Origin of the sequence: Nonomuraea sp. KM88, from assembly GCF_052245635.1 — a bacterium.
Classification (GTDB): domain Bacteria; phylum Actinomycetota; class Actinomycetes; order Streptosporangiales; family Streptosporangiaceae; genus Nonomuraea.
Genome location: NZ_JBQQCC010000023.1, coordinates 1 through 54540, shown reverse-complemented (window position 1 = coordinate 54540; position 54540 = coordinate 1). Strand labels below are relative to the sequence as shown.

Annotated in this window: 55 protein-coding genes, 1 pseudogene and 1 riboswitch (1 of these 57 only partly in view); of the genes and pseudogenes, 24 read left to right on the top strand and 32 right to left on the bottom strand. The window is 70.4% G+C overall.

Features of this window, described 5'->3' with window-relative positions:
* A protein-coding gene (locus tag ACTWPV_RS43000) for a class I SAM-dependent methyltransferase (protein WP_443156187.1) crosses the window boundary here: on the top strand, positions 1-75 show its 3' portion. The gene continues 513 nt to the left of window position 1, outside the view; 75 of the gene's 588 nt are visible here — the last part of the coding sequence; its start codon lies beyond the left edge, outside the window; the stop codon is at positions 73-75.
* Here the strand turns inward: ACTWPV_RS43000 and ACTWPV_RS42995 are convergent.
* Positions 60-680, bottom strand: coding sequence for a TetR/AcrR family transcriptional regulator (locus tag ACTWPV_RS42995; protein ID WP_443156186.1), 621 nt, complete (start codon positions 678-680; stop codon positions 60-62). The genes ACTWPV_RS43000 and ACTWPV_RS42995 overlap by 16 nt on opposite strands.
* 67 nt (positions 681-747) lie before the next feature.
* Positions 748-1599, bottom strand: a complete 852-nt coding sequence (locus ACTWPV_RS42990) for an alpha/beta fold hydrolase (protein WP_347650187.1) — start codon at positions 1597-1599, stop codon at positions 748-750.
* An 80-nt stretch (positions 1600-1679) separates the two neighbouring features.
* On the opposite strand from ACTWPV_RS42990, the gene ACTWPV_RS42985 reads away from it, so the two are divergent.
* The gene (locus ACTWPV_RS42985; protein ID WP_443156185.1) at positions 1680-2540 is read left to right on the top strand and encodes a fructosamine kinase family protein; all 861 of its coding nucleotides are present in this window, start codon (positions 1680-1682) and stop codon (positions 2538-2540) included.
* Between the two features lie 7 nt (positions 2541-2547).
* On the opposite strand, the gene ACTWPV_RS42980 is transcribed toward ACTWPV_RS42985, so the two are convergent.
* The 3 genes from ACTWPV_RS42980 to ACTWPV_RS42970 all read right to left on the bottom strand — a co-directional run bounded on the left by ACTWPV_RS42980 (position 2548) and on the right by ACTWPV_RS42970 (position 4988).
* Positions 2548-3039 carry a hypothetical protein gene (locus tag ACTWPV_RS42980; protein ID WP_443156184.1) on the bottom strand — a complete coding sequence of 164 codons (492 nt, stop codon included), beginning with the start codon at positions 3037-3039 and terminating at the stop codon, positions 2548-2550.
* Positions 3040-3194: 155 nt separating this feature from the next.
* On the bottom strand, positions 3195-4574 hold the full coding sequence (lpdA, locus tag ACTWPV_RS42975) for a dihydrolipoyl dehydrogenase (RefSeq protein WP_443156183.1): 1380 nt from the start codon (positions 4572-4574) through the stop codon (positions 3195-3197).
* A 39-nt stretch (positions 4575-4613) separates the two neighbouring features.
* Positions 4614-4988 (bottom strand): tautomerase family protein, encoded by a 375-nt coding sequence (locus ACTWPV_RS42970; protein WP_443156182.1) that lies wholly within the window; start codon positions 4986-4988, stop codon positions 4614-4616.
* An 18-nt stretch (positions 4989-5006) separates the two neighbouring features.
* Here ACTWPV_RS42970 and ACTWPV_RS42965 point away from each other — a divergent pair, with 18 nt between their 5' ends.
* Genes ACTWPV_RS42965 through ACTWPV_RS42955 form a run of 3 tightly spaced genes read left to right on the top strand, consistent with a single transcriptional unit; the run spans position 5007 to position 7286 of the window.
* A complete protein-coding gene (locus tag ACTWPV_RS42965) occupies positions 5007-5657 on the top strand; it encodes a response regulator (RefSeq protein WP_443156181.1) in 651 nt (216 codons plus the stop codon).
* 6 nt (positions 5658-5663) lie between these two features.
* Positions 5664-6722, top strand: a complete 1059-nt coding sequence (locus ACTWPV_RS42960) for a quinone-dependent dihydroorotate dehydrogenase (protein ID WP_347650193.1) — start codon at positions 5664-5666, stop codon at positions 6720-6722.
* 9 nt (positions 6723-6731) lie between these two features.
* A complete protein-coding gene (locus tag ACTWPV_RS42955) occupies positions 6732-7286 on the top strand; it encodes a GNAT family N-acetyltransferase (protein ID WP_443156180.1) in 555 nt (184 codons plus the stop codon).
* Positions 7287-7388: 102 nt separating this feature from the next.
* On the opposite strand, the gene ACTWPV_RS42950 is transcribed toward ACTWPV_RS42955, so the two are convergent.
* From ACTWPV_RS42950 to ACTWPV_RS42935, 4 genes are all read right to left on the bottom strand, one after another.
* Positions 7389-8981: a beta-N-acetylhexosaminidase gene (locus ACTWPV_RS42950; protein ID WP_443156179.1), complete on the bottom strand. Its 1593-nt coding sequence runs from the start codon at positions 8979-8981 to the stop codon at positions 7389-7391.
* Positions 8978-9853, bottom strand: coding sequence for an N-acetylmuramoyl-L-alanine amidase (locus ACTWPV_RS42945; RefSeq protein WP_443156178.1), 876 nt, complete (start codon positions 9851-9853; stop codon positions 8978-8980). The genes ACTWPV_RS42950 and ACTWPV_RS42945 overlap by 4 nt, the downstream gene beginning before the upstream one ends.
* A gap of 87 nt (positions 9854-9940) precedes the next feature.
* Positions 9941-10189 carry a hypothetical protein gene (locus ACTWPV_RS42940; protein ID WP_347619506.1) on the bottom strand — a complete coding sequence of 83 codons (249 nt, stop codon included), beginning with the start codon at positions 10187-10189 and terminating at the stop codon, positions 9941-9943.
* Positions 10190-10354: 165 nt separating this feature from the next.
* On the bottom strand, positions 10355-11404 hold the full coding sequence (locus ACTWPV_RS42935; protein WP_347619505.1) for a LacI family DNA-binding transcriptional regulator: 1050 nt from the start codon (positions 11402-11404) through the stop codon (positions 10355-10357).
* Between the two features lie 223 nt (positions 11405-11627).
* Between ACTWPV_RS42935 and ACTWPV_RS42930 the strand changes: the two genes are divergently transcribed.
* Complete coding sequence (locus tag ACTWPV_RS42930) at positions 11628-12200, top strand: TetR/AcrR family transcriptional regulator (protein WP_132508350.1); 573 nt, start codon at positions 11628-11630, stop codon at positions 12198-12200.
* Between the two features lie 146 nt (positions 12201-12346).
* Here the strand turns inward: ACTWPV_RS42930 and bldC are convergent, their stop codons facing one another.
* Both bldC and ACTWPV_RS42920 read right to left on the bottom strand, forming a co-directional pair.
* Positions 12347-12550, bottom strand: a complete 204-nt coding sequence (gene bldC / locus ACTWPV_RS42925) for a developmental transcriptional regulator BldC (protein WP_013133571.1) — start codon at positions 12548-12550, stop codon at positions 12347-12349.
* A 323-nt stretch (positions 12551-12873) separates the two neighbouring features.
* Positions 12874-13737, bottom strand: coding sequence for a hypothetical protein (locus ACTWPV_RS42920; RefSeq protein WP_347650197.1), 864 nt, complete (start codon positions 13735-13737; stop codon positions 12874-12876).
* 103 nt (positions 13738-13840) lie between these two features.
* Between ACTWPV_RS42920 and ACTWPV_RS42915 the strand changes: the two genes are divergently transcribed.
* The 3 genes from ACTWPV_RS42915 (at position 13841) to ACTWPV_RS42905 (ending at position 16197) form a co-directional block, all read left to right on the top strand.
* Positions 13841-14920: a Glu/Leu/Phe/Val family dehydrogenase gene (locus ACTWPV_RS42915; protein WP_443156177.1), complete on the top strand. Its 1080-nt coding sequence runs from the start codon at positions 13841-13843 to the stop codon at positions 14918-14920.
* Positions 14921-15071: 151 nt separating this feature from the next.
* On the top strand, positions 15072-15299 hold the full coding sequence (locus ACTWPV_RS42910; protein ID WP_132508344.1) for a DUF3073 domain-containing protein: 228 nt from the start codon (positions 15072-15074) through the stop codon (positions 15297-15299).
* Between the two features lie 343 nt (positions 15300-15642).
* The gene (locus tag ACTWPV_RS42905) at positions 15643-16197 is read left to right on the top strand and encodes a CGNR zinc finger domain-containing protein (protein WP_443156176.1); all 555 of its coding nucleotides are present in this window, start codon (positions 15643-15645) and stop codon (positions 16195-16197) included.
* A gap of 4 nt (positions 16198-16201) precedes the next feature.
* On the opposite strand, the gene purM is transcribed toward ACTWPV_RS42905, so the two are convergent.
* The 4 genes from purM to ACTWPV_RS42885 all read right to left on the bottom strand — a co-directional run bounded on the left by purM (position 16202) and on the right by ACTWPV_RS42885 (position 19957).
* Positions 16202-17227: a phosphoribosylformylglycinamidine cyclo-ligase gene (purM, locus tag ACTWPV_RS42900; protein ID WP_347650200.1), complete on the bottom strand. Its 1026-nt coding sequence runs from the start codon at positions 17225-17227 to the stop codon at positions 16202-16204.
* Positions 17224-18660 carry an amidophosphoribosyltransferase gene (gene purF, locus ACTWPV_RS42895; protein ID WP_443156175.1) on the bottom strand — a complete coding sequence of 479 codons (1437 nt, stop codon included), beginning with the start codon at positions 18658-18660 and terminating at the stop codon, positions 17224-17226. Before purF ends, purM begins: the two co-directional genes overlap by 4 nt.
* Positions 18661-18711: 51 nt before the next feature.
* On the bottom strand, positions 18712-19458 hold the full coding sequence (locus ACTWPV_RS42890) for an SDR family NAD(P)-dependent oxidoreductase (protein WP_347650202.1): 747 nt from the start codon (positions 19456-19458) through the stop codon (positions 18712-18714).
* A 91-nt stretch (positions 19459-19549) separates the two neighbouring features.
* Complete coding sequence (locus ACTWPV_RS42885; protein WP_347650203.1) at positions 19550-19957, bottom strand: MarR family winged helix-turn-helix transcriptional regulator; 408 nt, start codon at positions 19955-19957, stop codon at positions 19550-19552.
* A gap of 142 nt (positions 19958-20099) precedes the next feature.
* Here ACTWPV_RS42885 and ACTWPV_RS42880 point away from each other — a divergent pair, with 142 nt between their 5' ends.
* Entirely contained in the window at positions 20100-21467 is a 1368-nt protein-coding gene (locus ACTWPV_RS42880; RefSeq protein WP_443156174.1) for a hypothetical protein, read from the top strand.
* Here ACTWPV_RS42880 and ACTWPV_RS42875 read toward each other — a convergent pair.
* Entirely contained in the window at positions 21464-21901 is a 438-nt protein-coding gene (locus tag ACTWPV_RS42875) for a sterol carrier family protein (RefSeq protein ID WP_443156173.1), read from the bottom strand. The two genes, ACTWPV_RS42880 and ACTWPV_RS42875, sit on opposite strands and share 4 nt — an antisense overlap.
* Before the next feature lie 114 nt (positions 21902-22015).
* Between ACTWPV_RS42875 and ACTWPV_RS42870 the strand changes: the two genes are divergently transcribed.
* Positions 22016-24100, top strand: coding sequence for a PhoX family protein (locus ACTWPV_RS42870; protein ID WP_443156172.1), 2085 nt, complete (start codon positions 22016-22018; stop codon positions 24098-24100).
* A gap of 34 nt (positions 24101-24134) precedes the next feature.
* Positions 24135-26015, top strand: coding sequence for an ABC transporter ATP-binding protein (locus ACTWPV_RS42865; RefSeq protein WP_443156171.1), 1881 nt, complete (start codon positions 24135-24137; stop codon positions 26013-26015).
* Here the strand turns inward: ACTWPV_RS42865 and ACTWPV_RS42860 are convergent.
* Positions 25976-27265, bottom strand: coding sequence for an MFS transporter (locus tag ACTWPV_RS42860; RefSeq protein WP_443156170.1), 1290 nt, complete (start codon positions 27263-27265; stop codon positions 25976-25978). The two genes, ACTWPV_RS42865 and ACTWPV_RS42860, sit on opposite strands and share 40 nt — an antisense overlap.
* 50 nt (positions 27266-27315) lie before the next feature.
* Here ACTWPV_RS42860 and ACTWPV_RS42855 point away from each other — a divergent pair, with 50 nt between their 5' ends.
* On the top strand, positions 27316-27846 hold the full coding sequence (locus ACTWPV_RS42855; protein ID WP_443156169.1) for a TetR/AcrR family transcriptional regulator C-terminal domain-containing protein: 531 nt from the start codon (positions 27316-27318) through the stop codon (positions 27844-27846).
* An 11-nt stretch (positions 27847-27857) separates the two neighbouring features.
* On the top strand, positions 27858-28607 hold the full coding sequence (locus tag ACTWPV_RS42850; protein ID WP_443156168.1) for a methylenetetrahydrofolate reductase: 750 nt from the start codon (positions 27858-27860) through the stop codon (positions 28605-28607).
* On the opposite strand, the gene ACTWPV_RS42845 is transcribed toward ACTWPV_RS42850, so the two are convergent.
* The 8 genes from ACTWPV_RS42845 to purS all read right to left on the bottom strand — a co-directional run bounded on the left by ACTWPV_RS42845 (position 28600) and on the right by purS (position 36045).
* Entirely contained in the window at positions 28600-28920 is a 321-nt protein-coding gene (locus ACTWPV_RS42845) for a type II toxin-antitoxin system PemK/MazF family toxin (protein WP_443156167.1), read from the bottom strand. The genes ACTWPV_RS42850 and ACTWPV_RS42845 overlap by 8 nt on opposite strands.
* A complete protein-coding gene (locus ACTWPV_RS42840; RefSeq protein WP_347779006.1) occupies positions 28917-29141 on the bottom strand; it encodes a hypothetical protein in 225 nt (74 codons plus the stop codon). The genes ACTWPV_RS42845 and ACTWPV_RS42840 overlap by 4 nt, the downstream gene beginning before the upstream one ends.
* A 98-nt stretch (positions 29142-29239) precedes the next feature.
* Complete coding sequence (locus tag ACTWPV_RS42835; RefSeq protein WP_347650213.1) at positions 29240-29902, bottom strand: Crp/Fnr family transcriptional regulator; 663 nt, start codon at positions 29900-29902, stop codon at positions 29240-29242.
* 33 nt (positions 29903-29935) lie between these two features.
* Positions 29936-31960 carry an adenylate/guanylate cyclase domain-containing protein gene (locus tag ACTWPV_RS42830; protein WP_443156166.1) on the bottom strand — a complete coding sequence of 675 codons (2025 nt, stop codon included), beginning with the start codon at positions 31958-31960 and terminating at the stop codon, positions 29936-29938.
* Between the two features lie 96 nt (positions 31961-32056).
* Positions 32057-34312 carry a phosphoribosylformylglycinamidine synthase subunit PurL gene (purL, locus tag ACTWPV_RS42825; protein WP_443156165.1) on the bottom strand — a complete coding sequence of 752 codons (2256 nt, stop codon included), beginning with the start codon at positions 34310-34312 and terminating at the stop codon, positions 32057-32059.
* A gap of 55 nt (positions 34313-34367) precedes the next feature.
* The gene (gene purQ, locus ACTWPV_RS42820) at positions 34368-35051 is read right to left on the bottom strand and encodes a phosphoribosylformylglycinamidine synthase subunit PurQ (protein ID WP_443156164.1); all 684 of its coding nucleotides are present in this window, start codon (positions 35049-35051) and stop codon (positions 34368-34370) included.
* A 140-nt stretch (positions 35052-35191) separates the two neighbouring features.
* Complete coding sequence (locus ACTWPV_RS42815) at positions 35192-35578, bottom strand: ATP-binding protein (protein WP_347650233.1); 387 nt, start codon at positions 35576-35578, stop codon at positions 35192-35194.
* A gap of 221 nt (positions 35579-35799) precedes the next feature.
* Positions 35800-36045, bottom strand: a complete 246-nt coding sequence (purS, locus tag ACTWPV_RS42810) for a phosphoribosylformylglycinamidine synthase subunit PurS (RefSeq protein ID WP_347650217.1) — start codon at positions 36043-36045, stop codon at positions 35800-35802.
* 293 nt (positions 36046-36338) lie between these two features.
* On the opposite strand from purS, the gene pdhA reads away from it, so the two are divergent.
* The 4 genes from pdhA to ACTWPV_RS42790 all read left to right on the top strand — a co-directional run bounded on the left by pdhA (position 36339) and on the right by ACTWPV_RS42790 (position 40216).
* The gene (gene pdhA, locus ACTWPV_RS42805; RefSeq protein ID WP_443156163.1) at positions 36339-37430 is read left to right on the top strand and encodes a pyruvate dehydrogenase (acetyl-transferring) E1 component subunit alpha; all 1092 of its coding nucleotides are present in this window, start codon (positions 36339-36341) and stop codon (positions 37428-37430) included.
* On the top strand, positions 37427-38407 hold the full coding sequence (locus ACTWPV_RS42800; protein WP_347650219.1) for an alpha-ketoacid dehydrogenase subunit beta: 981 nt from the start codon (positions 37427-37429) through the stop codon (positions 38405-38407). The genes pdhA and ACTWPV_RS42800 overlap by 4 nt, the downstream gene beginning before the upstream one ends.
* A gap of 11 nt (positions 38408-38418) precedes the next feature.
* Positions 38419-39810 (top strand): dihydrolipoamide acetyltransferase family protein, encoded by a 1392-nt coding sequence (locus tag ACTWPV_RS42795; protein ID WP_443156162.1) that lies wholly within the window; start codon positions 38419-38421, stop codon positions 39808-39810.
* 112 nt (positions 39811-39922) lie between these two features.
* A complete protein-coding gene (locus tag ACTWPV_RS42790) occupies positions 39923-40216 on the top strand; it encodes a Dabb family protein (protein ID WP_347650221.1) in 294 nt (97 codons plus the stop codon).
* On the opposite strand, the gene ACTWPV_RS42785 is transcribed toward ACTWPV_RS42790, so the two are convergent.
* The 3 genes from ACTWPV_RS42785 to ACTWPV_RS42775 form a co-directional block, all read right to left on the bottom strand.
* Complete coding sequence (locus tag ACTWPV_RS42785) at positions 40213-40437, bottom strand: hypothetical protein (RefSeq protein ID WP_132508392.1); 225 nt, start codon at positions 40435-40437, stop codon at positions 40213-40215. The genes ACTWPV_RS42790 and ACTWPV_RS42785 overlap by 4 nt on opposite strands.
* 71 nt (positions 40438-40508) lie before the next feature.
* Entirely contained in the window at positions 40509-41447 is a 939-nt protein-coding gene (locus ACTWPV_RS42780) for an MBL fold metallo-hydrolase (protein WP_443156161.1), read from the bottom strand.
* 99 nt (positions 41448-41546) lie between these two features.
* Positions 41547-43352 (bottom strand): acyl-CoA dehydrogenase, encoded by a 1806-nt coding sequence (locus ACTWPV_RS42775; protein ID WP_347650223.1) that lies wholly within the window; start codon positions 43350-43352, stop codon positions 41547-41549.
* A 101-nt stretch (positions 43353-43453) separates the two neighbouring features.
* On the opposite strand from ACTWPV_RS42775, the gene ACTWPV_RS42770 reads away from it, so the two are divergent.
* The 3 genes from ACTWPV_RS42770 to ACTWPV_RS42760 all read left to right on the top strand — a co-directional run bounded on the left by ACTWPV_RS42770 (position 43454) and on the right by ACTWPV_RS42760 (position 45109).
* Positions 43454-44263: a class I SAM-dependent methyltransferase gene (locus ACTWPV_RS42770; protein WP_443156160.1), complete on the top strand. Its 810-nt coding sequence runs from the start codon at positions 43454-43456 to the stop codon at positions 44261-44263.
* 25 nt (positions 44264-44288) lie between these two features.
* Positions 44289-44347: riboswitch (guanidine-III (ykkC-III) riboswitch) on the top strand.
* Between the two features lie 32 nt (positions 44348-44379).
* Positions 44380-44694 carry a DMT family transporter gene (locus ACTWPV_RS42765; protein ID WP_347650225.1) on the top strand — a complete coding sequence of 105 codons (315 nt, stop codon included), beginning with the start codon at positions 44380-44382 and terminating at the stop codon, positions 44692-44694.
* A 31-nt stretch (positions 44695-44725) separates the two neighbouring features.
* A complete protein-coding gene (locus ACTWPV_RS42760; protein WP_347619474.1) occupies positions 44726-45109 on the top strand; it encodes a VOC family protein in 384 nt (127 codons plus the stop codon).
* A gap of 7 nt (positions 45110-45116) precedes the next feature.
* Here the strand turns inward: ACTWPV_RS42760 and ACTWPV_RS42755 are convergent, their stop codons facing one another.
* Positions 45117-45566, bottom strand: coding sequence for a hypothetical protein (locus ACTWPV_RS42755; RefSeq protein ID WP_443156159.1), 450 nt, complete (start codon positions 45564-45566; stop codon positions 45117-45119).
* A gap of 75 nt (positions 45567-45641) precedes the next feature.
* On the opposite strand from ACTWPV_RS42755, the pseudogene ACTWPV_RS42750 reads away from it, so the two are divergent.
* Together ACTWPV_RS42750 and ACTWPV_RS42745 are read left to right on the top strand one after the other, a co-directional pair.
* Positions 45642-46052 (top strand): annotated as a pseudogene (locus ACTWPV_RS42750) (GNAT family N-acetyltransferase); the annotation flags it as partial.
* Between the two features lie 42 nt (positions 46053-46094).
* Complete coding sequence (locus ACTWPV_RS42745) at positions 46095-46565, top strand: GNAT family N-acetyltransferase (protein ID WP_443156264.1); 471 nt, start codon at positions 46095-46097, stop codon at positions 46563-46565.
* Here ACTWPV_RS42745 and ACTWPV_RS42740 read toward each other — a convergent pair.
* Positions 46552-48558, bottom strand: coding sequence for a molybdopterin-containing oxidoreductase family protein (locus ACTWPV_RS42740; protein WP_443156158.1), 2007 nt, complete (start codon positions 48556-48558; stop codon positions 46552-46554). The two genes, ACTWPV_RS42745 and ACTWPV_RS42740, sit on opposite strands and share 14 nt — an antisense overlap.
* A gap of 206 nt (positions 48559-48764) precedes the next feature.
* On the opposite strand from ACTWPV_RS42740, the gene ACTWPV_RS42735 reads away from it, so the two are divergent.
* A complete protein-coding gene (locus ACTWPV_RS42735; RefSeq protein WP_443156157.1) occupies positions 48765-51140 on the top strand; it encodes a flippase-like domain-containing protein in 2376 nt (791 codons plus the stop codon).
* Here ACTWPV_RS42735 and mgrA read toward each other — a convergent pair.
* Both mgrA and ACTWPV_RS42725 read right to left on the bottom strand, forming a co-directional pair.
* A complete protein-coding gene (mgrA, locus tag ACTWPV_RS42730; RefSeq protein WP_347650230.1) occupies positions 51109-52110 on the bottom strand; it encodes an L-glyceraldehyde 3-phosphate reductase in 1002 nt (333 codons plus the stop codon). The two genes, ACTWPV_RS42735 and mgrA, sit on opposite strands and share 32 nt — an antisense overlap.
* Positions 52107-54197, bottom strand: coding sequence for a S9 family peptidase (locus ACTWPV_RS42725; protein ID WP_443156156.1), 2091 nt, complete (start codon positions 54195-54197; stop codon positions 52107-52109). Before ACTWPV_RS42725 ends, mgrA begins: the two co-directional genes overlap by 4 nt.
* Positions 54198-54540: the final 343 nt, after the last annotated feature.

Genomic DNA, 54540 nt, shown 5'->3' with positions numbered 1-54540 from the left:
GGCGTCCTGCTGCCCGGCTTCCGCCTGCGGCGGCTGCTGTTCTGGAGATACCTGCTCGCCTACCGCGAACCCTGACGCGGCAGGGCCAGGAGGACGAGCGCGTCGGCCAGGAGGAGGGCCTGCCGCTCGCAGCTCGCCTCGTCCGACGTTTCCGCGAACTCGAAGACCAGGCCGTCCATCCGGTGGATGAGGAACCGGGCCAGCTCGGGCACCGGCACGGCCGTGCGCACGCCGTCCCGCTCCGCTGCGGCGGTCAGGGCGGAGTCGATGAGGTCACCGCCGAGCGGGGCGTTGACCTTGGCCCAGACGTCCCGGCCGGGGAGGAGCGTCTCCTTGTTGCGGATCGCCCACATGAGCAGCTCCATCAGCGCGAGATGCAGCCCGTGGTGATCGCGGATCCACCGCCAGTACGTCGCCACGACCTCGCGCACGGTCGCCTCGAACCCGGCCCCCCGGTCGAGCTCCTCGAAGGCGGCCAGCATCGTGGCGCGGCCGCGTCCGAGGATGAGCATGTTGAGCTCGTCCTTGTTGCGGAAGCAGTAGTGCAGGGTGCCGAGCGGCACTCCCGCCTGCTCCGCGATGCGGCGGGTGGTCGCGCGGGCCAGGCCCTCGGTGGCGATCACGCGGACGGCGGCGTCGACGATGACGCGCCGCCGCTCGTCGGCGGACAGGTACGTCATCGCGGCGCCCCGCTGAACGCGGCCGGGAAGGTGGTCATGGCGCCTCGATGAACGCGGCCGCGGATCGTCATGGTGCCTCGATGAAGGCGCGCAGGAGCGCGAAGAACCGTTCGCCCTCCGTGTCGGCGATGAAGTGGCCCGACTCCTCGAAGATCTCCAGCCGTGCCCCCGCGGGCAGGCCGGTCATGATCTCCCGCATCGAGGCGAGCGGTGTGATCGGATCGCGCGCGCCCGCCGCCACCAGCGCAGGGCAGCGGACGTTGCGGAGCTCGCCCCGCAGGTCGAACCGCTCCCGCGACATGAACCTCATCGTCAGCTCCGGGTTGGGGATCATCCGCGTCATCGCCTGGATGTCCTCGAAGGACGGAAAGGCCGGATCCGGGCTGTAGGACGGCGCGCACAACCGCCCGAACTCCGCGAACGTCTCCGGCGTGCCTTCCGTGAGGAACGCCTTGGCCGCCAGCGCCGCCGCCTCGCCCGCCTCCGCGCGGAACCCCTCGACGACCTGGTCGACGTCCATGCGGGCCATCGTGCTCTGCAGGATCAGCTTCGCGGGATGATCGGGATGCCTGGCGGCGTAGTGCATGGCGACGATGCCGCCGAATGACCAGCCGAGCACGATCGGCTTGGTGATGCCGAGAGCGTCGCACAGGGCGGGGATGTCGTCGGCCCACTGGTCGAGGTGCCAGGTGGAAGGGTCGGAGTCCTGGCTGCGGCCGTTGCCGCGCTGGTCGACGTAGACGATCTGGACGAGGTCGGCCAGCCGCGCGTACGCCGGCCTGAAGATCGAGTGGTCGTGGCCGGGACCGCCGTGCAGCAGGAGAAGCGTGGGCTTGTCTCGCATCGTGTCACCGTCGGGCACGAGGGCGGGGCCCTCGACGTCCACGAACAACGACGTGCCGTTCACCGTGACGCGCATGGAGGCATCCTCTCCGCAAATGTTGGTCCTGTGACCAAGTCATGTGACCAACATAGCCGGTTCGGGTTGGATATGTGGTCATGGACCTTCTTCTCGACCGGCTTCGTAGGGCCGGATTCGACGCGGTGGCGGCGGAGGCCGCTCAGGGCGGGGTGGTGGCGCTGGCCGGGCTGGCGACCCTGCGCGACGGCTCCCGCGTGTTCGCCAAGACGTTGCGCGCCGACGCCCTCGACCTGTTCGAGGTCGAGGCGGAGGGGTTGCACGTGCTGCGTGCCATGGGCGGCGTCACCACGCCCGAGGTGCTGGCGGTCACGCCCCGCCTGCTCGTGCTGGAGCCGTTACCGCCGCGCCGCGACGACGACGGACGCTTCTGGGAAGAGCTGGCCCGCGCCGTCGCCCACCTGCACACCACCACGCGGAGCGACCGGTTCGGCTGGCACCGGGACGGCTGGCTCGGGCGCCTGCGGCAGGACAACACCTGGGACACCGACGGGCACGCCTTCTTCGCGCGGCGACGGATCCTGCGCTGGCTCCCGGAACCACTCGTGGAAGCGGCTTTCGACGCCGCCGAACGGCGGGCGCTCGAACGCCTCTGCGCCGCCCTGCCCGACCTGCTGCCGCCACGGCCGCCGGTGCTGACGCACGGCGACCTGTGGCGCGAGAACATCCTCTCCGGCCGGACCGGCGGCCCGGCGCTGATCGACCCGGCCGTCTCCTACAGCTGGGCGGAGGCCGACCTCAGCATGTTGTGGTGCTCGCCGCGCCCGCCCGCCTCCGACCGCTTCTTCGAGGTGTACGCGGACGCGGCGGGTCTCGACGACGGCTGGCGGGACCGCCTGCCCCTGTTCCACCTGCGGGAGCTGCTGAGCAGCATCGCGCACGACGACCACGCCGCCGAGTGCGCCGAGGCCGTGCGCGAGATCATCGCACCGTTCGCCTAGCGGCGGCTCACTTCGCCGGCCGCTGGACCGTGGAGACCAGCAGGAGCAGGAGCGCGCTCTGGGCGAGCATGCCGGGCGCGAGCGGGGGCGCGTTGCCGACCGACTTCGTCAGCGCCGACCACCACTGGGCGAGCGGCGACAGCGAGTCCCACGCGGGGTCCATCGCGCCCATGCCGTGGTTGACGGACACGTGGGTGAACACGCCGTACGCCGCCGCGACCAGCACGATCAGGGCGAGTGCCCGGACCACGGTGAGCGTGCCGGGAGAGTCGCCGAGCGCGACCAGCACCAGCGCGACCGTCAGCAGCGCCAGCATCACCCACGGGATCAGCTGCGTCGGGCTGCCCCAGTGGCGTTCGAAGGCGAGCTCGGCCGCCGCGCCCGCGATGCCGATCGCGACCAGGGCGAGCAGGCCGAGCCTGAGCATCGAGGGGCCGGCGGGGGCACGCCGGCGGCGGGTCGACTGCACAGTGGTGTCTTCGGCGGGGGTGGAGGTCATGCGGGACACCGTCCGATGCGAAGGAGGTCTTCGGTCGACTCCAAACTCTCCAGGCATCCTGGGAGAAAAATGGATGGTTTCTGAAGATCTGGTGAGAAAACGCCGCTGCACCAGCCGATCGGTACGGCGGCCCGCCGTACCGATCGCCGGCCGTCCTACATGTTGATCATGTGTCCGGCCAGGCCGTGCACGGCCTCCTTGACCGCCTCGCCGAGCGTCGGGTGCGCGTGCACGTTGCGCGCGACCTCGTGCACCGTCAGGTCCCACTGCTGGGCCAGCGTCAGCTCGGGCAGCAGTTCGGTGACGTCGGGCCCGATCAGGTGGGCGCCGATCAGCTCGCCGTGCGTGTCGTCACTGATGATCTTGACGAAGCCGGCGCTGTCGCCCAGCCCGTGCGCCTTGCCGTTGGCCGTGAACGGGAACTTCGCCACCTTCACGTCGTAGCCCAGCTCGCGCGCCTGCGCCTCGGTGTAGCCGAAGCTCGCGACCTGCGGCTGGCAGTAGGTCGCCCGCGGGATCATCACGTAGTCGAGCTCCATGGTCTCCGCGTCGCCGATCGTCTCGGCCGCGATGATGCCCATGGACTCCGCGGCGTGCGCCAGCATGAGCTTGGCGGTGACGTCGCCGATGGCGAAGATGTGCGGCACGTTCGTCCGGCAGCGACCGTCGACGGCGATCGCCCCCCGGTCGGTCAGCGCCACGCCCGTCTTCTCCAACCCGTAGCCGTCGACGCGCGGCTGGAAACCGATGGCCTGCAGGACCTTGTCGGCCTCGAGCACCTGCGTCTGGTCGCCCTTGGTGACGGTGACCTTGACGGAGGAGCCGGTGTCCTCGATGCCGTCGACGCGGGTGGAGGTCATCACCTCGATGCCGAGCCGCTTGTAGCGCTTGGCCAGCTCGGCCGACACCTCCTCGTCCTCCAGCGGCACGACCCGGTCGAGGAACTCCACGATCGTCACCTTGACGCCGTAGTTGTGCAGCACGTACGCGAACTCCACCCCGATCGCGCCCGCGCCCGCGATGATGATGCTACTCGGCAGGTTCTCGGTGAGGATTTGCTCTTCGTACGTCACCACGCGTTCCGACAGCTGCGTGCCCGGGATGAGCCTGGTGGTGGCCCCGGCCGCGATGATGCAGTGGGAGAACGTGATCGTCTCGCCGTTCACCTGGAGGGTGTTGGCGTCGAGGAACGTGCCCCGGCCGTCGTACTCCGTGATGCCGTTCTTCTTCATCAGGTAGTGGACGCCCTTGACCCGCCCGTCCGCCACCTTGCGACTGCGCTGGAAGGCCGCGCCGAAGTCGAAGCTGACCTCGCCGCTGATGCCGAAGGTCTTGGCCTCGTGGTTGAAGATGTGGGCGAGCTCCGCGTTGCGCAGCAGCGCCTTGGAGGGGATGCAGCCCACGTTCAGGCAGACGCCACCCCAGTATTTCTCCTCGACGACCGCGGTCCGCAGTCCGAGCTGGGCGGCGCGGACGGCGGCCGTATATCCTCCTGGACCCGCGCCGAGAACGACGACGTCATAGTGAGTGCTCATGAGTCGGACCATACCGTCCGGCCGCCGTCACCCCACACGTCAGACCTCCACGTTGTACGGCAGAGCGAGCTCGTCAGCGGGAACCCCGCGAATGCCCCAGTTGACCTTGGGCATCTCGATGATGGTGATCTCGACGTCTTCGGGATCATAGCCGGATTTCGCGTAGACCTCCCGGATCAGCGCCCGCTTGGCGTCGTCACTGCGGCCGGTGAAGCAGACGACCTCGATGATGAGGTAGCGCTCGCTCCGCTGAGGGCAGACGAAGTCGTCGGCGTCCAGCAGCACGAACCGGTGGAACCTCTTCTCCTCGGGCAACCCCCAGGCGCTCGCCAGACACGACTGCACCAGGTCCGACACCTCACGCTGCCGGCCCGCCCACACGTCCCTGCGCCCGTAGACCTTCACCTGTGCCATGGGGCCAATATAGAAGGCGTGATCCGCATACTCCTCGCCGACGACGAGGCCATGATCCGAGCGGGCGTCCGGGCCATCCTCGCCTCCGACCCGTCGCTCGAGGTGGTGGCCGAGGCCGCCGACGGCAGGCAGGCCGTCGACCTGGCCATCAGCCACCGGCCCGACGTGGCGCTGCTCGACATCCGCATGCCCAGGCTCGACGGGCTGTCGGCCGCGGCCGAGCTGCGCAGGGCCGCGCCGGGCGTGGCCGTGGTGATGCTGACCACGTTCGGGGAGGACGACTACATCGCCAAGGCGCTCGACGTGGGAGCCGGCGGGTTCCTGCTCAAGTCGGGAGACCCGCGCGAGCTGATCGCCGGGATCCACGCGGTCGCCGAGGGAGCCGCGTACCTGTCGCCCAAGGTCGCCCACCGGGTGATCACCCAGCTGTCGGGCGGCCGGATGGCCAGGGGCGCCGAGGCGCGTGACCGCGTCGCGAGCCTCACCGACCGCGAGCGCGAGGTGCTCGCCCTGCTCGGCGCCGGCCTGTCCAACGCGGAGATCGCCCGCAGGCTGCACATCGTGGAGGGCACGGTGAAGGCGTACGTCAGCGCCATCCTCACCCGGCTCGACGTGCGCAACCGGGTGCAGGCCGCGATCATCGCCTACGAGGCCGGGTTGGTAGCCTGACCCGTGATGTATCGCCTCGTGTTCACGCAGGTCTTGCGACGTTTCGACGCCGAGGCCGTGCACCACTTCACCGTGAGCGCTCTCGCGCTCCTCGCGCGGCTGCCGCTGCTCAAGCGGCTGCTGCACCGGGCGTTCGCGCCGCACGACCCGGCCCTGCGGGTGACGGCGTTCGGGGTGCACTTCCCCGGCCCGCTCGGGCTGGCCGCCGGGTTCGACAAGGACGCCGCGTGCGCCGAGGGCATCGCCGCACTCGGCTTCGGGCACGTCGAGGTCGGCACCATCACCGCCCACGGCCAGCCGGGCAACCCCAGGCCGCGCCTGTTCAGGCTGGTGCGCGAGCGGGCGGTGATCAACCGGATGGGCTTCAACAACGCCGGCGCGGCGGCCGCGGCCCGCAGGTTGCGCCGCACGCGTGGCCTCCCGGTCGTGATCGGGGTGAACATCGGCAAGACCAAGGTGGTGCCCGAGTCCGAGGCGGTGGCCGACTACGTCACGGCCGCCAAGGAGCTCGCCCCCATGGCCGACTACCTGGTGGTCAACGTCAGCTCGCCCAACACCCCCGGCCTGCGCAACCTGCAGGCGGTCGCCCTGCTACGGCCGCTGCTGACCGCGGTCAAGGAGGTCGCCGGCAGCACGCCGCGCCGGACGCCGCTGCTGGTGAAGATCGCGCCCGACCTCGCCGACGAGGACGTCGACGCGGTCGCCGACCTGGCGGTGGAGCTCGGCCTCGACGGGATCATCGCGACCAACACCACGATCAGGCACGGCGGCGAGACCGGCGGGCTGTCCGGGCGCCCGCTCAAGGCCCGCTCGCTGGAGGTGCTGCGGCGGCTGCGGGCCAGGGTGGGCGACCGTCTCACGCTGGTGTCGGCAGGCGGTGTGGAGGACGCCGACGACGTCTGGGAGCGGCTCCTGGCCGGGGCGACGCTGGTGCAGGGCTACACCGGCTGGATCTACGGCGGCCCGCTGTGGGCCTCGCGCATCCACCGGCAGCTGTCCCGCCGGGTGCGCCGCCACGGCATGACGTCGATCGCCGACGCGATCGGGCGCACCGCCCGAGACTAGGGTGTAACGGTGATCCCCGAGGTGCCCCTTACAGACGGTGTCGTCCTGCGCCCGGCCGCTGAACGCGACGCCGAGGGCCTGCTCCACGCGTACGTCCGCAACAGCGAGCACCTGCGCCGGTGGGAGCCCCGGCGGCCGGCCGAGTTCTTCACCCTGCCGGGCCAGGCCCACCGGCTCAAGGACCTGCTCGCGCAGCAGGCGCAGGGCCGGGCGATGCCGTGGCTGCTCGTCCACGGCGATCGCGTCGTGGGCCGCATGACGCTCAGCACGATCGTGCGCGGCCCGTGGCTCAGCGCCGACCTCGGCTACTGGATCGACGCCGGCTACGCGGGGCGCGGCCTGACCACCCGGGCGGTGCTGGAGGTGTGCCGCATGGCCGACCAGGATCTCGGCCTGCACCGGATCGCGGCGGGCACCCTGCTCGACAACGTGGCCTCGCAGAGCGTGCTCCGCAAGGCGGGTTTCGAGCTCTACGGCACCGCGCCGCGCTATCTGGAGATCGACGGCCACTGGCAGGACCACCGGCTCTTCCAGCGCATCCTCAACGACCGTCCGGCTTTCTGACCGGCAACCCAGCGCGAGCTCCGGACGCGTCCGCCCTTCGGCGGCGGGACCGGACGCGCCCGCCCTGCCCTTCTCCTGCGGTCCCGAGAGCGCCCACCCGGTCTACAGGCTGGGCCGGGTCGATTCCGGGTCGTGCGTCATGGCCTCTATGCGGGCCATCCGCTCGGACATGGGGATCTCGCTCGGCCGGTGCGGGCGGCGCCGCTGCCACGGGTGCGGCCCCGCGAGCGGCCGATACTCCACCCCGATGGCGTCGAGCCGGCCCAGGTGCCGCCCCAGCCGCTCCGTGAAGCCCTCCGCGGGCGAGCCCGACCAGGCCACTTCCGCGAGCGCGCAGGCTCGAGGCCAGAGCTTGTAGTCGACCGTGCGGGCGTCGGGCACGCGCTCGCTCCAGAGCTGCGCCTGCGCGCCCACGACCCGGGCGCGCTCGTCGTCCGTCCAGTCGTCAGGCGCCGGGCGGAAGGCGGCGACGTCCTCAAGGGCGATGGTGTCGCCGATGGCCCTCGGCTCGTCGGGGGAGCCGGACTCCGCGTAGTCGAAGTAGAGCGGGAACACCGGCGTCGCGATCACGTCGTGCCCCGCGGCGGCGGCACGGCGGCCCACGCCCATGCCGCGCCACGGCATGACGATCGTGTCCTGGCGCAGCCCTCCTCCGACGAACGCCTCGTCCCACACCACGGTCCGCGCCCCCCGCTCGGCCAGCGCGTCGGCCAGCCGCCGCAGGAACCACGCCTGCAACTCGACGGACGTGGACAGGCCCAGGGAGTCGCGGTAGGCGGCGATCTCCGCCGAACCGGTCCAGTGGTCGAGCACCACCTCGTCGCCGCCGATGTGCACGTAGGGGGTCTCGCCCAGCGCCCCGATCAGCTCGTCGAAGATCGTGGTGAGGAACTCGACGGTCGGCGGCAGCGGAGACAGGATCGCGGGGGAGATGCCCCACCGGTCGAGCACGTCGTAGCGCTCGCCGGTGGCCCCCAGCGACGGGTAGGCGGCCAGGATCGCCGAGGCGTGCCCCGGCACGTCGATCTCGGGCACGATCGTGACGCACCTGGCGCGGGCGTAGGCGCCGATCTCCGCCAGGTCGTCGAGCGTGTAGTAGCCGCCGTGCGGGACTTCGTCGTAGGCGGCCGGCTCGCCATGGGCGTGGACCGCCGTGCGCGGCCGGTGCGAGGAGACCTCGTGCAGCAGCGGGTAGGCCCGGCTCTCCACCCGCCATCCCTGGTCGTCGACCAGGTGCAGGTGCAGCCGGTTGAGCTTGTGCACCGCCATCAGGTCGATCAGGCGCAGGAGCTCACGCTTGGGGAAGAAATGCCGGGCCACGTCGAGGTGCAGCCCGCGCCAGGGGAAGCGCGGCGCGTCCTCGATCCGCACCCCTGGAACGGGCCACGACGCCTGCTCGGAGAACCGGTAGGAGGCGTCCGGCAGCAACTGGTGCAGCGACTGGGCCGCGTAGAACGCGCCTGCCCGCCCGCCGGCCACGATCTCGACACCCCTGGACCCGGTGGTCAGCCGGTAGGCCTCCGCGCCGAGCGCGGCGTCCTGCCGGACGTCGATCTCACCCGAGTCGCCCGGCCGCAGGTCGAGCAGGGGAAGGGCGAGGCGGACGGCGTCGGCCAGGTCGCCGGACACCGTGGCGCCTGAGGCCAGCTCGAAGGGAACGGAAAGATCACTGTGCAGCTTAGGGTGAGGAATCATGCTTTGAGATAGTGCTGTAATCCGTTGGCCAGCGCCAGCGCGATCTTCTGCCGGAACTTCGGGCGCCGGAACTTGGCCGCCTCGGCGGCGTTGCGCATGTTGCCGCACTCGACGAAGATCTTCGGCACCGTCGACAGGTTGAGCCCGCCGAGGTCGCTCCGGTAGTCGAGCGCCTTCCTGCCGATGTAGGTGGAGTAGGGCAGGCCCGTGCCCTTGGCGAAGGCGTCACGCACCGCGATGCCGAGCTTGCTCGAATCGCCCACGACCTGGTCGACCGGACCGTTGATCTTCTTGGGCATGATCACGTGGAAGCCGTGGTTGGCCGGCCCCGACCCGTCGGCGTGCACGGAGATCGCGGCGTCCGCCTCAGCCTTGTTGCCGATGGCGGCGCGCCGGGTGATGCAGGGGCCGACGCCGTCGTTGCCCGACCTGGTCAGCTTGACCGTGGCGCCGCGCCTTTCGAGGATCTTGACCATCCGGGTGGACACGTCCCAGGTGAACGCGGCCTCGCTGTAGCCGTCGTTGGTGGAGGTGCCGGTGGTGTCGCAGGCCTTCTTCTTGGTCAGTACGTCGACCTGGCGGTTGATCTCCTTCGGAGCGCGGTAGTTGCCGCCGTTGTGGCCCGGGTCGATGACGATGACCTTCCCTTCGAGCGGCCGCGCCTCCCGCGCCCGCTCGGCGCCGCCGGCGGTCCCCGCGGGCTCCGCGGTCTCCGCGGGATGGAAGGTCTTGGCGGGCGCCGTGGAGGGAGCTTGCTCCTCCGTTCTCGTGGTGGCGGCCTGACCTGCCGCGGCGTCACCGGAGCCGGTGGCGCCACACGCGGAGGCGATCAGGCCGCAGACGGCGAGGACCGTGACGGGAAGAGCACGCATGCCGTCCAACTTACGTGAAGCCCGGAGACAGGACGGCTCATATGCCGAGTGCGGTGCGAACGCGCCGCGTCCTCGCCGGGAGTGCTCCTACCAGACGCGCTCGGCGACCTCCTGCCGTTCGAGCAGGGCGGCCAGCTCCCGCGCGTCCTCCGCGTCGAGGCCGAGAACGACGCGGGGACGGCCCCACGGATGGTCGAGAGAGTGGGCGACGTAGCTGGCGACCGACTCGGCGGTGGCGTCGGCGCCCCGCCCCCGGCCCGCTCGCCAGTGGCCCCAGGCGCGCTCGAGCTCCGCCGCGGCGCGCTGGGCGCAGGACACCAGTTCCGGATCACGCATGACTGTTCCCCCGGATCAGACCGTGACCGGACCGAGCCGGCCACTCTTAGCATGACCCTGACGAGTAAACCGGCGCGTCATCGCGCCGCCACGCGGCTTGACCCAGGTTTGGGCAACAGGAAACCTGCCGCGGCGCAGCGTCGCCGTGCAGGTTTCCCGTTCGCCTCAGGCGGGCCCCGTGCTCCGTCGCACGATCAGTTCCGAGCGCACCTCCCGCAGGCGGGAGCCCTTGGCGGGGTCTCCGATGCGGTCGCTGAGCAGTGCCGCCGCCGACCTGCCCATGGCACGGCGGGGCTGGTCGACCGAGGTGAGGGAGATGTGACGGGAGGCCGCGAGGTGCGTGTTGTCGTAGCCGACCACCGACAGGTCGTCGGGCACGCGCAGGCCGAGGTCGCCGGCGGCCGACAGCACGCCGAGCGCGACCGCGTCACTGGCCGCGAAGATCGCGGTTGGCCTGGGGTCGCGGGTCAGCAGGGCGAGCGCCGCCTCCCTGCCGCTGTCCTCGGTCGCGTCCGCGGCCTCGACCATGATGTACGGGGCCAGCGAGTGCCTGCGCATCGCCACGAGGTAGCCCTCGCAGCGCGACGAGCGGGGCCCCTCGATGTGGGCGATCCGCTTGTGGCCGAGCTCGACCAGGTGGTCGATGGCCAGGCGGGCGCCGAGCTGGTCGTCGTCGACCACGATGTCGACGCCGTCGAGCTCGATGTCACGTTCCCCCACGACGACCGTGGGCGTGTAGGAGGTGGCCTCGATCAGCGTCTCGCTGGTCGGAGCGATGCCCAGCAGGACCAGTCCGTCGACTCTGAGCTCGAGGAAGGCCTCCACGGCCTCGTCCTCGAACGCCGGATCCCACTGGCTGTTCCCGATCAGCATGCGCAGGCCGTCGCCGTGCAGGCTCTCCTGCAGTCCGTCGAGGAACTCGGCGTAGAAGGGGTTGTGCAGGTTGGCGACGAGCGCTCCCACCAGGTGGGTACGCCCTTCGACCAGGCTTCGCGCGACCGCGTTCGGCCGGTAGCCGAGCTCACGTGCGGCCTGCAGCACGGCCTGGCGCCGGTGCTCGCTCACGTGCGGAGATCCGCGCAGCACGAGTGAGACCAGCGATTTCGAGACGCCGGCTCGTTCGGCGACGTTGCGGATGGTGGGTCTAGGCCGAGGCAGGGTGTCTACCTCTCTGAGCTCGGCGATGGATGAGGTGTTGACGGGCGGTCCTGACATGTGTCTCCCCCGCGATGCGGATATGGGCACCTGTCTGACCAAACGATCGAGTTAGCCGCAGGGTACGGCCTCCGTTACAGAGAGCCCGATATTCGCCGAACAGAGGCCACCTTCGGCTGGGGCGCACGTCGGATACTGTGCAGGTGTGACACCAGGTAAGTCAGCCGAGAAGGCGCGTCCGGCTCGGCGCAGGCTCAGCGTCGACCGGCGTCGCGAGGAGCTCATGGCGGCGGCTCTGGAGCTGTTCAGCACGCGCGACGCGGAAGACGTCTCGATCGATGACGTGGCGTCGGCGGCGGGGGCTTCGCGGGCCCTGGTCTACCACTATTTCGGCGGCAAGCAGGAGCTCTACGTGGCCGCGCTGAGGAGCGCGGCGGAGCAACTGGAGTCCAGGCTGCGGCCGCATGAGGGCGGCAGGCCGCTCGACGAGCTGGCCTCCGGGCTCAAACGTTATTTCGACTTCGTCGAGGAGCACGCTGCCGGGTTCGCCGCGCTCCTGCGCGGCGGTCCCGCCAACAGGGCGGGCGAGGTGGGCGAGATCGTCGACGGCGTGCGCCGGCGCCTCTTCCGCCTCATCCAGAAGCAGATGCGCGTCGAGGAGCCCAGCCCGGTGCTGCGCACGACCCTGAGGTCGTGGATCGCCTCCGTGGAGACGGCCGGTCTCGACTGGCTGGAGCACCGCGACGTGGAACGACCGACGCTCGAGAAGATGCTGGTCGATCACATGGTCGCGCTGCTCGGCGTCGCCGCGAGGTATGACGGCGACGTCGCCGGCCTGCTGGAGCGGCTGGCGTAACGGCGGGAGGCGGAAGCCGGGAAGGATGGCGCCGGGCGGGCGGCGCCAACTTCCCATGCGACGTCACGTCGTCACACGGTGGACCTGGCTTCGTTGCGCGCCTGGTCCACCCTCAACCCCCCTGAGGTCCGTGACGACCCTCTCGGCTACTCCGAGCGCTGCTGCGGGATCCCCGCGAGCAGTGCGCGGACCTCGGTCTCCCGGTAACGCCGATGACCGCCGAGGGTACGAATCGACGTCAACTTGCCCGCCTTGGCCCACCGCGTAACGGTCTTGGGGTCGACCCTGAACATGGTCGCGACCTCAGCGGGCGTGAGCAGCGGCTCGGCCTCGGGTGTACGAGCTGACATTTGTGCGGCCTCTCCTCCGTGTGGACCGGCTTAGCGATCCTGTGACTGCCTTTGCGCGTGTCACGGATGTCCCCCTATGGCGCAGAGCGTGCGGCTTTTCTGAGCCATATGCGGCATCACCCGATGTGACCATACCGCCACGCAGAGCGATTGGCGAGCCCTTCTTTGACCCAACTGCCCGCACCCCGTGGCCATGTCACGCTCGGTGATTCTAGCGACACGGTTCGTGGTATCGCAGTGAAAACGGCAAACTACTCAGTTCGCAGAAGAGAGCAGCCGCGAGACGTGACCTACTCATGCAGGTCAGACGGCCGTATTGGGGTTCAGTTGGCAGATTCCAGTTGTTGCATTGACTTCCACCGCAGGATGACCCTCTGGTACATGGCGTAGGCAAGTTCTTCTTGACCCGTGTCCAGGCCCGTGAGGGCGGCGGACAGCTCGGCGACCGACTGGTCGGCCTGCAGCGCGTCGTCGTCCATGAGGTGCACGAGGCCGCCGTAGTCGAGCTCGACCAGCGAGTGCGGGTGGAACTCCTCCAGCCACCTGGCGATGTCCTCGACCTCGAAGTTGGAGGCCACGTCGCCGAGGTGCCGGCGCAGCACGTTGAGCGCCCGCGCCGCCCGCTTCCTGGCCTGCGCCATGGAGGTGACATAGATGAGGTTACGGCCCGTAGCCGTCGTCACGTCCTGCCCCGGGGCGGCGGAGCCGAGCACCAGCCAGCGCTCGTTGCCGTCGAACGGCACGAACCAGGCCGGTGGTACGTGCCACGTCGTGGTGCGAATGTGCGTGCGCAGCGCCGACGACCCCGCTTTACGCTTGTAGCGATCAAAGTCGTCGGCCGTCTGCTCGGCGATCGCCTTGGGCACGAGACGGTCCATCAGCTTCGCCGGCGTGGCGCCGCGCAGCCTTGAGAACGCCAGCCACGAGCGCAGGCGGGTCTGCCATGGGCAAACGTACAGACGGTCCTCGACGCGCCGCAGATAGGCGTTGGGGCTCTCCTGGGCGGGAACGGGCTGAGGGGGCATGCCGAGCAGGCGCATGACCGACTCGCCGTGCTCCGCGGTGAGCGCGTTCGCGCGCCGCGGACGGTCGCGTGAGTCGGCGTAGTCGGCCCACACCCTGCGCTCGGGCTCGGCGAACGCGGTCAGTGGCTCATAGACGCGGAGGTAGGCGGCATAGGGCAGCACGGAGGCATCGTGTCACGAAGCGACCCCGCGCGCACTGTCGAGACTAGGCTATGAGGCGATCTCCGCCGCGAAGGTGCGGTGGACCGGACAGGGAGTCACTACCGTGACCGACGTCTTCGGAGCGTCCCACAAGGACGTGCATGAGCAGGTCGTCTTCTGCGCCGACGAGCAGAGCGGCCTGCGTGCCATCATCGCCATCCACAACACGGCGCTGGGCCCGGCGCTGGGAGGCACCCGCTTCTATCCGTACGAGAACGAGCAGGCGGCGCTGGCCGACGTGCTCAACCTCGCCAGGGGCATGTCCTACAAGAACGCGCTGGCCGGCCTCGACCTGGGCGGCGGCAAGGCCGTCATCATCGGCGACCCGGCGCGCGACAAGAGCGAGGCGCTGCTGCGCGCCTACGGCAGGTTCGTCGAGTCGATCGGCGGACGCTACATCACCGCCTGCGACGTGGGCACCTACAGCGAGGACATGGACGTCATCGCCCGCGAGTCGCGCCATGTGACGGGCCGCACGCCGGCTCACGGCGGGGCCGGCGACTCGTCCATCCTGACGGCCTTCGGAGTGTTCCAGGGCATGCGGGCCTCGGCCGAGCGCGTCTACGGCACTCCGTCGCTCCACGGCAGGAGAGTCGGCGTCGAAGGGGTGGGCAAGGTGGGCCACCGCCTGGTCGAGCTCCTGCGCGAGGACGGCGCCGAGGTGGTGATCTGCGACGTCGCCCCCAAGGCGGTCGAACGCGTGCGCGCGCGCCGCCCCGAGGTCGACGTGGTGGCCGACGCCCGGGCCATGGCGCGCTCCGACATCGACGTCTTCGCGCCCTGCGCGCTGGGCGGGGTGCTCGACGACGAGATGGTCGCGGAGCTCCGCGCGAAGATCGTCTGCGGGGCGGCCAACAACCAGCTCGCGCATTCCGGCGTGGAGAAGCAACTCGCCGAACGTGAGATCCTGTACGCGCCCGACTACGTCGTCAACTCGGGCGGCGTCATCCAGGTCGCCGACGAGATCGAGGGCTTCGACATGGAGCGGGCCCGGTCCAAGGCCACGCAGATCTATGACACGACATTGAAAATTTTCGCGATAGCTGCCGACGAGGGCGTCCCTCCCGCGGTCGCAGCGGATAGGCTGGCGGAGCGCAGAATGTCGGAAGTCGGGCGGCTACGAGCCATTTGGCTGGGCGACTGACGCCCCGCGCCCATACGACGTACCGAGCTGGGCACAAAACAGGTACGGTAATAGGCGAACGATAGGCTGACGCCCGGAGTCAGGCGGCGTCAGTGTGTGGTGCGTTAGCGACGAGGGGTCGGGGACGACCCCACACGAGGGGGTCGAGCCAATGGGGCGCGGCCGAGCAAAGGCCAAGCAGGTCAAGGTTGCTCGCCAGCTGAAGTACAACAGCGGTGGCACGGATCTTGACCGTCTTCGCGACGAACTCGGGGTCGGAGACTCCAGCCGCAATGACGACGCCGACGACCTCAACGATGAGCTGGCGGATCGCTATGCCGATTACGCCGATGACTATGGCGCAGGAGACGACGACGACGGCCGTGCCGGCCGCCGATAGCCGTTCTTCTGGGTGACGTGGCGCAGGATCCGGCGTGCACGCCGGATCATCGCTCGCACTCGTCGGGCCCCACGGGTAACCGTGGGGCTTTCGTCACGTAGGCCCGCTTTCGTGGCCGGCTCATCGAGGAGATCGGGGCGACGATCAGGTACCCCCCCCGCGCCGCGACCCGGTGCGGCCTGGCAGCGCTCGCGTGACGGGGCCCGCCTTCGGGACGGAGCGCGAGGTCGCTCCGATGGCGTGCGTCCCGTGTGCGATCACCCGGAACCCAGGATCTGTACGAGCCCGAGGCGGACGCCCTCCGTGGCTAATGCGTCAAGAGCGAGGTCCTACCATTAGGCGCATGGATCTGCTGACGGGTGAGCCTCTCGCACTCGACCTGGTCAACACGGGCGTCCGCACCCCGTCGGGTGGCGACCACGACGCCCTGGCGACCGCGGAAGGCCTTCATGCCTGGCTCGCCAAGCAGGCCGGCCGGCTGGCCGTCCCCGAGGCCGCGCTCGGCCCCGGCGCCCCGGCCGTCGTCCGCGACCTGCGCGGCCACGTGGAGCGGGCCCTGGAGGCGGCGCGCCAGGCCGCACCGCCACCGCCCGAGGCGATCGACGCGCTCAACCAGGCACTTCGCGTCGCCCCCGCGTATCCCCGCGTGGAGGTGCGGGGCGCGGTGCTGCGCCGCGGCACGGCGCGCGACGGCCCGCCGCTCGACCGCCTCCTGACCGAGCTGGCCGAGGCCGCGGTGACCCTGCTCACCGACCCCGACGTCGGCAAGGTGCGTGGCTGCGAAGGGCCGGGATGCCACCTGCTCTTCCTCCCGGCCCACCCGCGACGTCGCTGGTGCTCGCCCGACCTGTGCGGCAACCGCGTCCGCGTGGCCCGCTATTACCGGCGGCACAAGTGACCGGTCAGCGATAGCGCGCCCGGCCCTCGCCGGGGACGACCTCGCCCAGCACCCAGGCGCCGACGCCACGGGCCGCCAGCACCCTGAGGGCCTCGTCGGCCGAGCCGGCGGCCACCACGGCGGCCATGCCGACCCCCAGGTTGAACGTACGGTCCATGTCGTGCTGCGCGATCGAGCCGTGGCCCGCGAGCACCCCGAAGACGGCCGGCGGCGTCCACGACGAGCGGTCGAGCAGCGCGTCGAGGTGGCCGGGCAGCGACCTCGACAGGTTGCTCTCGATGCCGCCGCCCGTGATGTGGGCGTAGGCGTGCACCTCGGCGGAGCGCGCCAGCTCCAGGCAGTCGAGGGAGTAGATCCGGGTCGGCTCCAGCAGTTCCTCGCCCAGCGGCCGCCCCAGCTCGGGCAGCTCGGCGTCGAGGGAGAGCGAGGACTCCCGCAGCACGTGCCGCACCAGCGAGTAGCCGTTGGAGTGCACGCCCGAGGACGCCAGCCCGAGCACCACGTCGCCGGCGCGCACCCGCGCGGGCCCCAGCAGGCCGGCGGCCTCGACGACGCCGGTGCCGGCGCCCGCGAGGTCATATTCGTCCGGGCCCATCGCCCCCGGATGCTCGGCGGTCTCCCCGCCCACCAGCGCGGCCCCGGCCAGCCGGCACCCCTCGGCCACACCGCCGACGATCTCCGCGACGCGCTCGGGCACCACCTTCCCGCAGGCGATGTAGTCGGTCATGAACAGCGGCTCGGCCCCGCAGACCACGAGGTCGTCGAGGACCATGCCGACCAGGTCGATGCCGATCGTGTCGTGCTTGCCGTAGCGCTGGGCGATCATGACCTTGGTGCCGACGCCGTCGGTGGAGGAGGCCAGCAGCGGCCGCTGGTAGCGCAGCAGGGCCGAGGCGTCGAACAGGCCGGCGAAGCCGCTGGCGTCGTCGACCACCTCGGGCCGGCGCGCCCGCGCCACCCTGTCCTTCATCAGCGCGACCGCCCGGTCGCCGGCCTCGATGTCGACCCCGGCGGCCTCGTAGGTGCTCATGCCTTGCTCTCCAGGACGAACTTGCCCACGTTGTCCTCGTCGATGGGAATGGGGTAGGAGCCGGTGAAGCAGGCCATGCAGAGGCGGTCGGCGGGAATCGTGGTGGCTTTGGTCAGGCCCTCGAGCGAGATGTAGCCGAGCGAGTCGGCGCCCAGCGAGGCGCGGATCTCCTCGACCGTCAGCGAGCCCGCGATCAGCTCGGCCCTGGTGGCGAAGTCGATGCCGTAGAAGCACGGCCAGGCCACCGGCGGTGAGGAGATGCGGACGTGCACCTCCTTCGCGCCGGCCTCGCGCAACATCCTGACGATGGCACGCTGGGTGTTGCCGCGCACGATCGAGTCGTCCACGACCACCAGGCGCTTGCCCTCGACGACCTCGCGCAGCGGATTGAGCTTCAGCCGGATGCCGAGCTGGCGGATGGTCTGCGAGGGTTCGATGAACGTGCGGCCGACGTAGGAGTTCTTCACCAGGCCCTGGCCGTAGGGGATGCCGCTCTCCTGTGCGTAGCCGACGGCGGCCGGCGTGCCGGACTCGGGCGTCGGGATGACCAGGTCGGCCTCCACCGGGTGCTCGCGGGCCAGCACGCGGCCCACCTCGACCCTGGTGACCTGGACGCCGCGCCCGGCGATGGTGGTGTCGGGGCGGGCGAGGTAGACGTACTCGAACAGGCAGCCCTTAGGCTCGGCCAGCGCGAACCTGCGCGAGCGCACGCCGCGCTCGTCGATGGTGAGCAGCTCGCCCGGCTCGATCTCGCGGACGAACGTGGCGCCCACGATGTCGAGCGCCGCCGTCTCCGAGGCCACCACCCAGCCCCGCTCCAGCCGGCCCAGGACCATCGGGCGCACACCCTGCGGGTCGCGGGCGGCATAGAGCGTCGTCTCGTCCATGAAGACCAGCGAGTAGGCGCCCTTGACCTGCGGGAGCAGCTCGGCGGCGGCCTCCTCGACCGTGCGCGTGCGGTCCTGGGCGAGCAGCGAGGTCAGGACCTCGGTGTCGGTGGTCGCCCGGGTGGAGCCGGGGGCCAGGCGCTGCGCCAGCTCCGGCGTGTTGATCAGGTTGCCGTTGTGGGCGAGCGCGAGACCGCCGACCTCGGTCGAGCTCAGCGTGGGCTGCGCGTTCTCCCACACGCTGGATCCGGTGGTGGAGTAGCGGCAGTGGCCGATGGCCAGGTGGCCGCGCAGGGTGCCCAGCACCGACTCGTCGAAGACCTGGGCGACCAGGCCCATGTCTTTGTAGACGAGGATGCGGCTGCCCTCGCTGACCGCGATGCCCGCGGACTCCTGGCCGCGGTGCTGCAACGCGTACAGCCCGTAGTAGGTGAGTTTGGACACTTCCTCGCCTGGCGCCCAGACGCCGAAGACGCCACAGGCGTCTTTGGGAGCGTGGTCTTGGGGGTCCAGGTCATGGCCGAGACGGCCGTCGCCCTTCAGCACATACCTCAGTCTAGGTCGGCGGCTTCCGTGCTCGCACACTCGGGTCGGGGGTCAGCCCGTGTGGACTGACCTGCCCGCATTGGAGCCGTCGCGGATGATCTCCCCGGTGAGGTTGCGGTTGTCCGCCGAACCGAGGAAGACGATCAGCGCCGCCATGTCGTCAGCCGTGCTCAGCCTGCGGGTGGGTGTCCTGGACGCGATCTCGTCCAGCAGGTGCTGGGGGATCGGGCGCTGGGCTCCGGTGATGGTGAGTCCGGCCACGGCCACGTTCACCAGGATGCCGTCCGCGCCCGCCTCCCATGCCAGGGCGCGGGCCATGCCGTGCAGCGCCATCTTCGCGGTGCCGTACGGGCCGGGGCCCGGCTGTCCTTCCTCGGCCGCCCCTGAGGAGACCAGCACGATCCGGCCGAACTTCCTGCGCCGCATCTGCGGCAGCACCGCCTGGATCAGCAGGGCGTTGCCGACCACGTTGGCGTGCAGGGCGGCGGACCACTCGGCGGCCGGCACGTCCTCGAACGCCATGCCGCCGGGCATGACGGTGCCCCAGCGGACGGCGTTGGCCACGAGCGCGTCCACCGGGCCGGCCGCGGAGACGGCGGGCGCGACGGTCGCGTGGTCCTCCAGATCCAGGTGTACGGCCGCGGCCTCGCCGCCCTCCTCCTCGATCCGCTTGACCACCTCGGCGGCGCGGTCGGCGCCCGAGTTGTACGTGATCGTGACCCGGGCGCCGGCCCGGGCGTAGGCGAGCGCGGTGGCGGCGCCGATACCGGACGAGCCGCCGGTGACCAGTGCGTGCATGAGAGCCTCTTCTCTTTGATTAGCCGACTAATTAGCCAGCTAACTAGAAGGGTGGAGCGGACGCAAGGAGCTTTCGCCCGTAGGGGAAACGTCAGGGCATGGCGCGGCGGATCAGCTGCACGAGCAGGTCACGCTCGCCGGGATCGAAACCGCGCAGGAGGTCCTCGTCCATCGCGGTCCAGATCTCCTCAACGGGCTCGCGCAGCGCCTTGCCCGCGCCGGTGAGATGGACGCGGGAGATCCTCGGCCGGGCGGGGTCGGGAATCCGGTAGACGAAGCCCGCGCGCTCCAGGCGCTGGAGGGTCTTGGTGACGGTGGGAGGCTCGACGCCCAGCCGGGCGATGAGCTCGGCCTGCGTCAGGCCGTCCTCCTTCCACAGCTGGTTGAGCAGCATCTCCTGCCCCACGTGCAGGCCGAGCGGGGCCAGCGCGGCGGCCATCCGGTTGCGATGCGTCTTCACGACCTTGATCAGCGCATACGACAGGGTCTCGTCCAGCATCCCCCCATCTTGCCCGCGGGCAGGGCCTTTGGCGCATGGTGACCCAAGGATGAGCGGCCTCTTACCGTGTCGTGCGGTTTAGGCGTCGCCCTGCGCGAAAGGGTGAAGTATCCGGCATGTAAACCCGTCGGGAGACGCAGACGTGACCACACCTGGGGACCCGGACGAGACCCGCCGCGGGCAGGATCCGCACGAGGGCCGTCCGGAAGAGGGCGCGCCCCGCCACGTTCCGCCGCAACACGAGCCCGAGTGGTGGCGTGAGGGCACGCTGGAGGAAGAGGAACAGAGGTCCGCGCTCAGACCGTACGAGCCGGGGCCCACGGGCGGTGACCGGCCTCCTGAGGAGTGGTCCGCCGATGTGCCCGGCGCCGGTCCCACCGGCGGCGCGTCGCCGGACGTGCCCGAGCCCTCCGGCGGGCGTGCAGGAGGCGGCGGCGCCGAGTCCATGGGCGCCAGCGGTGAGTTCGGGAACGCGGAGTCCGAGAGCCCCGAACCGCGGGCCGAGGGCGCGGGGCCGCGGGGCGAAGGCGCCGGTCGGCAGGGTGAGGGCGCCGGTGAGGAGGGCGAGGAGCCGATCGCTCCCGCGCCACCCATCGTGCCGCGTCCTGACGTGCCGCCCACGCACGAGCCCAGACCCGTCGGCGAACCCCGCCATCCCGACCTGCCCACCTCGCCGGAGGTACCGCAGCCGACAGGGGGTGACGCCGAGGAGACCCAGGCGTTCCCGATCCCTGGTGGCACGCCGCCGTACCCGGGCTGGACGTCCACCCCGTCAGAGGGGGAGCGGCCGGGCAGGCCCGCGCCGTCGCGCTACGAGCAGGGTGATGACCAGCCGGGCTTCGTGCCACCGGCAGGTGGCGCGCCCGGGGGACCCCCGTCACCAGGGAGCGGCGCCCCGGCTCAGGAGGGTCGCCCAACCCCCGAAGGCCAGGAAGCCCGGCAGGGTCAGGAGGGCTGGCAGGGTCAGGAAGGCTGGCAGGGTCAGGAGGGCTGGCGGAGCGAGGAACGGCGGCAGGGCCAGGAAGGGTGGCCGGGCCCGGAGGGCCGGGGTGGGACGCCGTACCAGGCCGGGGGCACGCCGCGGGACGACGAGCCGACCGTGCCGGGCACGGTGCCCTCCAGCCCGTACGGTGGCCCGCCCGGCTACGGCCCTGGCCCCGAGTCCCCGTACGGCATGCCGGGAGCCGGTTACCAGCAGGCCAAGCCGGGCAGCGGCCTGGCCACCGCCTCGCTCGTGCTGGGCGTGGCCAGCCCGTTCCTGGTGTTCGTGTGCTTCACGGGTGTGATCACCGCCATCCTGTCGATAGTCTTCGGCTGCGTGGCCCTCGCCAAACGCGCCGGTAAGGGCCGCGCCATCGCCGGCGTCGTGCTGAGCGTCCTGTCGCTGATCCTGTTCGCGATCGTGGCCATCTGGTTGTGGAACGTGGCGCAGCAGTGCGCCGGACTTCCCAGTGACCTCGCCGACCGTTGTTTCGAGAGCCAGTTTCCCTGGATGGGCGGCGGCGGTTAGAGCGGCAGGTGCGCTGACAGGTCGGCGCGGGCCCCGCTGGCGGAGATGGCACCGCTGGCCAGCGCATCGGCCCAGGTGAGGCGGCCGAGCGCGAGCTCGATCCACGTGCGGCCGTCCATCTCGACCACGTTGGGCGGGGTGCCGCGCGTGTGGCGGGGCCCGGCGATGGCCTGTACGGCCGCGTACGGGGGCACGCGGACCTCGACGGTCCTGCCGGGCGCGGCGGTCGCCAGCCGGTCGAGCAGGTGGCGCACCGCCTGCCTGGCCGCGTCGCGTTCGGGCTTCAACCCTCGGTCGTAGGCGGCCAGCACGGCGGCCACGAGCGCGTCGGGCAGGGCGGACGCGGGTCCGTCGTAGGGGGGTTCGTCGAGGGCGACGAGCTGGCCGTCGAGGGCCGTTCTCAACTTTTCCTGGTCGAGCTTGCGTGGTGGCACGCGACCATTGTCTCCCCGGGAAGCGTTCATCGTGACGGAGGTCTTCGTTCACCTGTGGTTTCGCCGGTGGCCGTAGCGTTCCCGGCCGTACGACCGCACTTCGATGGAGGACCTGTGTCGAACCCCGAAGCGGGAGGTCGGCTGCTTCCGCTGATCTCCACCCCGCACAATGGTGGCCGATCCGCGCTGACGTGTCAGTTCCGCTGCGGCAACGCGTGCGCGCATGAGGTGGCCAACACCACCGGCAACGCCTATTTCGGCGACGTGGTGAAGGAGGCGCTGTCGCGGCGCGGCGTGCTGCGCGCCGGGGCGCTGGGCGCGCTCGTGGCGGGGGTGGGAGCGGCGGGGGCGGCTCCGGCGCTGGCCGCGGAGCCCGGGCCGGTGGCCGGAGGTCGACCCGGGGGTGGACCCGGTGGTGGACAGGGCGGGCGGGGCGGCGACCTCCGTTTCACGCCGGTGCGGCCGAACAAGGACGACAAGCTGACCATCCCGGAGGACTACCGCTCCTCGGTGGTCGTGCGGTGGGGCGACCCGGTGCTGCCGGACGCGCCGGCGTTCGACTTCGACAACCAGAGCGCCGAGGCGCAGAGCAAGCAGTTCGGCTACAACTGCGACTACGTGACGATGTTCCCGATGGGCCGCGACCGGGCGCTGCTCTGGGTGAACCACGAGTACACCGACGAGAACCTGATGTTCCGCGACTACCCGGGCGGCGCGCAGGCCACGGAGGAGCAGATCAGGATCGGCCTGGCCGGGCACGGCGGGTCGGTCGTGGAGATCGAGCGGGAGGGCCGCGCCGGCGAGTGGAAGCTGGTCACCAAGGGGCGTCGCCGCTACAACCGGCGCATCACCGCCGAGACCCCCATGAAGTTCTCCGGGCCGGCGGCGGGCGGCGACCTGCTCAGGACGGACGCCGACCCCGAGGGCCGCAAGCCCATCGGCATGCTGAACAACTGCGCGGGCGGCACGACCCCGTGGGGGACGGTGCTGACCGCCGAGGAGAACTTCGACCAGTACTTCGTCAACGGCGACAAGGTGCCGGCGAAGCAGAAGCCGTACGTCGAGCGCTACACGATCGCGGAGGGCACGCCGGAGATCAGCCGCCGCTTCGACCGGGTCGACGAGCGTTTCGACCTGGCCAGGCACCCGCACGAGTGCAACCGGTTCGGGTGGATCGTGGAGATCGACCCGTTCGACCCCGACTCCACGCCGGTCAAGCGCACCGCGCTCGGCCGGTTCAAGCACGAGGCGGCCACCACGACGCTGGCCCGGGACGGCCGCCTGGTCGTCTACATGGGTGACGACTCGCGTTTCGAGTACATCTACAAGTTCGTCTCGAAGGAGCGCTACCGGCAGGGGGCCGACCGGCACAACCGCGACCTGCTCGACGAGGGCACCCTGTACGTCGCCAGGTTCACCGGCGACAGCCAGGAGGAGATCGACGGGTCCGGCAAGCTGCCAGGTGACGGCGAGTTCGACGGCTCAGGCGAGTGGATCCCGCTGGTCTCGGGCGACAGGTCGTACGTGAAGGGCATGACCGCGGAGGAGGTGCTCGTCTACACGCGGGTGGCGGCCGACAAGGTGGGCGCGACCAAGATGGACCGTCCTGAGGACATGGAGCGCAACCCGGTCACCGGCGGCGTGTACGTCGCGCTGACCAACAACTCCGACCGCACCGCTGCCCAGGCGGACGAGGCCAACCCGCGCGCCGCCAACAAGCACGGCCACGTCCTGGAGATCGTCGAGCGGCGCGACGACGCCGGGGCGAAGAGGTTCTCCTGGTCGGTGCCGCTGGTCTGCGGCGACCCGAACGACGCGAACACCTATTTCGCCGGTTACGACAAGAAGAAGGTCTCGCCGATCTCCTGCCCGGACAACGTGACGTTCGACCGCGACGGCAACCTGTGGATCTCCACGGACGGCAATGCGCTCGGCACCAACGACGGGCTGTTCGTGATGCCGGTACGCGGCAGGGAGCGCGGCCATCTGCGCCAGTTCCTCACGGTTCCGGTCGGCGCCGAGACGTGCGGCCCGATGGTCACGAAGGACCAGCGCAGCGTGTTCGTCGCGGTGCAGCACCCCGGCGAGATCGACGGGGCCAGCCCGGACAATCCGGGCAGCCGCTGGCCCGACGGCGACCAGCCGCGCCCGTCGGTGGCGGTCGTCTGGCACGAGAAGGGCCTGAAGATCGGCTCTTGACCTCAAGTTAACCTGAGGCTCTAATCTCCATGCCATGAGCATGGAAATGACCGCGTGGCACCAGCTGTATTCGATGAACAACCGTCAGGAGCGTCGCTCTGTCTCCAGGGCGACGCTCCGGCGTATCGCCGCCTTCGCCCGCCCGCACCGGCGGAGGATCACGCTGTTCCTGCTGCTCAGCGTGGTGATGGCGGGCCTGGCGGTGGGCTCGCCGCTGCTGGCGGGACGGGTCATTGACGCGATCTTCAACGCCGAGCCGCTGAGCGTGGTGGTCGTGGTGGCGCTGATGATCGCGGGCCTGGCCGTCGCGGAGGCCGGGATCGGGCTGCTCAACCGGTGGCTCTCCGCGGGATTGGGGGAGAGCCTGATCCTCGACCTGCGCACGACCGTCTTCGACCATGTGCAGCGCATGCCGATCGCGTTCTTCACCAGGACCCGTACGGGCGCGCTGGTCAGCCGGCTCAACAACGACGTCATCGGCGCGCAGCGGGCGTTCACCGACACCCTGTCCAGCGTGGCGGGCAACATCGTGACGCTCGCGCTGACGCTCGTCGCGATGGTCGCCATCTCCTGGCAGATCACGCTGCTCGCGCTGCTGCTCCTGCCCGTGTTCATCGTGCCCGCGCGGCGCATGGGCACCCGGATCGCCCGGCTGCGGCGCGAGGCCGCCGACCACAACGCCGCCATGGGCAACCAGATGACCGAGCGGTTCTCCGCGCCCGGCGCGACCCTGGTCAAGCTGTTCGGCCGCCCCGCGCACGAGTCCGCGGAGTTCGCCTCCCGGGCCCGCAGGGTGCGCGACATCGGCGTACGCACCGCCATGACGCAGACGGTCTTCGTGACCGCGCTGACGCTGGTGTCGGCGCTGGCCCTGGCCCTCGTGTACGGGCTCGGCGGCTTCCACGCGCTGCGCGGCCAGCTCGCCCCCGGCGCGGTGGTGTCGATGGCCATGCTGCTCACCCGCCTGTACGCCCCGCTGACCGCGCTGGCCAGCGCTCGCGTGGACGTCATGAGCGCGGTCGTCAGCTTCGAGCGCGTCTTCGAGGTGCTCGACCTCAAGCCGCTCATCCAGGAGAAGCCCGACGCCCGCGAGGTGCCCGAGGGCCCCGTGTCGGTCGAGTTCGACGACGTGCGCTTCGCCTACCCGTCGGCGGACAAGGTCTCGCTCGCCTCGCTGGAGGAGGTCGCCACGCTGGACACGCGCGGCGGCGTCGAGGTGCTGCACGGTGTCTCGTTCCGGGCCGAGCCCGGCCAGATGGTGGCGCTGGTCGGCTCGTCCGGCGCGGGCAAGTCCACGATCGCGCAGCTCCTGCCCAGGTTGTACGACGTCGACGCGGGCGCCGTCCGGCTCGGCGGCGTCGACGTGCGCGACCTGACAGCCGACTCGATCCGCGACACGCTCGGCATGGTCACCCAGGACGGCCACCTGTTCCACGACACGATCAGGGCCAACCTGCTCCTGGCCGCGCCGGAGGCGAGCGAGGACGACCTGTGGGACGCGCTCACCAGGGCCCGGCTGGCCGCGCTGATCGAGTCGTTGCCCGACGGGCTCGACACGGTGGTGGGCGAGCGCGGTTACCGGCTGTCGGGCGGCGAGCGGCAGCGCCTGACGATCGCCCGGCTGCTGCTGGCCAAGCCCCGGGTGGTGATCCTGGACGAGGCCACGGCCGCGCTCGATTCCACGTCGGAGGCGGCCGTTCAGGCGGCGCTCGGTGAGGCGCTGGAAGGCCGTACGGCCGTGGTGATCGCTCACCGGCTGTCCACGATCCGCGCCGCCGACGTCATCCTGGTGATCGAGGACGGGCGGGTGGTCGAGCGCGGCACGCACGCCGAACTGCTGGAGTCCGCGGGCCGCTACGAGGAGCTGTACCGCACTCAGTTCGCGGAGCCCGCGGTGGCCGAGGCGGTGGCTTGAGGCCCGGCGGGCTCGTGGCGGGGGGCGTGCTTGCGCAGCGAGTGGAGCGCGACCGGGATGCCCGCCAGCATCGCGACCGCCGCGACGACGAGGGTGAACCGGTAGCCGTCGAGGAAGGCGAGCAGCGGCGCCCGGTCGCTTGCGGCCTGCCTGGCGCTCAGGATCGCGCCCAGCACCGTGATGCCGAGCAGCCCGAACACCTCACGTGACACGTTGAGCATGCCCGAGGCCACGCCCGACCTGTCCTTGGGCATCCCGTCGAGCACCGCGGCGGTCAGGGGCACCAGCATGCCGCCGCCCAAGCCGTACAGCAGGAACCAGGGGAGGACGTCCATGTAGCCGCCGCCGGCGCCGACGCGGGAGATCAGGAAGATCGCCACGCCCATGAGCGCCATCCCGAACCCGACCGTGCGCCCGAGGCCGAGCCGGCCGCTGATGCGCTGCGACGCCATCGCGACCACGGCCATGACGAGCGCCATCGGCACGAACGCGGCGCCGGCCTCGGTAGGGGAGAAGCCCAGTACGTTCTGCAGCCACAGCGCGCTGAAGAAGTAAATCCCGAACACGCCGAACGACCAGATCCCGCTGGTGAGGAGCCCGCCGCTGAACACCCGCGAGCGGAACAACGCCATCGCCACCATCGGCTCGGCGGCCCGCGACTCGGCCAGCAGGAACGCCGCGCCCGCCACCGCCGACACGCCGAACGCGGCCAGGATAGGGGGCGAGGTCCAGCCGGCCGCCTCCCCTTCGATGAGCGCGTACGTCAGGGCGGCCAGGGCGACGGCGGAGGTGGCCAGGCCGGGCAGGTCGAGGCTGCGGCGTACCCGCGTGAAGGCGGGCCTGACCGCCCAGAGCGCGAGGCCGAAGGCCGCCAGCCCGAGCGGGACGTTGACCAGATAGATCCAGCCCCAGTGCAGGTGTTCGCTGATGAAGCCGCCGGCGAACGGGCCGAACGCCATGGAGAGCGCCCCCGCGGAGCTCCAGATGCCCACCGCCCGGCCGCGTTCGACGGGGTCGGGGAAGATCTGGCCGATCAGCGCCAGCGCCGTGGGCGTGAGCAGCGCCGCGCCGACGCCCTGGACGGCTCGCGCGGTGATGAGCGTCGCGCCGGTGGTCGCCAGACCGGCGGCCAGCGAGGAGAACGTGAAGATCGTCAGGCCGCCCAGGAAGACGCGGCGGGCGCCGTACACGTCGGCGAGCCGGCCGCCGGCCAGCATGAGCCCCGCGAAGAGCAGGATGTACGAGCTCACTCGACGCCGTCACGATCCGGCGGCTCGCCTCCGACCTGGGCGTCACCCCGATGGCTCTCTACTGGCACTACAAGAACAAGGAGCAGCTGATCATCGGCATGGCCGACCACCTGATCGGCGGCTTCGCGCCCAAACCGGCCGACGAGCGCCCGTGGCAGGAGCAACTGCGCGACCTGACCGAGGGCCTGATCCACACCCTGCGCACACACCCCTGCGCCAAGCACGTGATCGAGCACATCGACGCCGTCACGGTGCCCAGCTTCCTGGCCGTCTGGGACCAGGCGCTCAGGCTGACCCGCGCGGCCGGGTTCAGCGTGGAGGAGAGCTGCCTGATCACGCAGTACCTGCTGCACAGTGCCATCGCCATCGCCGACGCCCCGATCAACCAGCAGGCCGGCGAGGACGAGGCGCAGCGGGTCAAGCGCAAGCGGTTCGACCTGCAGTCACTGCCCGTCGAGAGCTACCCGCACCTGGTGGAGATGGCCGCCCCCCTGGTCGAGCGGAAAGACCCGCACCTGTACGACACGTTCGGCGTCGACCTGGTGCTCAGCGGCATAGAAGCGCTGGCGGCCCGGCGTTAGAGTCGTGATTCATGGCCTTCGAGCTGATCTGCGAGATCGAACCCCCGACCAAGCCCGATCTGAAGCACGTCAGGCACCAGATCGGCACCATGAGCAAGGTCGCCCACGCCTTCCTCATCCCCGACAACCACATCGGCCGCGCGACCGTGTCGAGCGTCGCGGTGGCGCACGAGGTCGAGGCGATGGGCGGGCGCGGCATCGCCTGCCTCAACTCGCGCGACCGCAACCTGCTCGGCTTCCGCCGTGACCTGCTGACGGCGGCCGCGTACGGCGTCGAGCAGTTCCTGTTCGTCTACGGCGACAAGCCGGCGAGCGGCAACCGTACGAGCGATCTCACGGTGCGCTCGATGATCGCCGAGGCCAGGGAGTTCTCGCCCGGCTCCCGCCTGGGCGCCGCCGCGGGGCTACGCCCGCTGCCGGCCTGGAAACGCGCGGCCGACTTCCTCTTCCTCCAGGTCTCCTTCTCGGTGGAGGCCCAGCTGCGCTGGCGCGAGGCGCACCCGGTGGACGCGCCCGTCTACGCGGGCGTCATGGTGCTGGCCAGCGCCAATCACGCCCGCGGCCTGGCCGCCGCGATCCCCGACATCGCGCTGCCCGAGGCCCTGGTGGAGCAGGTGGCCGCCGACCGCCAGGCGGGCGTGGAGGCGGCCTGCGAGCAGGTGCTGGCCCTGCGCGACTCCGGCGCCTTCGACGGCGTGCACCTCATCCCCGTCTCCCGCTACCGCGACGTCGAACGCCTGCTCGCCCCCGCCCTCAGATGAGACCTAGTCTCAGCATGAGAGCGCGCTCAAGCTCCGCGACCTCATGTGCTTCGAGCCCGCCCTTGAAGTCGCCCAGCCTCGACGGCGACACGGAATAGATCTGGTCCGTCAGCACACGCGATTTCGTCCCCTTGAACTCGATCTCGGGCCGGTAGATTGCCGGCCCGGCGCTTGTCGAGGTCAGCGCGACGGTGATCGTGCTGGTGGTGAAGCTGTCCGACTGGATGATCACGGCGTAGCGGCGGCCTTGCTGCTCATGATCCCGTGCTCCGGGGAGCGCTTTGATCTCATGGATCGCGCCCCGGAATGTCACTCGGCTACACCCATGAAACGCTGGATCGCCAGCATCTCGGCCTGGTCGTCCGGATCGTTTCGCAGCCGATCCGCATCCGCGGCCGCCTGCTCCAGCAGCATCTCCTTATAGGTGTGGAGTATGGCGTAACGAACGGCTTCGGATCGGCTTCTGGTCTCTCCGGCCAGTGCGCGGAGTGCCGTCTCCATCGCCTCATCAGTGCGAACGTTAAGAGTTCCCATGAATTCAGCGTAATACGATTTGTAATACACGGCGGGCTGAAGGTGCCGCGACCATTCCCGTTGATCACGTACGACGTACGGCTGACCTGCCGCCGGGGTCAACGGGCGCGTTGGCGCAGCCCTTCGACGTCGTGGATGACCACGCGCCGCCGCCCCGTCTCGATCAGGCCCCGGTCGCGCAGCGTGCGCAGCGCCTTGCTGACCGCCTCGCGGGAGGAGCCCGTCCACCCCGCGAGCTCGTCCTGCGACAGGGGCAGCGCCACGCGTACGCCGGTGGTGGTCTGCTCGCCGTAGCGTTCGGCCAGCTCCAGCAGCCGCGTCGCCACCCTGCCCGTGGTGTCGAAGGCGCCGTACTCGATGCGCTTCCTGTCGGAGTCGCGCAGGCGCTCGCTGACGAGCTTCATGAGCAGCACCGCGACGCGCCCGTGTGACTCGAGGAAGGAGACGAAGTCGCGGACGACGACGCCGGTGACCGGCTCCAGCGTGGTGACCGTGGCCGAGCGGGGCGAGCCGTCGATGGCCGACTGCTCGCCGATCAGCCCGCCGGGGCCGCGTACGGCGAGCACCACCTCGTTGCCGCCGCTCGTGTGCGAGGAGACCTTCACCCGGCCCTCCAGCAGCACAAGCACCCAGTCGGATGTGTCGCCCTCGGTGATGACGGTCGTGCCGCGGTCCCAGCGGCGCAGCCGGCCCGCCGCGCGCAGCGCCGCCGCCTCCTCGTCGGTGAGCAGGGACAGGAACTCGCCGGGCTCTGCTTTCATGGCCCGATTATGTCGGTACGGGGTGCCGCCCCTCTACGGCAGGTCGGTGAGAACGTACGCCGCGACGGGCTCCTCCTTGCCCTTGAGGTCGAGCCGCCCCAGGGGCCGTACCGTCGCGTCGCGGCCCAGCTGCTTGAGCGTCGTCTCGCCGATGACGACCGTGCCGGGCTCGGCAACTCCCTGGAGCCTGGCGGCCACGTTCACGCAGTCGCCCATCGCGTTGAAGCCGCGCAGTTCGGGGCTGCCGATGTTGCCGACCAGGGCTGGGCCGGTGTTGACGCCCACGCGGAAGGTCGGCCATTCGACGTCGTCGACCCGCTTCCACGCCATCTCCTCGGCCACCTCGGCGGCTGCGCGCTGCATGTCGAGCGCGGCCCGGCAGGCGGCCCTGGCGTGATCGGCCTGCAGCGCGGGCGCGTTGAACAGGGCGAGCAGCGCGTCGCCGACGAACTGCACGATGGTGCCGCCGTTGTTGAGAACGCAGGGGACGGCCGCCGTGTGGTAGCGGTTGAGCATCTCGACGATCTCGCCGGGCGTCACCTTCTCGGAGAACGTCGTGAAGCCCTTGAGGTCGGCGAAGAGCGCGCTCAGCTCCTTCAGCTCGCCGCCGAGCGCCGCCTGACCGGGGTCGGCGAGCAGGGCGTGGGCCACGTCGGGCGACATGTACTGGTGGAACAGGGTGTGCAGTTCCTGGTAGAGGCGGGCGTTCTCCAGGGAGATGGACAGCTGCCCGGCCAGCGTGGCGGCCAGCGCCTCGTCCTGGCTGGTGCGGCCGATGGGTACCTCCAGCACGCCGGCGAGCCTGCCCTTGACGGTCAGGGGGAAGGCGAGCAGGTGGTCGCGGCGGATCGGGGTGTCGCCGTCGAACCGGTAGTCGCGCGAGCCGATCTGGGTGGTGCCGTCGGCGACCAGCCCGATCTTGACGTCGCCGTACGCCTGCCGCACCCGCTCCAGCGACGAGGCCAGCAGCTCCTGCTCGGGCAGGCCGACCCGGGTCTGGGCGCTCACCGACACCAGGGCGGCCAGCCGCTCCGACAGCGCGCGCTCGTTGGCCAGCGCCTCGCCGGCCCGGTCGAGCACCGCCGCCTGGCCCTCGTTGAGCCGGAACTTGCCCGACAGCCGGGTCGCGGCCAGCGGCTCGCCGCGGCGTACGTGCTCGACCAGCTCTTCGAGCGCCTTGTCGTAGTCCTGCTGGATGCGGCGGACGGTCGCGGACAGCGCCACCGAGTCGAACAGCCCGGCGCTCGACCCCTCCCGCCGGAACTGCAGGTATGCGCTGTAGGCCACGAACACGAAGGCGAACGTGAGCAGCAGGTGCCACTCCCACCAGGACAGATGCCAGTTGAGCTGCGACATCCCGGCGATCATGCTCTCGGCCAGCAGCGCGTACGCCGTGATCAGGCTGATCAGCATCGCCGAGGGGCGCCGCCGGTGCAGCCGGAACATCAGCACGCTCGCCGCGCCGTAGAGCAGCAGGCCGGGGATGGACGCCCAGATCAGCCAGTCGATCGGCGTGACCATGGGCGGCTCGCTGAGCGGCGTCAGCCCGGGGACCAGTGACGTGACGCCCCAGAGCACCATGATGCCGACGAGCGCGCCGCGGATGAAGTGCTGGGCGCCGAGCACGGACCTGGCCGCCGCCTCGCCCAGCGGCAGGGCCGAGCCGAACGCGAACACCGCCGCGATCGACAGGCCCACCTGCTGGCCCAGGTCGAACCCCAGCGAGCCGGTCGGCAGGATGATCTTCGGGGTGGCCAGGCCGTGCAGGAAGAAGAAGCCCGCGCTGCTCAGGAAGACCATGGAGACGAGGAACAGCCGGGCGTCGTTGCGGCGCCGTGAGGCCTCGCTGACCAGGACGCCGAGCACGACGTTGACCCCGGCCACCAGGATGATCATCCAGAAGTGGCTGGCGTTGTGCTGCCAGGAGATGTTGATGTGCGGCTGGCTCAGCAACAGCCAGAGGCCGAGCAGCGGCAGGACGAGGTGGATGCCCCACACCACGCCGCGCACGGGCTGGGTCGCGGGAGGCAGGTAGGAGGTCGGACCAGGGGTGGGCACAGACCGATTATCCACGCGAGATCCTCGTCGCCAATGCGTCGTTCTACGCGCTGGAAGGGCCGGTCGGAAATCCCCGGCCGGCCCTCCGGCGGATCGTCAGCCGAACAGCGCGGGGAGCGCCGCCTCGTGCGTCTCCCGCAGCTCGGCCAAGGGGATCTCGAACGCGCCCTCGACGACCAGCGTGTCGCCGCCGGTCATGCCGAGCCCGTAGCAGGGCACCTCGTGGCGCCCGCACAACGACGCGAACTCGTCGTAGGCCTCCGGCCGCACGGCGACGAGCGCCCGCGAGGCCGACTCGCTGAACAGGTCGGTGAACGGCTCGCCGCTCAGCGCCACGGAGGCGCCGACGCCCCGCGCCAGGCATGACTCGGCCAGCGCCACGGCCAGCCCGCCGTCGGACAGGTCGTGCGAGCCGGCCAGCAGCCCTCTGCGGGCGCTCTCGACCAGCACCGTGGCCAGCGCCCGCTCCGCCTCCAGGACGGCCTGCGGCGGCAGCCCGCCCAGGTGGCGGTGGGCGACGTGGGCCCACTCGGAGCCGCCGAACTCCTCGCGCGTGTCGCCGAGCAGGACGACCCGCAGCCCTTCAGCGGTGAACCCGGTCGGCACCCGCCTGGCGACGTCGTCGATGACGCCGAGCACGCCCACGACCGGCGTGGGGTGGATGGCCGTCGAGCCCGTCTGGTTGTAGAAGGAGACGTTGCCGCCGGTCACCGGCACGCCGAGCGTCCGGCACGCGTCGGCCAGTCCGCGCGTGGCCTCGGCGAACTGCCACATGACCTCGGGGTCCTCGGGGGAGCCGAAGTTGAGGCAGTTGGTGACGGCCAGCGGCCGGGCGCCGGTCACGGCGACGTTCCTGTAGGCCTCCGCGAGCGCGAGCTGCGCCCCCGCATAGGGGTCGAGCTTGGCGTAACGCCCGTTGCCGTCGGTGGCCAGCGCGATGCCGCGGGTGGTCGGCTCGTGCTCGACGCCGGCCATGGTCTCCGAGATCCGCAACATGCCCGCGTCGGCCGGCTGGGCCAGCACGGTGTTGGAGCGGACGTAGCGGTCGTACTGGGAGGTCACCCACTCCTTGGAGGCCAGGTTGGGCGAGCCGAGCAGCTTGAGCAGCGTCTCGCGCAGGTCGGTGGGCCGCTCCAGCCGGTCGGGGGTGTCGGCGTTGAGCGCGGCCTGGCCGGCCGGCTCGTGGTAGGGGCGTTCGTAGACGGGACCCTCGTCGGCGGCCGTGCCCGGCGGGATGTCGACGATGATCTCGTCCTCCCACGTCATGACCAGGCGGCCGGTGTCTGTGACCTCGCCGATGACGGTGGCGGGGACGTCCCACTTCTCGCAGATCGCCATGAACGCCGGGATGTCGCGCGGCTCGACCACGGCCATCATGCGCTCCTGCGACTCGCTCATGAGGATCTCCTCGGGCCTGAGCGAGGGGTCGCGGAGCGGGACGCGGGTGAGGTCGACGCGCATGCCGCCGGTGCCCTTGGCGGCCAGCTCGGTCGTGGCGCACGAGACGCCGGCCGCGCCGAGGTCCTGGATGCCGACGACCACGTCGGCGGCGTAGAGCTCCAGGCAGCACTCGATGAGCAGCTTCTCCATGAACGGGTCGCCGACCTGGACGGCGGGACGCTTGGCGTGCGACTCGTCCTCGAAGGTCGCCGAGGCCAGCACGGAGGCGCCGCCGATGCCGTCGGGGCCCGTGGACGCGCCGAACAGCACGACCTTGTTGCCGGGGCCCGGCGCGGTGGCCAGCTTGATCTGGTCCTTGCGCAGCAGGCCCACGCACAGGGCGTTGACCAGCGGGTTGCCGATGTAGCAGGGGTCGAAGACGACCTCGCCGCCGATGTTGGGCAGGCCCAGGCAGTTGCCGTAGTGGCTGATGCCCTCGACCACGCCGGGCAGCACCCGGCGCGTGTCGACGGCGTCGGCGCCGCCGAAGCGCAGCGCGTCCATGACGGCGATCGGCCGCGCGCCCATCGACATGATGTCGCGCACGATGCCGCCGACGCCGGTGGCCGCGCCCTGGTGCGGCTCGACGTAGGACGGGTGGTTGTGCGACTCGATCTTGAACGTGGCCGCCCAGCCGTCGCCGATGTCGACCACGCCGGCGTTCTCGCCCATGCCCACGAGCAGCGCCTCGGACTTGGGCGCCTTGGTGGCGAACTGCTTGAGATGCACCTTGGACGACTTGTAGGAGCAGTGTTCCGACCACATGACGCTGTAGATGGCCAGCTCGGAGCCGGTGGGACGGCGGCCGAGGATGTCCTTGACCCGGGCGTACTCGTCGGGCTTCATCCCCAGCTCGGCGAAGGGCATCGGCTCGTCGGGGGTCTTGGCGGCCCGCCGCACACTGTCGATCATTCGCCCTCCTGCGCCGGTCGAAGGACCGTGTTCATAAGTCGCTCGTTCCACTCGCTCATGCGTCCACCAGGTTCTTGAGGATGGAGGTGAAGAAGCCGAGGCCGTCGGTGCCCGGCGCGCCGACCAGGTCCTCGACCGCGTGCTCGGGGTGCGGCATGAGCCCGACCACGTTGCCCGCCTCGTTGCGGATGCCCGCGATGTCGTTGAGCGAGCCGTTGGGGTTGCCGCCGGCGTAGCGCACGACCACGTGGCCGCCCGCCTCGAGCGCGGCCAGCGTCTCGGCGGAGGCGACGTAGCGGCCCTCGCCGTGCTTGACCGGCAGCACGATCTCCTGGCCCTGGTCGAAGGCGTTGGTCCAGGCGGTCGCGGTCTGCTCGATGCGGACCCGCTGGTCACGGCAGACGTAGTGGAGCGACGCGTTGCGGGTCAGCGCGCCGGGCAGCAGGTGCGCCTCGCACAGGATCTGGAACCCGTTGCACGTGCCGATCACCGGCAGGCCCGCCCCCGCGGCCGGGACGAGCTCGTCCATGATCGGCGCGAACCGCGAGATGGCGCCGCAGCGCAGGTAGTCGCCGTAGGAGAAGCCGCCGGGCAGGAACACGGCGTCGACCCCCTTCAGGTCGTGGTCGGCGTGCCACAGCGGAACCGCCTGCGCGCCCACGAGGTGCACGGCTCTGGCGGCGTCCTGGTCGTCGAGAGTTCCTGGAAACGTGACTACGCCCACACGGGCAGCGCTCATGACAGTCGTCCCCTCCGAGGAATGCGCGCGCACGCGCCACCGTCTCTTCGGGGCGGACGGCGGTCTGCGGCGGTGTAACCCAGGTTATCGGGTGCTCGAGCATGGTCCGCATCGGCTCGTGCGCGATGCGGGGGCGCAGGTCAGACGGCTGCGAGCGCGCGGGGACGGGCCTGCGCGCCGTCGTCCCAAGCGAGCGTCTTGCGCAGGTGGACCGTGGTGCCCCGGCCGGGCTCGGTGCCGAAGGAGATCTCGTCGACGACGGAGCGCATGATCAGCAGACCCCGGCCGTTCTCGGTGTCGGGAGGGGGGAAGTGCGCGGGCATCGACGGCACGCCCGCGCCGCTGTCGGCGACGCGTACGTCGCAGTGGCCGGAGCCGATCGACGCCGTCACTTCGTAGCGGTTGGCGGGTCCTCCGTGCCGCACCGCGTTGGAGCACGCCTCGGAGACGGCGAGCAACATGTCGGCGATGCAGGTCTCACTCACGTTGAGTGAGCGCAGGGCATCGCCTAGCACTCGCCTGACCATCGGTATGCCGATCGCATCCCGAGGCAGCGCCAACGAGAACTCAATATCCACCGGACTCCTCCGGGCGCCAGAATGTCACCTGGAGTAGGTTTCCCTGTGAAATCGGGGCTAACCGCAAAATCACGTTGTTGTTATTTACTGTTGGCTTGCGCGTGGCATTGTGGCACGTCAGAACCCCGCTTTAACCGACCAGGGGTAAATCGGGGGATCAAATGTGCGTTCTACTCCTCAACCCGGACGGTGTAGTCCTCGATCACCGTGTTGGCCAGAAGGGTCTCGGCCATCTTGCGCACCTCGGCCAGCGCCGCATCGTCTGCCGGGCCCTCGAGCTCCAGTTCGAAACGCTTGCCCTGGCGCACGGCCCCGACGCCGGAGAAGCCGAGCCTGGGCAGCGCCCTGGCGATCGCCTGGCCCTGCGGATCGAGGATCTCGGGCTTCAACATGACGTCCACGATGACGCGGGCCACTGCGTTCCTCCTGGGAGCGGTGGGTGGATGGGAAGCACAGCCTACCGGCGCGTGTGGCCGCCGACACAACGGGAACGGGGAGGACATGGGGCTTGCGCGCAGGGCTGTGACGTCTGCCACCATGGCCCCAAAGCGTACGAACCATCACCATATGGTTCTTCGCCAAGGAGGCCGGCCTGAGGTGGCAACCCCATCGACACCCGGCCCTGACGCACAGGAGTGGCCATGACCGAGCTTGTCGAGGTCGTCAGTGAGCACAGCACATGTGCCGCGTCACCGGCGAAGGAGGTCTCGTGACAACCGAAGCCTCACGTGGTGCTGAGGCGCCGCCGGAGCTCGTCCAGTTGCTCACCCCCGAAGGGGAGCGGGTCGAGCACCCCGACTACGACATCGACCTGACCCCCGCGGAGACCCGGGCGCTCTACCGCGACCTGGTGCTCGTTCGCCGCATCGACCTGGAGGCCGTGGCGCTGCAACGCCAGGGCGAGCTCGGCATCTGGGCCTCGCTGCTGGGCCAGGAGGCGGCCCAGATCGGGTCGGGCCGCGCGCTGACCGACGTGGACATGGCGTTCCCCACCTACCGGGAGCACGGTGTGGCGTGGTGCCGCGACGTCGACCCGGTGAAGCTGCTCGGCCTGTTCAGAGGCGTCAACCACGGCGGGTGGGACCCCAAGGAGCACAACTTCCACCTGTACACGATCGTGATCGGCAGCCAGACGCTGCACGCCGTCGGTTACGCCATGGGCATCCAGCGCGACGACGCCAACGCGGCCACCATCGCCTACTTCGGCGACGGCGCCACCTCCCAGGGCGACGTGAACGAGTCGTTCATCTGGGCCAGCGTGTTCAACGCGCCGATCGTGTTCTTCTGCCAGAACAACCAGTGGGCGATCTCCGAGCCGCTGGAGAAGCAGAGCCGCATCCCCCTCTACCGCCGCGCCTCGGGCTTCGGCTTCCCCGGCATCAGGGTCGACGGCAACGACGTGTTCGCCTGCCTCGCGGTGACCAGGAAGGCCCTCGAAGCCGCCCGTACGGGGCAGGGCCCGACGCTCATCGAGGCCTTCACGTACCGCATGGGCGCCCACACCACCACCGACGACCCCACGCGCTACCGCGTGGCCAGCGAGCTGGAGGCGTGGAAGCTCAAGGACCCGATCGAGCGGGTCAAGGCCTACCTCTTCAAGAACGAGCACGCCGACCAGGCGTTCTTCGACGCCGTCGACGGGGAGGCCGCCCAGCTCGGCGCCGATCTGCGCAGGCGCTGCCTGGCCATGCCCGATCCCGAACCGCTCGCCATCTTCGACCACGTCTACAGCGAGTCCCACGCCCTGATGGACCAGGAGCGCGCCCAGTTCGCCGCGTACCTGGAGGGGTTCGCCAAATGACGATCATGAGCCTGTCCAAGGCGCTCAACGAAGGCATGCGCAAGGCCATGGAGGACGACCCCAAGGTCCTCATCATGGGCGAGGACGTCGGCAAGCTGGGTGGCGTCTTCCGCGTCACCGACGGCCTGCAGAAGGACTTCGGCGAGGACCGCGTCATCGACACGCCGCTGGCCGAGTCGGGCATCATCGGCACCGCGATCGGGCTGGCGCTGCGCGGCTACCGGCCGGTGTGCGAGATCCAGTTCGACGGGTTCGTCTTCCCCGCGGCCGACCAGATCATCACGCAGCTCGCCAAGATGCCGATGCGCTCGCTGGGCGCGATCAAGCTGCCGGTCGTCGTACGCATCCCCTGCGGCGGCGGCATCGGGGCGGTCGAGCACCACAGCGAGTCGCCGGAGGCGTACTTCACCCACACGGCCGGCCTGCGGGTCGTGGCCTGCTCCAACCCGGCCGACGCGTACACCATGATCCAGCAGGCCATCCGCAGTGACGATCCGGTGATCTTCTTCGAGCCCAAGCGCCGCTACTGGGAGAAGGCCGACATCGACACCGACTCCGCCGAATGGTGGCCGCCGCTGCACGCGGCCAAGGTGGTGCGGCCGGGCACCGACGCCACGCTGCTGGCCTACGGGCCCATGGTCAAGACGTGCCTGGAGGCCGCCACGGCGGCCGAGGACGACGGGCGCTCGCTGGAGGTGATCGACCTGCGCTCGCTCAACCCGCTGGACGAGCCGCTGGTCCTGGAGTCCGCCCGCAGGACGGGGCGCGTCGTGGTCGTGCACGAGGCCCCCGTCAACAACGGGTTCGGCGCCGAGCTCGCCGCCAGGATCACCGAACAGTGCTTCTACCACCTGGAGTCGCCCGTGTTGCGGGCCGGCGGCTTCTCCACCCCCTACCCGCCGTCGAAGCTGGAGGAGCACTACCTGCCCGACCTGGACCGGGTGCTTGACGCCGTCGACCGGACCTTCGGGTACTGAGGGGGTTGTCCATGCGACGCGAGTTCAAGCTCCCTGACGTCGGAGAGGGTCTGACGGAGGCGGAGATCGTCCGCTGGCACGTCAAGGCGGGCGACGACGTCAAGGTCAACCAGATCGTCGTCGAGATCGAGACGGCGAAGTCGATCGTCGAGCTGCCGATCCCGTGGGACGGCGTGGTGGCCGCCCTGATGGCCGACGAGGGCACGACGGTCGAGGTGGGCCTCCCCATCATCGCCGTGGACACCGGAGGAGACGGCGTCGACGGCGGCCAGGCCAGGGCGCTGGCCGACGACATGGTCCCGAAGCCGCCGGCCGAGGGCGCCGTCGAGCCCGGGGCGCACGGCAGCCCGGCGCCCAAGGAGGAACGCCAGGCGGTCCTGGTGGGCTACGGCGTCAAGACGGGCGCCACCAAACGCCGCCCGCGCAAGCAACCGCCGAGCGCGGCCGCCCCGGTCGCCAACCCGGACCGCGTGGGGGTGGACGGACCGCCCCCACCGGTCGCCGCCGCGCCCGCGCCCGCCGCACAGGCGCCCGCGGGGCCGCGGGCCCTGGCCAAGCCGCCCGTACGCAAGCTCGCCAAGGACCTGGGCGTGAACCTGGCGAGCGTCGCCGGCACGGGCCCGCAGGGCTCGATCACCCGGGAAGACGTGCGCGCGGCCGCCCAGGCGGCACCCGTGGCGGCGGCGCCCCAGCCGCGACGCGAGCGCGAGGAGCGCGTCCCGATCAAGGGCGTGCGCAGGATGACCGCCCAGGCGATGGTCGCCAGCGCCTTCACCGCCCCGCACGTCACCGAGTTCCTCCAGGTGGACGTGACGCGGACGATGGAGGCCGTCCGGCGCCTGCGTGACCTCCCCGAGTTCGCGGAGGTCAAGGTCTCCCCGCTCCTCCTGGTGGCCAAGGCCGTGATCACGGCGGCCGGACGGCACCCGCTGATCAACTCGTCCTGGGACGAGGCGGCGCAGGAGATCGTGGTCAAGCACTACGTGAACCTGGGCATAGCCGCCGCGACCCCGCGCGGCCTGGTGGTGCCCAACGTCAAGGGCGCCGACGCGCTGTCCCTGCCCGAGCTCGCCGCGCAACTGGGCGGGCTCACGGAGACGGCCAGAGCGGGCCGCACGCAACCGGCCGAGATGGCGGGCGGCACCATCACGATCACCAACGTCGGCGTGTTCGGCGTCGACGCCGGCACCCCGATCCTGAACCCCGGCGAGGCCGCCATCCTCGCCTTCGGCCAGGTCAGGGACATGCCGTGGGTGGTCGACGGCGAGCTGGCGGTGCGCAAGGTGACGACGCTGGCACTCTCGTTCGACCACCGGATCGTGGACGGCGAGCTGGGCTCGCTGTTCCTGCGCGACGTGGGAGCCATGCTGGAGGACCCGCTCCGCATGCTCGCCTGGAGCTGACCCGGGTACGGCGATCGCCGGGAGGACCCCTCTCCCGGCGATCGCCGTGGCGGGGACGCCCGCACCCGATCACCTCAGAGGCGCCGGCGTCCCGATGAAATACATTGGCCCCATGATTCGCCACATCGTGTTGTTCACCTGGAAAGACGACGCCACCGACGATCAGCGGGCCGCCGTGACGGCCGAGCTGGGCAAACTGCCCGGCGTCATCCCGCAGCTGCGCTCCTTCAGCGTCGGCGGCGACGCCGGCATCAACCAGGGCAACCACGACTATGCGGTGGTGGCCGACTTCGACAGCGTCGACGACTACCTGGTCTATCGCGACCATCCCCAGCACCAGGCGGTGGTCGCCGAGCGCATCAGGCCGATCCTCGCGAGCCGCGCCGCCGTGCAGCTGAAGCTCTAGATCTCGGGAGGGTTGTTCTCCCGGTGCATCAGCCGGTGGTCGGACGTCTGGCCCCGCCGAGGGGCCAGCACGATGCTCAGGACCACCCCCACTCCGCCGACGATCATGAAGATGATGCCGATGATGTCCATGTGGACGCTCTGTCCGAACACATCGGGCTCGATGGCGAACTTCAGGATGGCGCCGAGCGTGAGGAAGAAGATGCTGACCCCGACACCCATGACGACCTCCAGGAAAAGAGCGTGTACAGCACCGGTCATACCCGAGTAAACGCGATCACACCCGCGACTTCTCAGGCCAGGCACGACAGCGGCCGGCCGCCGTTGTAGGTGATCATGTCGAGTACGGCGGTGGCCAGGTCGATCGGGGCGCCGGGCGGCTGCCCGTCGAGCTCGGCGTAGGCGCGGTGCAGGTTGCCCACGATGCGCTCGGCGTCGAGCAGCCCGGCCCACTCGCCCAGATCGGTCTCCCTGGCCGCGTCGAGCGGCGACAGCCCGGCCTCCCTGCCCCGTCTGGCGGTCTCCTGCACGAACCGCAGATAGCCCTCGGCCTGGTCGTAGGCCTCGGGCCCGCAGATCTCCCCGTGGCCAGGCACGATGGTCGCCGCGCCGAGCTGCCTGAGCTGGGTGAGAGCCTCCAGCGCCCCGGCGACCGAGCCCATCAGCACGAACGGCGTGCCGCCGTTGAAGACGAGGTCGCCGGAGAACAGCAGCCGCCGCTCGGAGATCCACACGTACGAGTCGTTGGTCGTGTGGGCCGCGTGCCCGACGTGCCTGACCTCGCATCTCAGGTCGTCGGAGTGCACGGTGACGCGGTCGGTGAAGGTGAGGAACGGCGGCGTCACCTCCATCGCGCCCCACTCCACCGTCGGCGACCAGGCGGAGCGGTAGGCGGGGACCCCGTCGGCGATGATCTGTTCGCGCACGCCCTCGTGGGCGACGATCGTCGCCTCGGGGAACAACCAGTTGCCGAACGTGTGGTCGCCGTGGTGGTGGGTGTTGATCAAAGTGGTGATCGGCCGGTCGCTTACGCGGCCGATGGCCTCCTTGAACGCCCGCGTCCGGCGCTCGGTCGAGCAGGCGTCGACGCAGATGACGCCGCGCCGCCCGGCCAGGAAACCGGTGTTGTTGATCCACCAGCTTCCGTCGGGCTGCACGTAGGCGTAGACGCCGTCCGACACCTCTTCGACGCGGGCGGGCGGCAGGGGATGATCGTGGGAAGCGGAACTCATGCTCGCGAAGGTACCCGCCGCCGTGGCCGCCTGGCGGCCTGGGCAGCAGGACACCCGCCCAGCGCGCGAGCGGGCGTCCCCGACCTGGAGTCCCCCGGCCTAGAAGGCCTCTTCCGGCAGCTCCATGAGTTCCTGGCCGGTCGCGGCGAGCACGCGCCGCTCGGCGGCCAGGCGCGGCAGCACGGTCGTGGCGAAGAAGGAGGCGGCGCCGACCTTGCCGAGGTAGAACGGGTCGTCGCCGTCGGCCAGCTTGGCCAGGGCCACCTCGGCCTGCCGCAGCAGCAGCCAGCCGATCACCAGGTCGCCCAGCGCGAGCAGCAGCCTGGTGGTGTTGAGCCCGACCTTGTACACCTCCTGCGGCGACTCCATCGAGGACAGCGCCCAGCCGGCCATGGTGTCGCCCATGGCCTTGACCTCGGCGGCGGCCTCGGCCAGCAGCTTGCGCTCCTCCTTGAGCCGGCCGTTGCCCGCCTCGGAGCCGGCGAACGCGTTGATCTCGTCGAGCAGCGCGCCGATCGCGGTGCCCTGGTTGCGCAGGATCTTCCTGAAGAACAGGTCGAGACCCTGGATCGCGGTCGTGCCCTCGTACAGGGAGTCGATCTTGGCGTCGCGGATGTACTGCTCGATCGGGTAGTCCTGCAGGTAGCCGGAGCCGCCCAGGGTCTGCAGCGAGCGGGAGAGCAGCTCGTACGACCGCTCGGAGCCGACCCCCTTGACGATGGGCAGCAGCAGGTCGTTCATGGCCTGGGCGTGCCGGTCCTCGGGGTCGATGAGGAGGGCGTCCTGGAAGGTGGCGGTGTAGAGCACCAGGGCGCGCATGCCCTCCGCGTACGCCTTCTGCAGCATGAGCTCGCGGCGGACGTCGGGGTGGTGGGTGATGGTCACCCGTGGAGCGGTCTTGTCGGACATCTTCGTCATGTCCGCGCCCTGGATCCTGGCCCTGGCGTACTCCAGGGCGTTCAGGTAGCCGGTGGACAGCGTGGCGATGGCCTTGGTGCCGACCATCATGCGGGCGTGCTCGATCACCATGAACATCTGCTTGATGCCCTCGTGCACGTCGCCCACCAGCCAGCCGACCGCCGGGTGCTTGTCGCCGAAGGTCAGCTCGCAGGTCGTGGAGACCTTCAGGCCCATCTTCTTCTCGACGTTGGTGACGTAGACGCCGTTGCGCTCGCCGACCTCGCCGGTCCCGAGGTCGACGTGGAACTTCGGCACCAGGAACATCGACAGTCCCTTGGTGCCGGGGCCGTGGCCCTCGGGGCGGGCCAGCACGAGGTGGAAGATGTTCTCGGTCATGTCGTGCTCGGCGCTGGTGATGAAGCGCTTGACACCCTCGATGTGCCAGGTGCCGTCGGGCTGCTCGATCGCCTTCGCCCGCCCGGCGCCCACGTCGGAGCCGGCGTCGGGCTCGGTGAGCACCATGGTGGCGCCCCAGTTGCGCTCGATGGCCAGCTCGGCGAAGCGCTTCTGCTGCTCGTTGCCCACCTTCCACAGGGTGTAGGCGAAGTTGGGGCCGGCCGCGTACATGTAGAGGGCCGGGTTGGCGCCGAGCACCATCTCGGCCGTGGCCCAGGCGAGGCTCCGGGGGATGCCGGGGCCGCCCAGCTCGGTGGGCAGGTCGAGGTGCGTCCACCCACCGTCGACCAGCGCCTTGTACGACTTCTTGAAGCCGTCGGGGACGCGTACGGAGCCGGTGGCCGCGTCGAACACGGGCGGGTGCCTGTCGCCCTCCTCGAAGGAGTCGGCCAGGACGCCGGTGGCCAGCCTGCCGACCTCGTCGAGAATGCTGCGGGCGACCTCCTCGTCCACTTCCGCAAAGGGCCCCGTGCCGAGGATCTCGCGCCTGCCGAGCACCTCGAAAAGGTTGAACTCCAGGTCGCGCACGTTGCTCTTGTAGTGGCCCATGGGTGTCGCTCTCCTTGAACCGAGTTTGGTGTACTGGCCAGTAACCTTACTCTGAAATGCTACCCACGGGTAACCCCTGTCATGCATGGCATGCTCTCTCCATGGACGCCGAAAGACTCGCCGCCCGATGGCGAGAGCGACTGGAATCCTGGGCCATCCCCGAAGCGATCATGGCCAAGGCTCCCGTTGATCCATGGGGCCACTCGCCCGAACGGTTCGCCACCCGCACCGACCGGGCGCTGGCCGAGCCCGATGACGGGCCGACCGTGACCCGGCTCGCCGAGGCACTGTCAGGCAGGGGTTCAGGCAAGGGCACGCTGCTCGACGTGGGCGCCGGCTCCGGCGCCGCGTCCCTGCCGCTGCGCGAGCACATCGGCCACCTCTACGCGGTCGACACCTCGGCGCCCATGCTGGAGGATCTGGCGGCCCGGGCCGACAAGCTCGGGGTGCCGGTCACCACGGTCGCGGGCCGCTGGCCCGACGTGGCCGACGACGTGCCCGTGGCCGACGTGGCCATCGCCGCGCACGTCGTCTACAACGTTCCCGACCTGGCTGGTTTCCTGCGGGCACTCGCCCGCCGCACGCAGGGGCGGGTGGTGCTGGAGCTCCCGCACCGCCACCCCATGAGCTGGCTGACGCCGCTGTGGCAACACTTCCACGGGGTCGACCGGCCGGTGCGGCCCGTCGCGGAAGACTGCGTGGCGCTGGCCGCGGCGCTCGGCTACCCCATCAGGGTGGAGGAGCGTGAGGCGCCCCTGGAACGTTTCACGTCGCTGGACGAGCTGGCCGCCAGCGCCTGCCGCCGGATCTGCCTCGACCCGTCCATGGCGGACGAGGTGGCGGCGACGGTGCTGGAGCTCGGCATGTGGCCGATGCCCAGAGACCGGTGGACCACGGTCTGGTGGGAATGAGAGGCACAGGCCGCACGTTGTCCATGGCGAGCTGACGGCTCCCGGACGAGACGCGCCGTACCCGGCACGACAAGACGACGCATCCGCACAGTCTCGTTCACAAGGAGTTCGTGATCATGGCGTGGATCCTTCTCGTGCTGGCCGGCCTCTTCGAGATCGCCATGGCCCTCTCGCTCAAACTCAGCAACGGGTTCACCCATCTGTGGTGGACCCTGTCGTTCCTGGGCACGGCCGTGCTGAGCTTCGGCCTGCTCTCGTACGCGCTCAAGTCCCTGGAGGTCGGCACCGCGTACGCCGTCTGGACCGGGGTCGGCGCGGCCGGCACCGCGATCCTCGGCATGATCGCCATGGGGGATGAGGTGTCGCTGCCCCGCATCGCGTGCATCGCGCTGATCCTGGCGGGCGTCATCGGGTTGCGAACACTGGCTTGACCTCTTCGGTGGTGTCGGGTTGGGTGGCCTGGTGATCGAAATTCATGCCGTCTCCGTCGACGCCGACAACCCGTACGAGATCGCCAGCTGGTGGAGCAGGGCCACCGGGCTGCCGCTGGGCGAGGGCGACCAGCCCGGTGACGACGAGGTCATGCTCCGCACCAAGCAGGACCCGTTCGTGCTCTTCCTGAAGGTTCCCGAGGGTAAGACGGTCAAGAACCGCCTGCACTTCGACGTCAACGGCATGGACGGCAGGACCCGGAACGAGGAGGTCGAGCGGCTGGTCGGCATGGGCGCGACCATCGCCGACGACCGGCGCCTGCCTGACGGCTCCGGCTGGGTGGTCATGCGCGACCCCGAGGGCAACGAGTTCTGTGTCTGCCGCAGCCAGGAGGAGCGCGAGGCCCAGGGTTGAGCCGGGGTCACCGGGCCGAGCGGGTCCTGCCCTGCATGGTGAGGGTCACGATGGCGGTGATCAGGTAGACCAGCGCGCCGTGCCACAGGGCGTCGACGGCCGAACCGAACACGCCCTCTCCGTCGAGCACGAGCTGCACCGGATAGTCCAGCACGGCCGTGATGCCGGCGGGCACCAGCGCGAACTTCCACGGGTGGCGCAACGACCACACGCGGGCCTGCCGGGTCACCCGGTCGCCGTCGTCCGGCTTCGACACCGCGCCGATCGCGGCGACCAGCGCGAACAGGCTGATGCCCAGGCCCAGCGCCCACACCAGGTCGCCGCCGCCCGTGAGCAGGCCGAACCCGTAGCTGGTCGCCGAGACGACGCCACCGCTGATGGCGGCGGCCTTCCAAGGAGCGCCACGCAGCGCGGCGCCGGACAGCGATACCTCGTCGCGTCGACTGATTTCGTTCATGCCCCCATGCTGCCTTTCCGGCCACCCTGGGGGCATCGGGGGCGGACCCTGACCTGTCCCTGACATCATGCGGACATGCAGAAAGTCGTGATAACGCATCTTGGCCCCGGCGAAGCGGATCGGCTGCGGTCGATCAGGCTGCGCGCGCTCCAGGAAGCCCCGGATGCTTTCGGGTCGTCGTACGGGCGCGAGGTCGCCTTTCCACCGGGGAAATGGGCCGAACGCCTGAGCGAGTCAGACTCGCGGTGGTGGGTGGCGGAAAGCGGCGGCGCCGACGTGGGCCTGGTGTGCGTGCTGCTGGAGGACAGCGGGGCGCACCTGCTGTCCATGTGGGTCGCCCCCGAGGCCAGAGGCGAGGGCGTGGGCTCCCGGCTGGTCGACACGGCGGTGGAGTGGGCCAGGAGCACCGGCGCGGAGGAGATCGGCCTCTGGGCGGTCGACCAGAACCACGCCGCCCGCGCCCTCTACGCCCGCAAGGGCTTCACCCCGAGCGGCAGGGTCATGGCGCTGCCGTCCAACCCCGACCTCATGGAGTCCCACTACGTGTTGTCGCTGCTCTTCCGGCAGGCCCGCGCGGACGACGTGCCCGCGATCGTCGCCATGCTGGCCGACGACCCGCTCGGGGCCCAGCGCGAGGGAGATTCGGGCGACGAACGTTACCTGGCGGCGTTCGAGCGGATCGACGCCGACCCGTACGACGAGCTGATCGTGGCCGAGCGCGACGGCAAGGTGGTGGGCACCATGCAGCTGACCTACCTGGCCGGGCTGTCGCGGCTGGGCGCGGAGCGGTGCCAGATCGAGGCCGTCAGGGTCGCCGCCTCCGAGCGGGGCAGAGGGCTCGGCCGCAAGATGATCGAGTGGGCCGTCGACCGTGCGCGGGCGCGCGGCTGCGCCATGGTGCAGCTCACCTCCGACAAGTCACGTACGGACGCGCACCGCTTCTACGACTCCCTCGGCTTCACGGCCTCCCACGTCGGCTACAAGCTCAAACTGGAGTGACCTCGACCAGGTTGTCGTGGAAGGCGGGGCCCCGGCCCATGTCGCCGTCCCGCTCCGCCACGACCGCGTTCGGGTTGGCGCCGCCGGGGGTGAGCTTCGGCCAGCGACCCTTCGGCGAGGCCACCACCCCGGCCGCCACCCGGTCGCTGATCTCCACGTCGGCCAGGAACTCGCCGCCCTCGTTGTGCACCCGCACCCGCTGACCGCCGGCCAGCCCGCGCGCCGCCGCGTCGGCCGGGTTGACCAGCACCACCGGGTCCTTGGCCCGCCGCCGCAGCTCCGGGTTGTTGCCGAACGTCGTGTTGAGGAACAGGTGCGACGCCGGCGTGATCAGCGTCAGCGGGTACGGCGACGATCCCGCCGCGCGCACCGTGTGGGGCGGCACGTACGCCTCCCCGGCGGGCGGGAAGCGCAGCCGGCCGGAGGGCGTCGGGAAGCCGTCGGCGAACGGCGCGAAGGGCTTGGGGTAGTTCATCCGCACCCAGCCCTCCTTGCGGATCCGGTCCAGGGTGATGCCCTCAAGGGAGGGATGCCCGCTCGACAACAACTGCTCGGCCAGCTCCAGGTCCGAGTCGTACAACGACGGCTCGGTCATCCCCATGTGCCTGGCCAGCCGCCTGAACGTCTCCGTCGTGGACAGGCATTCGCCCGGCGGGGGCACGGCGGGCTCGTTCCACAGCAGGTAGAGGTGCCCGTAGCCGGCGTGCAGGTCCATGTGCTCGGTCTGCATGGTCGCGGGCAGCACGATGTCGGCGTAGTCGACGGTGTCGGTGGGGAACTGCTCCATGACCACCGTGAACAGGTCCTCGCGGGCGAGCTGCCGCCTGATGGCGTTCGCGTCGGGGGAGGAGCTCGCTGGGTTGGCCGCGTACACCCACAGGCATTTCACGTCGTGGAGTTGCGAGGCGAGCTTCGTCATGACCAGCGTGCGCACCGGCCGGGCCAGCAGGTCGTCGCGCCGGTCGATGGTGAGGTGGACGTGGTCACTGGTGGAGAAGGCGACGCCGCCGCCCGGATGGCGCCAGTCGCCGGTGACGCCGGGGATCGCGGCGATCGTGCGCAGCGCGGTGCCGCCGCCGGCGTGCCGCTGCAGGCCGTGCGTGGCGCGCAGCGCGGTCGGCCGGGTGTGCGCGAGCCGCGTCCCCAGCGCGCGGACGGACTCGGCGGGGATGCCGGTGATCTCGGCCACCCGCTCGACCGGGTGGCGCAGGATCTCCTCGCGGAAGTCGTCCCAGCCCTCGGTGTGCGCGGAGAGGAACGCGTCGTCCTGCGCGTTCTCCGCCAGCACCACGTTGAGCAGCCCGAGCGCCAGCGCGGCGTCCGTGCCCGGCCTGATCGCCAGGTGCTCGTCGGCCTGGTCGGCGGTTCTGGTGCGGATGGGGTCGATGGCGACGACGTACGCGCCGTTCGCCCGCGCGTCCTGCACGAACTTCCACAGGTGGTGCCCGCTGGTCAGCGTGTTCGTGCCCCACAAGACGACCAGCTTGGCCAGCGCGAAGTTCTCCGGGTCCATCCCGGCCGCGGTGCCCGTCGTCCGCCGCAGGCCGCTGTTGCCGGCGCCCGAGCAGATGTTGAGATAGTGCTTGGAGGCGCCCAGCATGTTCCAGAACCGCCGCCCCGCCACACCCTCGCAGCCCTGGAGGTAGCCGAGCGAGCCGGTGCCCAGATAGGGCCAGATGGCCTCGCCGCCGTGCTCCTCGACGATGCCGCGCAGCCGTACGGAGATCTCGTCGAGGGCCTCGTCCCAGGTGATGCGCTCGAACTGGCCGGAGCCCTTGGGCCCGGTGCGGCGCAGCGGGTGGAGGATGCGGTCGTCCGCCCGGGTGTGTTCCAGGTAGCGGTTGACCTTCACGCAGAGCGCGCCCCGGGTGTAGGGCTGGTCGGGGTTGCCGCGGAGGCTGGCGGCCCGGCCGTCTTTCACCGTGACCACCCAGGAACAGGTATCCGGGCAGTCCAGCGGACACGCCCCCAGAACTCTCAAATCACCCGGCATGGCATACAGCCTACGTCGCGGAAATCGGAGGTGAACGGTGGGATCTCCAGCGTGTAGCCTGCCCGGTGCGAGGACTAGGGGGCTGATTTGAGGACACTGAACACCTAAAGATCTCACGGTCCAGCCGGGAAGGTGCAGAATCACTGTCGGTGGCCGAAATCAGGGAACGAGATGACACGGAGGACCTCGCGGAGGGGGATCCAGCCGTGGCCGAGTCGCGCGCGGACACCGACGTCTACGTCGTAGAGCCGCTCCTGCCGCAGCGCCTTCGTCGCCCGTCCGACCTGCTGCGGTTCTTCGCCACGCTCGCGGTGCTCGGCGCGGTGATCCTGCTCGCCCTGGTGGCCAAGCAGACGCTCATCGGCCTCGAGGCCGACGTCAAGGAGGGCGCCGAACTCGTCCCCCTGCTCAGCAGGATCGCCGCGTTCCTGGGCGGCGCGGCCGTGCTCATCGTGCCCACGGCCTTCGCCGTCGAGCGGGTCTTCCACCGCGACGGGCTGCGCGTCGCCGAAGGGCTGATCGCCGCGATCATCGGCATCGCCGGATCGTTCCTGCTGGGGCAGTGGCTCGTCGCGGGCAACGTCGACGACCTGCGCGTGCTGCTCACCGGCGACAGGAAGATCGAGCCGCTGAACACGCTGCTCACCTCGGTGATCGCGTACGCCACCGCCGTGCGCATCTCGCGCCGCCCCACGTGGCGGATGCTGATGTGGACCACGATCGCCCTCTACATCCTGGCCTTCTTCTCCGGCAGGCAGATCACGCTGCCGAGCGCCATCGTGACCGTGCTGGTCGGCATGGCCATCGGCTACGCCACCCTCTACGGCGTCGGCAGCCCCAACACCAGGCCGCCGGGCAGCGCCGTGGTGGCCGCGCTGCGCAAGCTGTCGTTCACGCCGATCTCGGCCCGCCGCATCGAGGACGACCACCAGGGCAGCCGCCGCTACGCCATCGGCCTGCAGGACGGCAGCAGCCTCGACGTCACCGTGCTCGACCGCGACCGGCAGGTGGCGGGGCTTCCCTACCGCCTGTGGCGGCGCATCAGGCTCCACTCCGAGACCAGGCGCAGAGCCATCAGGTCGCTGCGCGCCGAGCTCGAACGCGAGGCGCTCATGGCGTACGCGGCGCAGGCGGCCGGCGCCAGCACGCCCCGGCTGCTCGGCACCAGCGAGATCGGCACGGAGGCCGCGCTGCTCGCCTACGAGCACATCGAGACGCGCCCGCTCGACGAGGTGCCGGACGAAGAGATCGACGACGACCTGCTCGCCCAGATCTGGGAGCAGGTCGGGCTGCTGCAGATCCAGCGCCTGGCGCACCGCCGGCTCACCGGCGACAGCATCCACCTCGACGGCGCCGGCCGGGTCGTGCTCACCGACGCGCGCAGCGGCGAGATCGCCGCCGGAGACCTGCTGCTCAGGCTCGACGTCGCCCAGCTCCTCACCTACCTGGCGCTGCGCGTCGGCCCCGAGCGCTCGGTCAGGGCCGCGGCGGCCGTCATGGGGGCCGACACGCTGGCCGCCGCCCTGCCGCTGCTCCAGCGCATCGCCCTGACCAGGGAGACCCGCGCGGCCCTGGCCAAGGCCAAACAGGTCCTGCCCGGCATCCGCGAGCACATCGTGGCCCTCAAGCCGCAGGGCAAGGTCGAAGAGGTGCGGCTGGAGCGGTTCAGGCCGCGCACCCTGATCACCATCATCGCCAGCACGCTGGCCGCGTACTTCCTGCTGTCCCAGCTCAGCCAGGTCAACGTCTACCAGGTGGTGACCACGGCCAACTGGGCCTGGTCGGGGCTGGCGCTGGTCGCCTCGTTCGTGAGCTTCGTGGCCGCCGCGTGCATGCTGCGCGGGTTCGTGCCCGAAAACCTTCCTCTCTGGCGTACGGTGCTCGTGCAGTTCGCGGCCTCGTTCGTCAAGCTCGTCGCGCCCGCGGCGGTGGGCGGCGTCGCGATCAACACCCGCTACCTGCAGAAGCGCGGCATCTCGCCGGCCAGCGCGGTGGCCAGCGTGGGCGCCTCCCAGCTCATCATGATGATCTTCCACATCGCGCTGCTGCTGCTGTTCGCCTACATCACCGGCTCCACCACCAACACCGCGTTCACGCCGTCGCGCGGGCTGGTCGTGGTGCTGCTCGCGGTGGCGCTGCTGGTCGTGGTGGTGCTCGGCGTGCCGCCGCTGCGCCGGATGGTCACCGCGCGGATGAGCAGACTCTTCTCCAACGTCCTGCCGCGGCTGCTCGACGTGCTGCAGTCGCCGCGCAAGATGATCGAGGCGGGCCTGGGCACGCTCATGATCACCATCGCGTTCATCGTCTGCCTGGACGCGTGCGTGGCGGCGTTCGGCGGAGAGCTCAGCTTCACCGCCGTCGCCGTCGTCTACCTCACGGCCAACGCGATCGGCTCGGCCGCACCCACACCCGGCGGGCTGGGCGCGGTCGAGGGCGCGCTCGCGCTCGGCCTCACCGTGGCGGGGCTGCCCGCCGAGCTGGCCACGTCGGCCGTGCTGCTGCACCGGCTGCTCACGTTCTGGCTGCCGGTGCTGCCCGGCTGGGCCTCCTTCACCTACCTCCAGCGGCACGAGGCCCTGTGATCTTGTCGATGGCCGCGAGCTCGTCCTCGGTGAAGGCGGGGCCGTCCACGCAGGCCACGTTGTCCTCGAGCTGCCGCACGCTGCTCGCGCCGATCAGCACGCTCGTCACCCGCGGATCCCTGAGCGCCCACGACAACGCCATCTGAGCCAGCGTCTGCCCGCGACCCCTCGCGATCTCGTTCAGGTCGCGCGCCAGCTCGCGGTCGATCCGTTCCTGCGGCAGGAAACGGCTGGTGGCCGCGCGCGAGTCGGCCGGCACCCCGTCGAGGTAGCGGTCGGTCAGCACGCCCTGCGCCAGCGGCGAGAACACGATGCAGCCCATCCCCGCCTCCTCCAGCACGTCGAGCAGCCGCCCGTCCTCGATCCACCGGTTGATCATCGAGTAGGACGGCTGGTGGATGAGCAGCGGCGTGCCCAGCTCGCGCATGATCCGCGCCGCCTGGGTGGTCTGCTCGGCCGAGTAGTTGGAGATGCCCGCATAAAGCGCCTTGCCCGAGCGCACGGCCCGGTCGAGCGCTCCCATGGTCTCCTCCAGCGGCGTGTCCGGATCGGGACGGTGGCTGTAGAAGATGTCGACGTAGTCGAGGCCCATGCGCTCCAGCGACTGGTCGAGGCTCGCCAGCAGATATTTGCGCGAACCCCACTCGCCGTACGGGCCGGGCCACATGTCGAAGCCGGCCTTGGTGGAGATGATCAGCTCGTCGCGGTGGCGCGCGAAGTCCTCGCCCAGGATCCGGCCGAAGTTCCGCTCCGCCGACCCGTACGGGACACCGTAGTTGTTGGCCAGATCGAAGTGCGTCACCCCGAGGTCGAACGCCCGCCGCAGGATCGCCCGCGCGTTGTCGATCGGCCGGTTGTCGCCGAAGTTGTGCCACAGGCCCAGCGACACCGCCGGCAGCTTCACCCCGCTGCGGCCGCTGCGGTTGTACGGCTGACGCTCGTAACGCCGGTCGTCGGCCTGATACGTCATGACGCGCCCCTCTCGATGATCCAGGCCAGCGCGAACGCCTCTTCACGCCAGGCGTCGTAACGTCCGCTGCGGCCGCCGTGCCCCGCGCCCATCTCGGTCTTGAGCAGGAACGGCCCGCCGCCCGCCGTCGCCCGCAACCGCGCGATCCACTTCGCCGGCTCGTGGTAGAGGACGCGCGTGTCGTTCAGGCTCGTGATCGCCAGAATCGGCGGGTACGCCCTGCCGTCCACGTTCTCGTACGGCGAATAGCTCTTCATGTAGGCGTAGACCTGGGGATCGTGCAGCGGGTCGCCCCACTCGTCCCACTCGATCACGGTCAGCGGCAGCGACGGATCGAGGATGGTGTTCAGGGCGTCGACGAACGGCACCTCGGCCACCACGCCCGCGAACAGTTCGGGCGCCAGGTTCGTGGCCGCGCCCATGAGCAGCCCGCCGGCCGAGCCGCCCCTCGCGATGACCCGCTCGCTCCAGCCGCTCTCCTTCATGTGCCCGGCCGCCGCCACGAAGTCGGTGAACGTGTTGCGCTTCCTGGTCAGCTTGCCCTCTTCGTACCAGCGGCGGCCCAGCTCGCCGCCGCCCCTGACGTGCGCGACGGCGAAGATGAAGCCGCGGTCGAGCAGCGACAACCTCGGGATCGAGAAGCCGGGGTCGATGGAGGTCTCGTAGCTGCCGTACCCGTACAGCACGGTGGGAGCCGGTCTGGCGGTGTCCTTCCGCTTCACGATGGACACGGGGATCTTCGTGCCGTCCTCGGCCGTGGCCCAGTCGCGGAACTGCTCGTAGTCGGCCGGGTCGTAGCCGCCCAGCACCGGGCGCTGCTTGAGCAGGATCAGCTCGTGCGAGTGGAGCTCGTAGTCGTACACGCTGGGCGGGGTGACCATGCTCGTGTACGCCAGCCGGAGCCGCGTGGTGGTGAACTCGGGGTTGCCCGCCGGTCCGACGTCGTACAGCGGCTCGGGGAAGTCGATCTCGTACGCGTTCCGCTCGGAGGCCTCGACCCGCTCCCGCCAGGTGCCGCCGGCGGAGCCGTAGGGCAGCACCCGCAGGCCGGTCAGCCCTTCACGCCGGAAGTGCACCACGGCGTGGTCGGAGAACGCGTCGATCTCCAGGAGCCTCGTGTCGTCCCTGTGCGCGGTCAGCGGCGTCCAGGAACCGGGGTCGTCGAGCGGGGCGGTGGCCAGCTCGAAGTTCTCGGCGTTCTCGTTGTGGAGCACGTAGAAGAAGTCGCCGGCGTGCTCGACGCCGTATTCGACACCGGTCTTCCTGGGGCGGACGACCTTGAACTCGCCCGACGGATCCATGGCGTCGAGGACGCGCACCTCACTGGTGATCTTGCTGCCCGCGCTGAGCACCAGGTAGCGCTCGCTCCTGGTCAGCCCGATGCCCACCCAGTAACGCTCGTCGCTCTCCTCGTAGACCAGCACGTCCTCCTGCGTTCCCAGGGTGTGCCGGTAGACCTGGAAGGGGCGCCAGGCGTCGTCGACGCGCGTGTAGAAGAACGCGGAGCCGTCCGCCGACCAGGCCCCTCCGTAGAAGATGTCCGTGATCTCGTCGGGGAGCACCTCGCCGGTCTCGAGGTTCTTGAACCTCAGCGTGAAGCGCTCGTCGCCCTTGTAGTCGGTCGAGTAGGCCAGCATCGAGCCGTCAGGGGTGACGGAGCTGGCGCCGACGGAGAAGAACGGGCTGTCGCCGGCCAGCTCGTTGCCGTCCAGGATCACCTGCTCGCGGTCGAGCCGCTCGCCCGGCGTGATCACCGGAGGCGCGTCACTGTCGGCGGGGACGCGGCAGGAGACGGCGTACTGCTTGCCCTCCTCGGTGCGCGTGTAATACCACCAGGCGCCCTTACGGCTCGGCACCGACAGGTCGGTTTCCTGGGTGCGGGCCTTGATCTCCTGGAACACCTGCTCCTGGAGTTCGGAGAGGTGAGCGGTCTCCTTCTTGAGAAAGTCGTTCTCCGCCTCCAGATAGGCGGTGGTATCGGGATCTTCCTTGTTGCTCAGCCAGGCGTACTCGTCGATGACGGTGTCGCCATGATGGATGCGCTCGGTCCGGACCTTCTTCGCCACTGGTGGCGTGTTGCTGCTCACGTGGGGAGTCTATGTTCGGTCGTGATCGATCTGTGGCCGTAGAGCGCGGCGAACGAGTCCCGAGCGGTCCGGAGCGCTGCTAATCTTGAGAAGCCGACGCGGTGCGGCACAACCTCCTCCTCTCACTCCGGTGATATTGGCGTGTTGTGTCGTGGGCCGGCGGCAATCCCCTGTGACTGCTGGGTCGGGAGACCGGTTCGCCGAACCGCCTACGGCCTGGTAAGTTAGAGGGGTTGTCTCCGAAAGGGGGCGGCGCTTAATTTCCGCAGGTTGTGCAGGTCCGGTCAATTTGACAGGGACTTGAACGGCTGAAAGAGTTAAGACACAACGAAATGAACGCCTC

Excerpts from the sequence above, each read along its gene's own strand:
- ACTWPV_RS42775 (WP_347650223.1), bottom strand. The coding sequence starts at position 43,352 with ATGGGCCACTACAAGAGCAACGTGCGCGACCTGGAGTTCAACCTTTTC.
- ACTWPV_RS42840 (WP_347779006.1), bottom strand. The coding sequence starts at position 29,141 with ATGGGAACTCTTAACGTTCGCACTGATGAGGCGATGGAGACGGCACTC.
- ACTWPV_RS42800 (WP_347650219.1), top strand. The coding sequence starts at position 37,427 with ATGACGATCATGAGCCTGTCCAAGGCGCTCAACGAAGGCATGCGCAAG.
- ACTWPV_RS42985 (WP_443156185.1), top strand. The coding sequence starts at position 1,680 with ATGGACCTTCTTCTCGACCGGCTTCGTAGGGCCGGATTCGACGCGGTG.
- bldC (WP_013133571.1), bottom strand. The coding sequence starts at position 12,550 with ATGTCAGCTCGTACACCCGAGGCCGAGCCGCTGCTCACGCCCGCTGAG.
- ACTWPV_RS42950 (WP_443156179.1), bottom strand. The coding sequence starts at position 8,981 with ATGATTCCTCACCCTAAGCTGCACAGTGATCTTTCCGTTCCCTTCGAG.
- ACTWPV_RS42905 (WP_443156176.1), top strand. The coding sequence starts at position 15,643 with ATGGATCTGCTGACGGGTGAGCCTCTCGCACTCGACCTGGTCAACACG.
- purM (WP_347650200.1), bottom strand. The coding sequence starts at position 17,227 with ATGAGCACCTACGAGGCCGCCGGGGTCGACATCGAGGCCGGCGACCGG.
- ACTWPV_RS42940 (WP_347619506.1), bottom strand. The coding sequence starts at position 10,189 with ATGCGTGATCCGGAACTGGTGTCCTGCGCCCAGCGCGCCGCGGCGGAG.
- ACTWPV_RS42970 (WP_443156182.1), bottom strand. The coding sequence starts at position 4,988 with ATGGCACAGGTGAAGGTCTACGGGCGCAGGGACGTGTGGGCGGGCCGG.
- ACTWPV_RS42960 (WP_347650193.1), top strand. The coding sequence starts at position 5,664 with ATGTATCGCCTCGTGTTCACGCAGGTCTTGCGACGTTTCGACGCCGAG.
- ACTWPV_RS42980 (WP_443156184.1), bottom strand. The coding sequence starts at position 3,039 with ATGACCTCCACCCCCGCCGAAGACACCACTGTGCAGTCGACCCGCCGC.
- ACTWPV_RS42890 (WP_347650202.1), bottom strand. The coding sequence starts at position 19,458 with ATGCACGCACTGGTCACCGGCGGCTCGTCCGGTATCGGCGCCGCCACC.
- ACTWPV_RS42945 (WP_443156178.1), bottom strand. The coding sequence starts at position 9,853 with ATGCGTGCTCTTCCCGTCACGGTCCTCGCCGTCTGCGGCCTGATCGCC.
- ACTWPV_RS42790 (WP_347650221.1), top strand. The coding sequence starts at position 39,923 with ATGATTCGCCACATCGTGTTGTTCACCTGGAAAGACGACGCCACCGAC.
- ACTWPV_RS42850 (WP_443156168.1), top strand. The coding sequence starts at position 27,858 with ATGGCCTTCGAGCTGATCTGCGAGATCGAACCCCCGACCAAGCCCGAT.
- lpdA (WP_443156183.1), bottom strand. The coding sequence starts at position 4,574 with ATGAGCACTCACTATGACGTCGTCGTTCTCGGCGCGGGTCCAGGAGGA.
- ACTWPV_RS42785 (WP_132508392.1), bottom strand. The coding sequence starts at position 40,437 with ATGGGTGTCGGGGTCAGCATCTTCTTCCTCACGCTCGGCGCCATCCTG.
- ACTWPV_RS42740 (WP_443156158.1), bottom strand. The coding sequence starts at position 48,558 with ATGCCGGGTGATTTGAGAGTTCTGGGGGCGTGTCCGCTGGACTGCCCG.
- ACTWPV_RS42835 (WP_347650213.1), bottom strand. The coding sequence starts at position 29,902 with ATGAAAGCAGAGCCCGGCGAGTTCCTGTCCCTGCTCACCGACGAGGAG.
- ACTWPV_RS42765 (WP_347650225.1), top strand. The coding sequence starts at position 44,380 with ATGGCGTGGATCCTTCTCGTGCTGGCCGGCCTCTTCGAGATCGCCATG.
- ACTWPV_RS42990 (WP_347650187.1), bottom strand. The coding sequence starts at position 1,599 with ATGCGCGTCACGGTGAACGGCACGTCGTTGTTCGTGGACGTCGAGGGC.
- ACTWPV_RS42780 (WP_443156161.1), bottom strand. The coding sequence starts at position 41,447 with ATGAGTTCCGCTTCCCACGATCATCCCCTGCCGCCCGCCCGCGTCGAA.
- ACTWPV_RS42865 (WP_443156171.1), top strand. The coding sequence starts at position 24,135 with ATGAGCATGGAAATGACCGCGTGGCACCAGCTGTATTCGATGAACAAC.
- ACTWPV_RS42755 (WP_443156159.1), bottom strand. The coding sequence starts at position 45,566 with ATGAACGAAATCAGTCGACGCGACGAGGTATCGCTGTCCGGCGCCGCG.
- ACTWPV_RS42995 (WP_443156186.1), bottom strand. The coding sequence starts at position 680 with ATGACGTACCTGTCCGCCGACGAGCGGCGGCGCGTCATCGTCGACGCC.
- ACTWPV_RS42910 (WP_132508344.1), top strand. The coding sequence starts at position 15,072 with ATGGGGCGCGGCCGAGCAAAGGCCAAGCAGGTCAAGGTTGCTCGCCAG.
- purQ (WP_443156164.1), bottom strand. The coding sequence starts at position 35,051 with ATGAGCGCTGCCCGTGTGGGCGTAGTCACGTTTCCAGGAACTCTCGAC.
- ACTWPV_RS42815 (WP_347650233.1), bottom strand. The coding sequence starts at position 35,578 with ATGGTCAGGCGAGTGCTAGGCGATGCCCTGCGCTCACTCAACGTGAGT.
- ACTWPV_RS42855 (WP_443156169.1), top strand. The coding sequence starts at position 27,316 with ATGGCTCTCTACTGGCACTACAAGAACAAGGAGCAGCTGATCATCGGC.
- ACTWPV_RS42885 (WP_347650203.1), bottom strand. The coding sequence starts at position 19,957 with ATGCTGGACGAGACCCTGTCGTATGCGCTGATCAAGGTCGTGAAGACG.
- ACTWPV_RS42935 (WP_347619505.1), bottom strand. The coding sequence starts at position 11,404 with ATGTCAGGACCGCCCGTCAACACCTCATCCATCGCCGAGCTCAGAGAG.
- ACTWPV_RS42745 (WP_443156264.1), top strand. The coding sequence starts at position 46,095 with ATGGAGTCCCACTACGTGTTGTCGCTGCTCTTCCGGCAGGCCCGCGCG.
- mgrA (WP_347650230.1), bottom strand. The coding sequence starts at position 52,110 with ATGACGTATCAGGCCGACGACCGGCGTTACGAGCGTCAGCCGTACAAC.
- ACTWPV_RS42930 (WP_132508350.1), top strand. The coding sequence starts at position 11,628 with ATGGCGGCGGCTCTGGAGCTGTTCAGCACGCGCGACGCGGAAGACGTC.
- ACTWPV_RS42770 (WP_443156160.1), top strand. The coding sequence starts at position 43,454 with ATGGACGCCGAAAGACTCGCCGCCCGATGGCGAGAGCGACTGGAATCC.
- ACTWPV_RS42795 (WP_443156162.1), top strand. The coding sequence starts at position 38,419 with ATGCGACGCGAGTTCAAGCTCCCTGACGTCGGAGAGGGTCTGACGGAG.
- purL (WP_443156165.1), bottom strand. The coding sequence starts at position 34,312 with ATGATCGACAGTGTGCGGCGGGCCGCCAAGACCCCCGACGAGCCGATG.